The following is a 56,339-nucleotide window of genomic DNA, read 5'->3' on the forward strand; positions in this document are numbered from 1 at the left end:
GGGCACTGGACCACTATCGACAGCGGGAGCTTCCATGTTCAAGAACCTCATCCCCAAAATCTTCTACGACCGCCTCGAGGACGGGCTCGAATTCTTCGTCGACGGGCTGGGATTCGAAGTGCAGTATCGGGACGCGAACATGGCCGTGATCGCGCGCGACGGCGCCAAGGCCTATATCGTCGAGAGTCCGGAGTACGCGGCCAAGGATCGTCCGGAGCTGGGCATCGACACCGACGACGTCGATGCGGTGTACCGCGAGCTGTCCGCGCGCGCGCCGCAGCTGCTGCATCCCAATTCCAGCAAGGTCGCGCTCAAGCCCTGGGGCTCGCGCGAGTTCGCGATGCTGGACAAGACCACGGTCTGCGTGAACTTCCGTCAGTGGCCGGAGCAGGCCTGAGATGAGCCATAACGACTACCGCTTCGCGGCGGCGATGGAGGCGGACCTGCCGCGGCTGATGCCGGTGCTGCGCGAGTTCTACACAGTCGAGCACCTGCCCTGGAACGAACCGGCGCTGCGCTCGGCGCTGTCGGTGCTGATCGCCGACCCGAACGCGGGACGGTTGCGCCTGATCCTGCGCGGCGACGAGATCGCCGGGCACGTCGCGGTCGGGTTCGGCTTCAGCCTGGAGTTCGGCGGCCGCTACGGCCTGCTCGACGAGTTGTTCGTGCTGCCCGCGCACCGCGGCGCAGGGCTGGCCAAGCGCGCGCTGGCCGAGGCCGAGGCGCTGTGCCGCGCGGAAGGCCTGCGGGCGCTGCGGCTGGAGGTCAACGACGACAACGAGCGCGCGCGCGGCATCTACGAGCGCGCGGGCTACACGGCGCATCCGCGGCGCCTGATGACGCGTTGGTTGGACGCGAGCGACTAAGCCGGACCGTGTCGGCGCCGCGCCTTGCCCTGACGCAGAGATATCCACATTTTTGGCACACTTATCGCGCTGGGTAACGGCCCCGCTATCGGGCGCCGACGCCGCGGGTTTACGCTCGGCCACACGCATCGTCTTTGGCCCGAGGAAGGATCCATGCGCCGCCCTAGCCTGCTGCTGCTCTGCCTGATCCCGCTCGCCGCCGCGCAGGCGCGCGCGCCCAAGCTCGACGACCCGCGCCCGAACGGTCATCTCAGCCCGCGCGAGCGCTCCTTGTGCGAGGCGCCGGAGCGCCATCCCAGTTGGTGCGAGCAGCCGCACGAGGTGCGCGCCTTCCTGCAGCGTTACGACGACTGCGAGCATTGGCGCGGCGAGGAAGCGCCGCAAGGCGACAGGCAACGCAGCAAAGAGATCGTCCAGGGCGCCAACCGCGCCTGCAAGGGCAACGACCGCCGTCTGACCGAACTGCGACGCCGTTATCAGAACGTGCCTGCGGTCGCGGCCGTGTTGTCGAAACTGGAATTCGTCCACGGGCCCTGAGCGCCGCCTGCCATACCCTTGCAACCATCCTCGCCCAGCATCGCCCCTTCCCCCGCATCACCGCTCGCAAGGAAGATCCATGGTCTCCGACACCCGTCGCGATTTCCTCAAGTTCGCCGGCGCCGCCGCCACCCTGGCGATGCTGCCGCCGTCGATCCGCAACGCGCTGGCGACGCCCGCCGCGCGCGTGACCGGCACCATTCAGGACGTGCAGCACGTGGTGATCCTGATGCAGGAGAACCGCTCCTTCGACCATTACCTGGGCGCCCTGCGCGGCGTGCGCGGCTTCGACGACCCGCGCCCGATCGCGCTGCCCAATGGCGACCCGGTGTGGCGCCAGCCCAAGAGCGGCGGCCAGGCCGTGCTGCCGTTCCGGCTCAGCACCGACAGCACCGCCTCGCAGTGCCTGGCCGACATCGACCACAGCTGGAAGGGCACGCACGCGCGCTGGAAGGACTACAACGCCTGGATCGCGACCAAGGGCCCGATGTGCATGGGCCACTTCACCCGCGCCGACCTGCCCTACTACTACGCCCTGGCCGACGCGTTCACGGTCTGCGACGCGTACTACTGCTCGCACCACGGCCCGACCAATCCGAACCGCATGCATTTGTTCACCGGCACCAGCGGCATGACCGTGGGCGACTTCGGCGCGCAGGCGGTGAACAACGCCGACGACGGCAACTGGACCTCGGACATGTCCAAGGACAAGGCGACGTTCGCCGGCCACCGCTGGGGCACCTATGCCGAGCGCCTGCAGAACGCCGGCATCGGTTGGCGGGTGTATCAGGAGTACGACAACTACGGCGACAACTCGCTGCAGTCGTTCGCGAACTTCCGCAACCTGGACCGCAATTCGGAACTCTACAAGCGCGGCCGCGCCTGGGTGGACGGCTCGACCGCCGCCAACGCCGCCGCCTCGCGCGGCGAGCATCTGGTCGCGGCCTTCGCCAAGGACGTGCGCGAAGGCACCTTGCCGGCGGTGTCGTGGATCGTGCCGCCCTACATCATGAGCGAGCACCCGGCTGCGACCCCGGCCTACGGCGAATCGCTGACCGCGCGCCTGCTGGAGGCGCTGGTCGCCAATCCCGAGGTCTGGTCCAAGACCGTGTTCATCATCAACTACGACGAGAACGGCGGCTTCTTCGACCACGTCCCGCCGCCGCTGCCGGCGATCACCTCCAGCCTCGGCAAGAGCACGGTCGACACCGCCACCGAGAACTACAACGGCGTGCCGGTCGGCCTGGGCATCCGCGTGCCGATGTTCGTGGTCTCGCCCTGGAGCAAGGGCGGCTGGGTGAATTCGCAGGTCTTCGACCACACCTCGGTGCTGCGCTTCCTGGAATCGCGCTTCGGCGTGGCCGAACCCAACATCAGCGCCTGGCGGCGCGCGGTCGCCGGCGACCTCAGCACGGCCCTGGATTTCGCCGGCGCCGACCCGGTCTGGCCGGCGCTGCCGGACACCCGCGAGCACATGACGCGCGCGGATCAGTCCTGCAAGTTGCCGGTGCCCAGCGCGCCCAAGCAGCCGAAGATGCCGCGCCAGGAGTTGGGCCAACGCCCGGCGCGCGCGCTGCCGTATCAGTTGCACGTGCACGGCCGCATCGAGGCCGCCAGCGGCCGCTACTGGCTGGACTTCGCCAATACCGGCGTCGCCGGCGCGGGCTTCAACGTGTACGCGCGCAACCGCAGCGACGGCCCGTGGTATTACACGCTGACGCCGGGCACGCAGCTGTCGGATTACTGGAGCGCCCAGGCCTATACGCAGGGCAAGTACGATCTCAGCGCGCATGGGCCGAACGGGTTCCTGCGCGTGTTCCAGGGCGATCTGCTGAAGGCGACCGCGAGCGGCGGCGCGAATCCGGAACTGCGCATCGAATACGACCTGGTCAACGAACGCTTGCTGCTGCGCTTGAGCAACAGCGGCAGCGGCGCCTGCCGCCTGACCCTGCGCCCCAACCACTACAGCAGCGCGCCGGCGCGCAGCTATCCGCTCGCGCCGGGCGCCAGCATCGACGACAGCTGGCCGCTGGCGGCCAGCGCGCATTGGTACGACCTGAGCCTGAGCTCGGACCACGATGCGGGCTATCTGCGTCGCTTCGCCGGGCATGTGGAGACCGGGCGGGCTAGCGTCAGCGATCCGGCGATCGGGGCGGGTTGATGGCTGTGAGCGGGGGCGCTTCGGCGGCATGAAGAGCAAATCCTCCCCAACCCTCCTTTGACAAAGGAGGGAGCTCGAAGCACGGCGATTACGCAGCGCGGCCGTAGGATGCGGTGGTAACCGCACCGTCGTCATCGCCGAGCCGACGCGGCGATGCGGTTCGCCTCGGGCTCACCGCATCCTACGAGCTGGGAGCGGGGGGCTTCGGCGGCATGAAGAGCAAATCCTCCCCAACCCTCCTTTTACAAAGGAGGGAGCTCGAAGCGCGGCGATTACGCAGCGCGGCCGTAGGGTGCGGTGGTGACCGCACCGTCGTCGTCTCCGAGCCGACGCGGCGATGCGGTTCGCCTGGGCTCACCGCATCCTACGAGCGCGGGGGGCTTCGGCGGCATGAAGAGCAAATCCTCCCCAACCCTCCTTTGACAAAGGAGGGAGCTCGAAGCGCGGCGATTACGCAGCGCGGCCGTAGGGTGCGGTGGTAACCGCACCATCGTCGTCTCCGAGCCGGCGCGGCGATGCGGTTCGCCTTCGGCTCACCGCATCCTACGAGCTGGGAGCGGAGGGCGCTTCGGCGGTATGAAGAGCAAATCCTCCCCAGCCCTCCTTTGACAAAGGAGGGAGCTCGAAGCGCGGCGATTACGGAGCGCGGCCGTAGGGTGCGGTGATAACCGCACCGTCGTCATCGCCGGACCGGCGCGGCGATGCGGTTCGCCTTCGGCTCACCGCATCCTACGAGCTGGGGGGCTTCGGCGGCATGAAGAGCAAATCCTCCCCGGCCCTCCTTTGACGAAGGAGGGAGCTCGAAGCGCGGCGATTACGCAGCGCGGCCGTAGGGTGCGGTGGTAACCGCACCGTCGTCATCGCCGGACCGGCGCGGCGATGCGGTTCGCCTTCGGCTCACCGCATCCTGCGAGGGGCCCGAGCACGGGCTACGCGGCCGGACAGATTACTTGCGCGCCAACCACTTCCTCGCCATCCGCCGCATCGATTCGTCGCTGCCGGGGTCGTCGACCAGCTCGTCGATGCGGCGCCAGGCCAGGTCCAGCGATTCGTCGCTGACCACGTAGTCCTCGCTGCCGTTGGCGCGCACCACGTAGCGCACGTCGTAGTGCCAGTGCCCGGGCACGTCGCGGCGTTCCGGGATCCAGTGGCGGTCCAGATCGAAGGGCTCGGGTTCCACGCTCAGGTCGGACAGACCGGACTCCTCCTCCGCCTCGCGCAGGGTCACCCGCGCCAGGTCGCGGTCGCCATCGGCGTGGCCGCCCAGTTGCAGCCAGCGTTCGAGCTTGCGGTGGTGGGTCAGCAGCACCCGTTCGCCGGCGCGGTCGACCAGCCAGCAGCCGCCGGTGTAATGGCCCTCCAGGCGCTCGCGCCGGAACGGGTCCTGGGCGTCGTCCAGCAGGTCCAGGAAAGGCTGTACGCGCTCGGCCTCGTCGGGCCAGCGTCGCGCATAGTCGACGAGATTGGAACGCAGCTCGGCGTCCGGGTCTGAATGTCTCACGAGCATCCCAAATGCTGCACCGCGGCTTGATTCGGACGCGGATTATGCCGGCAAAGACCATGACTTTGTCCCGCTTGCCGCTGCTTTCCCCGCTGGGTTATGGTGGCCCGCCATTGCGCCATACGCCGGGTGTGCCGTTTGTACGGCCAGCCGACCTCTCATCATCTGGGGATACTGATGTCTAAGGGCCTATTCATCACCAAGCCGGTGCAAGCTGCACCGCACGTCGACGCGGGAGAGCCGGTAGAAGGCAGCCTGCAAGGCGAGGTCACGCTCAAGCGGACACTGACTTCGACGCAATTGGTGATGCTGGGCATCGGCGCGGTCATCGGCGCCGGCATCTTCGTCCTCTCGGGTCACGCCGCCGCCAACCACGCCGGTCCGGCGGTGGTACTCAGCTTCGTGATCGCGGGCTTCGCCTGCGCCCTGGCGGGCCTGTGCTACGCCGAGTTCGCGGCGATGCTGCCGGTCTCGGGCAGCGCCTACTCCTATTCCTACGCCACCCTGGGCGAGTTCGTGGCCTGGTTCATCGGCTGGAACCTGGTGCTGGAGTACATGTTCGCCGCGTCCACCGTGGCGGTGGGCTGGTCGGGCTACCTCAACAGTTTCCTCGAGCACTTCGGGCTAGGCCTACCCGCGTCGCTGGCGGCCGCGCCGCTTAACGTGGTCGACGGCGCCATCGTCTACACCGGCGGCCTGGTCAACCTGCCGGCGGTGGCGATCATCGCCGCCATCAGCGGCCTGTGCTACGTCGGCATCACCCAGTCGGCGTTCGTGAACTCCATCATCGTCGCGATCAAGATCGTGGTGATCGCGATGTTCGTGGCCTTCGCCGCCAAGTACGTGAACCCGGACAACTGGGTGCCGTTCATCCCGGAAAACCAGGGCCCCGGCAAGTACGGCGTCGATGGCGTGATCCGCGGCGCCTCGGTGGTGTTCTTCGCCTACATCGGCTTCGACGCGGTCTCCACCGCCGCAGGCGAGGCCAAGAACCCGCAGCGCGACATGCCGATCGGCATCCTCGGCTCGCTGGTGATCTGCACCATCATCTACATCATCGTCGCCGGCGTGCTGACCGGCCTGCTGCCCTACACCGAGCTGGGCACGCCCAAGCCGGTGGCGACCGCGCTGGAAACCTACCCGGCCCTGGGTTGGCTGAAGATGGTGGTCGAACTGGGCGCGATCGCCGGCCTGAGCTCGGTGATCCTGGTCATGCTGATGGGCCAGCCGCGCATCTTCTACACCATGGCCCACGACGGCCTGCTGCCGAAGTTCTTCGCCAAGGTGCACCCGAAGTTCCAGACGCCCTACATCGGCACCATCATCGTCGGCGTGTTCGCGGCGGTGCTGGCCGGCTTCCTGCCGATCGGCCTGCTCGGCGAAATGGTCTCGATGGGCACCCTGCTCGCCTTCGCCACCGTCTGCGTCGGCGTGCTGATCCTGCGCAGCACCCGTCCCGACCTGCCGCGCCCGTTCCGGGTGCCGCTGGCGGTCGTCGTCTGCCCGCTGGGCGCGCTGATCTGCCTGTACCTGTTCTCCAAGCCGTTCGCCGAGCATTGGAAGGTCATGACCGGCTGGACCGCGCTGGGCATGCTGATCTACTTCTTCTACGGCTACCGCAACAGCAAGCTGCGCAAGGCGGGCTGAACGTAGCAAGATGCGCAAGGCCGGCGGAGGCTATAAACAGCCCGCCGGCCTTGTCCATTTCAGGACCGACAGTTCAGGCCGCAGGGCCTGCCCGATTCCGCCGGAGGCGCCGCGCCCCGGCGACAGGAAGATCCGATGAAACAACTCTGGGCGACCAAACACCCGCACGCCGCACACGCCGATGCCGAAGGCCTGAGCCTGCACCGCACGCTCGGCCCCTGGGGCCTGACCGCGCTGGGCATCGGCGCGGTGATCGGCGGCGGCATCTTCGTGATCACCGGCCAGGCCGCGGCCGACCACGCCGGCCCGGCGATCATGCTGTCGTTCGTACTGGCGGCGATCTGCTGCACCTTCTGCGCCCTGGCCTACGCCGAGTTCGCGGCGATGGTGCCGGTGTCCGGCAGCGCCTATTCCTACACCTACGCCACCCTGGGCGAGCTGGCGGCCTGGTTCATCGGCTGGATGCTGGTCTTGGAGTACGGCGTCTCGGCCTCGGCGGTCGCGGTCAGTTGGACCGGCTACTTCCTCAGCCTGCTCGAGCATTTCGGCATACACCTGCCGACCGCCCTGGTCAGCGCGCCGCTGGACGCGCAACTGCGCCCGACCGGCGCGATCGCCAACCTGCCCGCTGCCGGGATCGTGCTGCTGCTGACCTGGCTGTGCTACGTCGGCATCCGCAAGTCCTCGGCCATGAACATGGCCATGGTCGTGCTCAAGACCGGCCTGATCGTGCTGGTGATCGTCGCCGGCTGGAAGTATGTGGACCCGGCCAACTGGCAGCCTTTCATCCCCGAGAACCAGGGCCCGGGCAAGTACGGTTTCGAAGGCGTGCTGCGCGGTGCGGCGCTGGTGTTCTTTGCCTACATCGGCTTCGAGGCGGTGTCGGTGGCGGCGCAGGAATCGCACAAGCCGCAGCGCGACCTGCCGATCGGCATGCTGCTGTCGCTGGCGATCTGCACCGTGCTCTACATCGCCATGGCCGCGATCATGACCGGCCTGGTGCCCTACACCCTGCTGGGCACCGACGAGCCGGTGGTGACCGCGGTGGCCGCGCATCCGCAACTGGGCTGGCTGCGGGTGGTGGTGGAGATCGGCGCCCTGATCGGCCTGTCCTCGGTGGTGCTGGTGATGATCATCGGCCAACCGCGCATCTTCATGATCATGGGCCGCGACGGCCTGCTGCCGCCGGTGTTCACCAAGATCCATCCGGTCTACCGCACCCCGCACATCAACACCGTGATCACCGGCATCGGCATTGCCGTGCTGGCCGCGCTGTTCCCGCTGGACGTGCTGGGCGAGCTGACCTCGATGGGCACCCTGATCGCGTTCGCCGCGGTCTGCGCCGGCGTGCTGATCCTGCGCCGCACCCAGCCCGACCTGCCGCGCCCGTTCAAGATCCCGTTCGCTTGGGTGATCTGCCTGGCCGGCATCTTCAGCTGCCTGGCGCTGCTGTCGACCATGACCGCGCACAACTGGTTCCTGATGGCGGTCTGGACCGCGATCGGCTTCCTGATCTACTTCCTGTACGGCATCCGCCACAGCCGCCTGCGCGCGGCCTCGGGGCGCTGAGCCCGGCCACGGTCCCCGGCGGGCGGCCCAGGCCGCCCGCCGCCCGACCGGAACGCTGCGTCGCCGTCCGCGGATACGCCGCCGGCACGCAGAGTTTGTAAACTGGCGGCATGAGCACCGCCCTGCCCTACGACCCGCAACGCCTGGCCCACTGCGCCGGCGAAATCATCGTCAACGTGCGCGAGCTGTCCGCGCGCGGTTGGACGCCCGCTACCAGCAGCAATTTCTCGCGCCGGATCGATGCCCAGCACGCCGCCATCACGGTCTCCGGCCGCGACAAGGGCCGCCTGACCGAGGCCGACATCATGGTCGTGGACCTGGAAGGCGCGCCGGTCGCCACCAGCCACCGGCCCTCCGCCGAAACCCTGCTGCATACCCAGTTGTACAAGCGCTATCCCGAGATCGGCTGCGTGCTGCACACCCATTCGCAGACCCAGACCGTGGCCTCGCGCCTGTACGCCGGCTTGGGCCATGTGCATCTGGAGGGCTATGAGCTGTTGAAGGCCTTCACCGGCAACACCACGCACGAGACCAGCCTGGAACTGCCGGTGCTGCCCAACACCCAGGACATGCACACCCTCGCCGCCCAGGTCGACGCCCTGCTCGACCAGCAGGCGATGTGGGGCTATCTGATCGACGGCCACGGCCTGTACGCCTGGGGCCGCGATATGCCCGAGGCGAGGCGCCATCTGGAGGCGTTCGAGTTCCTGCTCGGATGCGAACTGGAATTGAGGAGACTGCAGCGATGAGCCGCCTGCGCATATTCGACGAAGACGACACCGTCAGCCCGCGCCTGAGCACCAGCGATCGCGCCGAGATGGCGCGCGAGCTGGGCAAGATCGGGGTCGGTTTCGAGCAGTGGCAGGCCAGCCGCCCGGTCCAGCCCGGCGACGCGCCGGACGCGATCATGGACGCCTACCGCGCCGACATCGACCGCCTGGTCGCCGAACGCGGCTTCAAGAGCGTGGACGTGGTCAGCATCGCGCCGGACAACCCGCAGCGCGAGGCCATGCGCGACAAGTTCCTCGACGAGCACTATCACAAGGAAGACGAGGTCCGCTTCTTCGTCGCCGGCTCCGGCCTGTTCACCCTGCACGTCGATTCCGGCGTGTACGAGATCAAGTGCGAACAAGGCGACCTGATCTCGGTGCCCGACAGCACCCTGCACTGGTTCGACATGGGCCCGGAGCCCAGCTTCGTCGCGATCCGTTTCTTCACCGAGCCGGACGGCTGGGTCGGCCATTTCACCGGCACCGACATCGCCCGGCGCTTCCCGCGCTACGAGAAGGGCCAGGCGGCCTGAAGCCGGTCGCCGCCGCGCTCAGCTCAGGCGTTCGACCGCGAGCACGGCGGTTTCGACCAGCGGGCTGAAGCGCTGCAGATCGCGCACGTCGTCCAGGGCCCACCACGGACCCGGGCTGCGGATGTGCAGGCGGATGTTGGCCGCCCCCACCCCGGACGGCAGGATCCTGATCAGCACCTTGCCGTTGAGGGTGCCGCCGCCACCGCTCAGGCGCACATCGTTGCCTTCCACGATGGTCCTGTTGGCCGTGTTGTCGGCGATCGCCACGATGAATTCGATGGACATGCGCGCTCCGCGATCGGGCCTGGGGCGGCCCGCTTACCTGCTAGAACGCCGCCGGCGGCGATGCGTGAACCGCCGCATCTTTGCCTAGGCGGCGCCGGGAGGCGACAATCCCAGGTCCCCGCCGCGACGCCCCGCCATGCCCATCCGCGCCATCCTCACCGACATCGAAGGCACCACCAGCAGCATCTCGTTCGTGAAGGACGTGCTGTTCCCGTACGCGCGCCGCGCCCTGCCCGGCTTCGTCAAAGCGCGCGGTCGCGAGCCGGCGGTGCGCAAATGGCTGGACGCGGTCGCGACCGAGAGCGGCGGCGTGTGCCAGGACGAGATGATCGTCGAGGTGCTGCAGGGCTGGATCGACGAGGACCGCAAGCACACCGCGCTCAAGGCGCTGCAGGGCATGGTCTGGGCCGACGGTTACCAGGGCGCCGACTTCACCGCCCACATCTATCCCGATGCCGCGCTCGCGCTGCGCGCCTGGCACGCGGCCGGCCTGCCGCTGTACGTGTATTCCTCCGGCAGCGTGCCGGCGCAGCGGCTGTTCTTCGGCCACAGCGACGATGGCGACCTGACCGGCTTGATCTCGGGCTGGTTCGACACCGAGATCGGCGGCAAGCGCGAAGCCGCCAGCTACGCGCGCATCGCCGAGTCGATCGGCCTGCCGGCGGGCGAGATCCTGTTCCTGTCCGACGTGGTCGAGGAAGTCGATGCCGCCCGCGAGGCCGGCCTGGCGACGGTGCTGATCGACCGTCTGGAAGACTACCCGCAGCCGCGCGAGGGCGAGGCGGCGCATGGGCATGCGCGGCTGACTTCGTTCGCGCAGGTCGAGGTGTAGGCGGCGCGATTTGGCGCCACCGGATCGGCGCTGTTGAATAGCGCGAGTGGGGCCATCGCGCGCCCTGCAGGTCGCGAATCGCGGCTTACGCCGCTCCCACAGAAGGCCGGCGCGCGACCGATTACGGCCCATGTTCGAACGGCCGCGCCCAAGTAGGGATCGCGAACCAGCGAAGGACATCTTTGCGAGAGCCCCCTCCGCCTCCAAGGGCGCATGGTGCATGCCATAGGCAATGAGACCGCGCAGGCGATGAACACCGCGAACGCCGACCTGCCGGTCCCTGTGGGAGCGGCGTAAGCCGCGATTTCTCCAACAACGCCAGCAATCCGACCGCCCCACCGCCCCACCCTCGCCACCCCGGGTAGGAGCGGCGCGAGCCGCGACCGCGCCACCGCAAACACGACGAACGCCGCCTCCGAGCGCGAGGGCTGGAGCGCACGCGGGCAGGCGCGACGACGACGGCGATCGCGGATTCGCGGTCGCGGCTCACGCCGCTCCTACCCCAAGGCGGATCGTCGCGTTATAGGCGGCTCACGTTGCGCACGCGCACTTCCGCGCTCTCCACGCCGTGCGCGTCCGCCGCCTGGCGACGGATGCGCTGCAGCACTTCGGCGGGATCGAACAGCGTCGTCGGCGCGTAGTCCAGGGTGCACTGGCCCCAGACGATGAAACGTCCGCCGACCAGGATTTCGTAATCGGCGAAGTAGTAGTAATGCGCGCTCATGGCGATACCGACCCGCCCGGCTCAGGTACCCACGTGCACGCCATGGCCGCATTCGGCGCAGCCCAGGTGTTCCAGCGCGATGGCCAGCGCCAGGGTGTAGCTCTGCGCGGAGTAGCCGTGCACGCGCGCCAGGCAGGCGCCGCCGCAGGAGGCCAGCGAAGGCTCGGGCTTAGCCATATCGTCGTCGTGGACCTCGATGTAGGGCATTTCCAAGGCTTCCAACGCGCGGCGCAGGCGCTCGCTGGCCGGCGCGCAGGCGCCGGGGTCGAACAGCAGCAGTTCGACGCCGTCGGAACGCAGGCCGCACAAACCTTCGACCAGTTCGGCCTCGCTGCGGCAGCTGCGCAGGGCGATGGTCTTGCCGGCGTCGGCCGCGGACTCGGCCAGGCGCGCGCGCACCGCGTCGGGCACGCGCGCACTGGCGCCGGCATGAGGGGAGTCGGGACCGCGCAAGATCACGATGGACACGTTGTCGCTCGCTGCGCGCTCGGGGCGGCGCGCTTGCGAGCACTGTAGGCGCGCGCGGCGTAAAGCCTCCATGTCGCGGCGGCGGCACGGGCGTAACCGCCGCGTAAATTCGCACGCGCCGATGGCGTGCGTTCAGGCCGGCCGCTCAGCCGTGGATCTTTTCGCCGCGCTCCAGCATCGCCACCAGTTTCTCGATCCGGGCCGCGCGCGTCTCCGGCTTCTTCGCCGTCGCGATCCGCCACAGCACCGCATAGCGGTTAGTGCGGTCGAGCTGCTCGAAGAACCGTTGCGCCTTGGCCTTCTTCTTCAGCGCCGCGGCCAGATCCTCGGGCACCTCGATGGTACGCGCCGACGCGTAGGCGCCCTGCCAGCGCCCGTCGGCCTGGGCCGCCTCGACTTCGCGCAGCCCGCCCGCACGCATGCGCCCGGCCGCGATCAACGCTTCGATCTTGCCGATGTTGATCTTCGACCAGATGCTGCGCGGCCGCCGCGGGGTGAAGCGCTGCAGGAAATAGCGTTCGTCGCAGCTGCGCTTGAGGCCGTCGATCCAGCCGTGACATAAGGCCACGTCCAGCGCTTCCGGATACGAGACCGAGACCACGCCCTGGTTCTTCTTGGCGATCTTCAGCCACAGCCCCGGCGCGTCGGTGTGCGCTTCCAGCCAGCGCTCCCAGGCCGCAGCGTCGGGGAACAGTTCGATCGGCAGATCGGTCGGCAGTTCGACGGGCATGCGGCTATTCCTTCGCATCCTGCAGGCGGTAAACGGTCTGCGCGCGCTGCTCGCCCTGCCAGGGATCGAGCACGCGCACCTCGATGCGGTGCTCGCCCACCGCTAGGTCGGTCGGCAAGCTGCCGCGCCACAGGTGCGCGGACGGCTCGGCCTCGGGCGAACGATCGTAGCCGCGCAGGCTCGCGGCCTCGTCGTCGCGCGCGTTCTCGGCCAGCAGCGCCGGGTCCTGCTTCGGAATCCGCCGCATCGGCGCCCAGGCACCGTCGTCGATGCGGAACTCGACCTGGCTGTCGTCCTGGCCCATGTAGACGTTGGCGTAAACGCCGAAAGCCGGATACGCGCCGCGGCGCAGCGTGCGCGGCGCGTGCAGGGACATCGCCTGGGTCGACGCGGCCGCGGCCTGCAGGCGCGCGGGATGCCAGCTCAGGCGGTAGGCGCCGTCCACGCTCACGCCCAGGCGCGCGTAGCCGTTCGGGGTGCCGTCGGCCATGGTCGCGGCGGGAATGCCCTGGGCGTCCTTGATGCCGGACCAGAACGCGCCGCAGGCGGCGCCGACGTTGTATTCGTGCAGGGGCGCGGCGCCGTGCCAGCCGTCCTGGGCGTCGTGGTAGACGTGGCGCTGGATGTGGCCGTGGCCGCTGAGCAGCAGCACGCGCGGGAAGTCGCGCAGCAGCGCGAACAGGCGCTCGCGGTCGCCGCGGCGGAAGGTCTCGCGGCCGGGCGCGGCGTCGAAGAACGGGATATGCACGCCGATCACCAGCAGGCGGTCCTTGCGCGCGCCGGCCAGGTAGCGCTCGAGGAAGGCGAACTGGTCCTCGCGCAGGCCGCCGATGTAGTCCGGCTTCTGGCCGGGCTGGTAGACCACGTCGTCCAGCATCACGAACGAGGCCGCGTGCTCTTCCCAGGCGTAAGTGTCGGGGCCGAACACGTGGCGATAGCTCAACAGCGAGTCTTCGTCGCGGCCGGCGTCGAAATCGAGATCGTGATTGCCGGGCGCGTGCAGCCAGGGCACGCCGAGTTGAGCGGTGGCGCGGTTCAGCGCCGGATACAGCGAGAGGTCGTCGTTGACGATGTCGCCCAGGCTCAGGCCGAGGTCGGCGATCGCGTCGGCGCCTTTGCGCTGCGCCAGCAGCGGTTCGACGATGTCGCGGCGGTAGTAGTCGACGTCGGTGGCGGTCTTGGGCTGGGGATCGGCGAACACCAGCACGTCCAGCGACGCGTTCGCGGGCGTGGCCTCGCGGGTCAGGGCGTAGTCGCGGCAGCTCGGGAAGGCCGCGGGGATGCCGCCGTACTTGAGCTTGGGGCCCGGCTCGCGCTGCACGTTGAAGCTGAAGTCGGGCAAGCCGTTGTCGCGACGGCCGACGCGGTAACCCGGCGGCTTGATCACGAAACTGGTGCGGCCGTCGATCGCGGGCAGGTGATAGTGGCCGTGGGCGTCGCTGACGACCAGCTCGACGCCATCGGACACGCGAATATTCGGCAGACCCGGCTCGCCCTCGTCGCGGCTGCCATTGCCGTTGCGGTCTTCGTAGACGATGCCGCTGTTGCACGGCGGCGGCAGCGCCAGCGCGCGGGCCGGGGCGATCAGGGCCAGCGCGAGGACACAGGCGGTGACGGATGGGCGCATGGCGGGCTCCGGGCGGGGGCCCCATTATGCGGCGCTGAGTTACCGATCCATGTGCCGGAGCGCACGAGTGCGCGCTGTCGCTTCCTGTGGGAGCGGCGTGAGCCGCGATGCGCGACAACGCGTCAACCGACGCGGCTCCAGGCCGGCGTTCTCTCGGTAGGTCGCGGCTCTCGTCGCATGCCGAAGGTCGAATCGCGGCTTACGCCGCTCCCACAGACAGCAGGAACCCAGGGACGCGAAAACCTGCTCAGGCCGGCTCGGAACCCCGATGCGGCTGGCCGTGGCGCGACTTCAGCACCGCCACCGCGTCGTCCAGCGACAGGCCGCGCGCGCGCAGCAGCACCAGCAGGTGGTAGAGCAGATCCGCGGCCTCGCCGCACAGCGCCGCATCGTCCTCGACCACGCCGGCCAGGGCGGTCTCCACGCCCTCCTCGCCCACCTTCTGGGCGATGCTGCGGCGGCCCTGTTCGAACAGGCGCGTGGTGTAGCTGCCGGCCGGGCGCTCGCGTTCGCGGCGCGCGACCAGACGGTCTAGCTCGGCCAGGAAATCGTCGGGCGCGTGCTCGAAGCAGCTGTCGCGGCCGAGGTGGCAAGTCGGCCCCTGCGGGCGGGCCTGCACCAGCAAGGTGTCGCCGTCGCAATCGGTTTCGATCGCCAGCAAGTGCAGCACGTTGCCGGAGGTCTCGCCCTTGGTCCACAGCCGTTGCCGGCTGCGGCTGTAGAAGGTGACGTGGCCGCTGGCCAGGGTCTGGGCCAGGGCTGCGCGATTCATGTAGCCCAGCATCAGCACGCGCAGGGTCGCGGCGTCCTGCACGATCGCCGGCAGCAGGCCGTCCTGCTTGTCCCAGGACAGCGCTTCGACGGAAAAATCCGCCCACGGGCGCGCGGCCGCGCCGCTGGATTCAATGGACATCGCGTACCTCGACGCCATGCGCGCGCAGCTCGCGCTTGAGCTCGGGGATGCGGATCGCGCCGGAATGGAACACGCTGGCCGCGAGTGCGGCGTCGGCATCGGCGTCGCGGAATACCTCGGTGAAATGGCCGATCTCGCCGGCGCCGCCGGATGCGACCAGCGGCACTTCGCAGCGCGCGCGCACCGCCGCCAGCTGTTCCAGGTCGTAGCCGCGCCGCACGCCGTCGCTGCCCATGCAATTGAGCACGATCTCGCCGGCGCCGCGCTCCTGCGCCTCGACCACCCAGTCCAGGGTGCGCCGCGCCAGCGCCCGGGTGCGCTCGGGATCGCCGGTGTACTGGCGCACGCGCCATTGCCCGTCCTCGTCGCGCAGGCTGTCGATGCCGACCACCACGCATTGCACGCCGAAGGCATCGGCGATCTCGCCGATCAGCGCCGGACGTTCCAGTGCGGGCGTATTGATCGAAATCTTGTCGGCGCCGGCGCTGAGCACCGCGCGCGCGTCCTCGACGCTGCGGATGCCGCCGGCCACGCAGAACGGGATGTCGATGGTGCGCGCCACCCGTTCCACCCAGTCGCGGTCCACGCTGCGGCCCTGCGGGCTGGCGGTGATGTCGTAGAACACCAGCTCGTCGGCACCCTCGTCGCGATAGCGCAAGGCCAGTTCGACGATATCGCCCATGTCGACGTGATCGCGGAAGCGCACGCCCTTGACGACGCGACCATCGCGCACGTCCAGACAGGGGACGATACGGCGGCTCAGCATCGTTGCGCCTTGTGCAGGGCTTCGCCGAGGCCGAAGCGGCCTTCGATCAGGGCCTTGCCCAGCACCGCGCCGCGGCAGCCGGCTTCGTGCGCGGCGACGATGTCGGCGATATCGCGGATGCCGCCGGACGCCTGCACCTGCATCTCCGGTGCGATCGAGCGCACGTGCCGATACAGGTCCAGGTTTGGCCCCTGCATGGTGCCGTCGCGGGACACGTCGGTGCACAGCAGATGGCGCACGCCGACGTTGGCGAAGTGCTCCAGCATCGGTTCCAGCTGGGCGCCGCTGTCCTCGGTCCAGCCGGCGACCGGCAGACGCCAGTGGCCGGTGCTGGACTGGCGCGCGTCCAGGGCGACGGTGATGCGGTCGGCGCCGTAGCGCTGCAGCCAGTCGCCGACGCGGTCGGGTTCGCGCACCGCCAGCGAGCCGACCACGACGCGGTCGGCGCCCGCGTCCAGGATGGCCTCGATGTCGGCCTCGCTGCGCACGCCGCCGCCGGTCTGCACGCGCATCCAACTCGTGGTGGTGATCGCGCGCAGCAGCGGCGCCAGGGTGTAGCCGCCGTAGCGGGCGGCGTCCAGATCGACCAGGTGCAGCCAGCGCGCGCCGGTGTCGGCGTAGCGCTTGGCCATGGTCAGGGGTTCTTCGTCGTAGGCGGTTTCCTGTTCGTAGTCGCCTTGGCGCAGGCGCACCACGCGGCCGGCGCGCACGTCGATGGCCGGGTACAGCGTGCAGTTGTTCATACCGGCACCCCGTCGAGGAAATTGCGCAGCAGACGCGCGCCCACCGCCGCCGAACGCTCGGGGTGGAATTGCGCGCCGTAGCGGTTGCCGCGCCCGACCACGGCCGAGAACGGCACGCCGTGTTCGCTCGCGGCCAGCGTGTCGGGGCCTACCGGCACCGCATAGCTGTGCACGAAGTAAGCGCGGTCGCCGTCGGCGATGCCGTCCAGCAGGGGCGACGGACGTCGCCGTTCCAATGCATTCCATCCCATGTGCGGCACGCGAACTCCCTGGCGCGGTTGCAGTTTGCCGATGCGTCCGGGCAACAGCCCCAGACACTCCACGTCGCCTTCCTCGGACGACTCGAACAGCAGCTGCATGCCCAGACAGATCCCGAGCAGCGGCTGACGCAGCGCCCGGATGGTGTCGACCAAACCGAGCTCACGCAGCCGCGCCATCGCTGGCGCCGCCGCCCCGACCCCCGGCAGGATCACGCGCTCGGCCGTACGGATCGTGGCGGGGTCGGCGCTCAGTACTGCGTACGCACCCAACCGCTCCAGTGCATAACGCACCGAGCCGATGTTCCCCCCACCCATGTCGATCAGTACGACGCCCGTCACGAAAAACCTCTTGCTCGTGCTACCGCCGACCACGCTGGGATCGGCTCAACTATCGCGATTCCGGACGCAAAGCGGACTTGCGACCGCCGCGCCGGCGCTGACTACACATTTATGAACGACGCCGAGTGCCCTTAAAGCGTGCCCTTGGTGCTGGGCAGCCCGTGGCCCTCGCGCCGGATCGCCTGGCGCAGTGCGCGCGCGACCGCTTTGAAACATGCCTCCACTTTGTGGTGGTCGTTTTCGCCCTGGACGTTCAGATTCAAGTTCAGGCCGGCCGTCTCGCACAGGGAACGGAAGAAGTGCGGCACCAGTTCGGTCGGCATGTCGCCCACGCGCTCGCGCGCGAACGCGCCCTCGAACACGAAGTAAGGCCGGCCGGAAAAATCCAGCGCCGCCGTGGCCAGGCTTTCGTCCATCGGCAGCACGAAGCCATAGCGGCCGATGCCGCGCTTGTCGCCCAGGGCCGCGCGCAGCGCCTGCCCCAGCGCCAGCGCGCTGTCCTCGATGGTGTGATGCTCGTCGATGTGCAGATCGCCCTGGCACTTGAGCTCGAGCGCGAAGCCGCCGTGCTTGCCCAACTGCTCCAGCATGTGATCGAAGAAGCCCAGGCCGGTGGACACGCTGGGATCGGCCTCGCGGTCCAGGTCCACGCCGACCTCGATGCGGGTCTCGCGGGTGTTGCGCTGGATGCGCGCGGTACGCGGCGCGTCGGCCAGCGCGTGGGCGATGCCCGCCCAATCCCATTCGCCGCCGAAGCTATCGGTGCGCAGTTGGAAGCCGCGGACGCCGAGGTTGCGCGCGAACGCGATGTCGGTGTCGCGGTCGCCGACCATGGCCGTGCGCGTCCAGTCGATGCCGCGATCCTTCAGCAGCGGCAGGGCCAGGCCGATCGCCGGCTTGCGCGTGGGCGCGTTGTCGGCCGGCAGGCTGGTGTCGATCAGGACGTCGCGGAACACGATGCCCTGGCTGGCGAACACCTGCAGCATCAGCGCGTGCGGGCCCTCGAAGTCCTCGCGCGGGAACGCCTCGCTGCCCAGGCCGTCCTGGTTGCTGATCATCACGAACTGATAGCCGGCATCGCGCAGGCGCAGCATCGCCGGAATCACGCCGTCGACGAAACGCAGCTTGGCGTAGCTGTCGATCTGGAAATCCTCGGGCTCGGCGATCAGGGTGCCGTCGCGGTCGACGAACAAAAGCGGGGTCTGGCTCATAGGGACGATTCGATGGTCGGGTTCATGCGGCGCGCTCGCCGGCGTCGGTGCGCGCGAGCGTCTCCAGCACGCGCGCGTTCTGTTCGGCGGTGCCCAGGCTGATGCGCAGGGCATCGCCCAGCTGCGGCGCGGCGCGCATATCGCGCACCACCACGCCAGCGGCGAGCAGCGCATCGAAGGCGGACTGGGCTTGTTCGAAACGCGCGAGCAGGAAGTTCGCCTGCGAGGGATAGACCTGGCGTATGCCGCGCACCGCCGGCAGCGCGGCGTACAGACGCTCGCGCTCCAGCACGCAGGCGGCGGCGTTGGCCTCGCTGAGCGCGCGCGCACCGGCGTCGAGTGCGCGCAGCGCCAACGCCACGCAGGGCTCCGCCAGCGGGTACGGCGCCTGGCAACGTTGCAGCGCCGCGATCAGGGCCGCGTCGGCGATGGTGCTGCCGATCCGCGCCGCCGCCAGCGCATGCGCCTTGGACAAGGTGCGCAGGACCACCACGTTGGGCTGGCTGGCGATCAGGCCGACCGCCGACGGCGCCTGCGCGTATTCCAGATAGGCTTCGTCCACCACCACCAGCGCGCGCTCGCTGAGGCGTTGCGCGAGCGCGGCGATCGCATCCAGCGGCAGCAGCGTGCCCGAGGGATTGCCCGGCGAGCACAGGAACACCAGTTTGGCCGCCGTCTGCTCGGCCGCGCGCGCGATCGCTTCGAAATCGCAGACGAAACCCTCGGGCGTGTCGCGCAAGCCGACCTCGACCACGCGCGTGCCGTGCAGGCGCGCGCACACCGCGTACATGCCGAAGGTCGGCGGCGTGGTCACGATGGCGTCGCCACCGGGGCGGCAGAACGCGCGTAGCAGCAGGTCGATGCCCTCGTCGCTGCCGCGTCCGGCCAGCAGTTGCTCGGGCGCGCAGCCGTACAGCGCGGCCAGGGCCGCGCGCAGGCGCGGCGGTTGCGGATCGGGATAGCGGCGCAGCGTGCCGGCGTCGTCGGCGGCGTTGGCCCAGGCCGATTCGTTGGCGTTGAGCCAGACCGAACCGCTCAAGGCCTCGCTGCGCGCGGATTTGTATCCGGCGAAATCGCGCAGGTCTTCGCGCAGCAGCGACAGCGGCGCGCTCATGCGGCCACCTGCTGCAAACGCAGCGCGACCGCGATGCGGTGCGCGTCCAGGCCTTCGGCGCGGGCCAGTTCGACCGCGCAGGGCCCGATCGCGGCGATGCCGCGCGGCTGCACCTCCTGCACCGTGATCGCGACCTGGAAACTGGCCACGTTGACGCCGCCGGCGTAGCGCGCCGCGCCGCTGGTGGGCAGCACGTGGTTGGTGCCGCTGCAGTAGTCGCCCAGCGCTTCGGGCGCCCAATCGCCGAGAAACACCGAGCCGGCCGCGAGCACGCGCGGCAGCCAGGCGCGCGCGTCGCGCAGGGCCAGGATCAGGTGCTCGGGCGCGTAGCGGTTGCTGACCTCGAGCGCGTCGGCGATCGAATCGACCCGGATCGAACGCGAGGCGCGCAGCGCGGCGCGCGCGGTCTCGGCGCGCGGCAGGACCGCCAGTTGGGCGTCGATCTCGATCTCGACCGCGTCCAGCATCGCGCTGTCGTCGCTGAGCAGGATCACCTGCGAATCCGGACCGTGCTCGGCCTGCGACAGCAGGTCGGCGGCGACGAACGCCGGATTGGCGCCGGCATCGGCGATCACCAGCACTTCCGAAGGCCCGGCCGGCAGATCGATCGCCGCCCCGCCCTCCAGCAGCGCGACCTGGCGCTTGGCCTCGGTGACGTAGGCATTGCCCGGCCCGAACAGCTTGTCGCACTTGCCGACGCTGGCGGTGCCGAAGGCCATGGCCGCGATCGCCTGCGCACCGCCAAGCTTGTAGACCCGGCTCACGCCGCAGCGGCGCGCGGCGTAGAGCACCGCGGGATCGGCGCGGCCGTCGCGGCGCGGCGGCGTGCACAGGGCGATCTGCGGACAGCCGGCCAGGCGCGCGGGCATGCACAGCATCAAGGCGGTCGACGGCAGCGGCGCCGAGCCGGCCGGCACGTATAGGCCGACGCGCTGGATCGGTCGCAGGATGCGCTCGCAGCGCACGCCGTCGCCGCTGTCCAAGGTGTAAGGCTGGGTCATGCCGGCGGCGTGGAAGGCTTCGATGCGGGCGGCGGCCTGATCGATCGCGGCGCGCAAGGGCGCGGCGACCTCGCGTTGCGCGGCGTTGAATTCCTCGGCGCCGACGGCGAACGCGTCCAGGGCCACGCCGTCGTAGCGCGCGCCCAGCGCGCGCAGCGCGGCATCGCCGTCGCGGCGCACCTGCTCCAGGATCGCCGTCACCGCCTCGGCGGTTTCGCGCCGGGTCTGTTGGGCCGGACGGCGCAGCGCGGACTCGCGCTGATTTTCGTCCAGCGCATTCCACTGCAGGCGTTGCATGATGCCCTCGCCGCTCATGCCAGCATGCCCTCCACCGGCAGCACCATCAGGCCGCGCGCGCCGGCGCGCTTGAGTTCTTCCAGACGCTGCCAGGTCACCGCGCCGTGGCACAACGCCTGCAGGGCGACGCCGTCGCCGCCGTCCAATTGCATCACCGTCGGCGCCTCGGCATCGGGCAACAGCGGCAGCAGGTCGGCGAGCAGCTGGCGCGGGGCCTGGAACAGCAGCAGCTTGCTGTGGCGGATGCGCAGGGCGCCGTCGAGGCGACGCAGCAGCAGGTCGGCCAGCTCACCGCGCACGTCGTCGAAGGGGTTGATCGGGCCGGCCAGCACCGCCTCGCTCTCGATCAAGGTGGTCACCGCCTTGAGCTGGTTCGCGGCCAGGGTGGCGCCGCTGGAGACCAGGTCGCAGATCGCCTCGGCCTGGCCCAGACGCGGCGCGATCTCGACCGAACCCGACAGCAGCACCACCTGCGCGTCCACGCCCTGCGCGGCCAGCCATTGCGACAGCAGGGCCGGGTAGCTGGTGGCGATGCGCTTGCCCGCCAGCTGCGCCGGCCCCTGCCAGTCCCAGCCTTCGGGCACGGCCAGATCCAGGCGGCAGGCGCCGAAACCCAGCGCGCGCCATTCGCGGAACGCCGCGGCGCGGCCGTTGCCGCGACGGTCGCCATCCTGCTCCAGCAGCACGTTGCGGCCGACCACGCCCAGGTCGCAGACGCCGTCGGCGATCAGGCCGGGGATGTCGTCGTCGCGCACCAGCAGCAGGTCCACCGGCAGGGTTTCGCCGTAGCAGAACAGGCGGTCGCGGCTTTCGCGCCAACTCAGGCCGCACGATGCCAGCAGCGCGCGCGCCGGCTCGGCGAGGCGGCCGGATTTCTGGATCGCGATGCGCAAGCGGTCGCGCGCGGCCGGGCTGGCGGTAGGACTCATGGGGAACATCTCGAAAGGCGGGGGATGGAGGGCGCTAAGGCCCCGGCACTACGGTTCAGCGGACGCGCGTGGGGCGTCGATGCAGGGCCGCGGCGTAGCCGCCGGCGCCGCGTTCCAGCATTCGCGCGACCCGACCGATCGTGGTCACGCTGACCCCGGTGCGGGTGTGGATTTCGCGATACGGCATGCCCTCGCTCAGCAAGGGCACGACCCGCCAGCGATCGGACATGGCTTCCAGCTCGGCCGGCGTGCACAGGTCTTCCAGGAAGGCCCGCATCTGCTCCGGATTGCGCAGCCCCAGCAGCGCGGTCGCCAGGCTGGCGATCGGGTCTTCGCTGTCGTCGATGTCTATGGCGCGGCGCTTCACGGGTGCTTCGCTCTATCGATAATGTATTAACGCGTTAATACATTAGACGATGCGCCCCAGTCCCGTCAAGTCGTCGCCTCCCGCGCCCGCGCGCCGGCCGGCATCGGCGAAAGCCGCCGTTCATCACAGTAAGAGCGACCGACCGGCGGTCGCTGGCGCCTCGCCTGTGGCCGCTCAGGCCGCAAACTAGGGCGGTGCCGGAGCGTAGACTGCCTCCGAGCCCGTGCCGCGAAGACCCAACGCCGGCCGGACCAACGGAGAGGGTGCGCATGGGGCGTGGTTGGAGAGGGCTACATATCTGGCTGCTCGCACTCGGGCTGTGCCTCGCCGGTGCATCGTGGGCCGCGTTCGCCAACACCGAGACCGCGCTGGTGCTGGACGGCACCCACGTCGGCGTGCCGCTGGAACCGCACATCGCCTACTACCACGACGTCGAAGGCCGCCAGGATCTGATCGGCGCCGAACGCGCCCTGCGCGAGGGCCTCTACGCGCCCCTGCCCAACGGCAACGCCGCCTTCGGCTTCCAGCCGGGCGCGTACTGGTTCCACGTGCGCCTGCTCAACCGCGACCGCAACGAGCCGCGCTGGCTGTTGGTGCAGCAGTACGCGCTCAGCGACCGCATCGACGTCTATACCCGCCACGCCGACGGCAAGGTCGAACACCTGGCCGGCGGCGACAGCCTGCCGTTCGCATCGCGCAGCATCCGCTACCGGCATCCGAATTTCTGGCTGAACCTGCCGGCCGACCAGCCCGCCGATCTGTACGTGCGCGTGCAGAGCCAGAGCTCGATGCAGGTGCCGCTGACCCTGTTCACGCCGACCGCGTTCACCGAGGTCTCGCGCGACGCGCAGTTCGGCATCGGCCTGTACTACGGCATCCTGCTGGCCTTGTTCATCTACAACCTGGTGCTGTGGCTGAGCCTGCGCGACGCCAGCTACTTCTGGTACCTGCTGCACATCTCCGCCTTCGGCCTGGTCCTGCTGACCCTCAACGGCCTGGGCTTCGAGTATCTGTGGCCGCGCTCGACCTGGCTGGCCGACAAATCGGTGCCGCTGTCGATCTGTCTGGCCCAGGTCGGCATGCAGCAGTTCGCGCGCACCTTCCTGGGCCTGAAGCAGCGCTGGCGCCTGGGCGACCGGGTCGGCCTGGGCATGATCGCGTTCTTCGTGCTGCTCGGCATCGCCGCGACCCGCCTGCCCTACCACGTCGCCACTCCGATCGCGTCGGCGGCGGTGTTCTTCAGCATCGCCTGGATCGCGGTCGCGACGCTGGTGGTGCTGCGCCGCGGCTACAAGCCGGCGCAGCTGTTCCTGTTGGCCTGGTCGATGTTCCTGCTCGGCACCGGCATGTTCACCGCGATCGCGTTCGGCCTGCTGCCCAAGGTGTTCATCACCGAATACGGCGTGCAGATCGGCTCGGCGCTGGAGATGCTGCTGCTGTCGGTGGCGCTGGGCTATCGCTACGCCTCGCTGCGCAACGAGAACGAACGCATCGTCCACGAGGCCAAGACCCAGCTCGAACACAAGGTCGAGCAGCGCACGGTCGAACTGCGCAGCGCGCTGGCGCAACTGGAAGACGCGCACGAACGCCTGCGCGAAAGCAGCCAGCGCGACGGCCTGACCGGCCTGCACAACCGCACCCACTTCCGCAACGTGTTCCAGGAACTGCTGGAGAAATCGCAGCAAAGCGGACGGCCGCTGTCGCTGCTGATGATCGACCTGGACCACTTCAAGCAGATCAACGACCGCTACGGCCACCTGGTCGGCGACGAATGCCTGTGCTGGGCCGCGCGCACCATGGGCCACGCCCTGCAACCGCACCGCGCCTTGCTGGCGCGCTTCGGCGGCGAGGAGTTCATCGTCGCCCTGCCCGGCCTGGACCTGCAGGCGGCCTCGCGGGTGGCCGAGGACCTGCGCCAGCACCTGCGCGAACAGCCCTGCCGCAGCGGCGAGTACGCGATCACCATCACCGCCAGCATCGGCGTGCACGCGATCGCGCGCGAGGCCGACAACGACAGCGATTGCGACAACGCGATCGACCCCGCCCTGCAGGACGCCGATCAGGCTCTGTACCAGGCCAAGGCCGACGGCCGAGACTGCGTACGCACCTCGGCCCCGGAAGAACGCCGACAAAATTAGCGCCCAGCGCGCCACGTAGGATGCGGTGAGCGCGGCGAGCCGCATCGCTCGCCATGTCGCAACACCCTGCAATGCGATGGTGCGGTTCGCCTACGGCTCACCACAGCCTACGGCCGCGTCAGGCGGACGGTGCGTACATCACGTCCGAGCGCAGCACGTACTTGCTGCCGGCCTCGACCGCGGCGCCTTCGTGCCAGGTATCGTGGGCGAACAGCAGCGCGGCGCCGGTGCGCGGCACCACACGGAAGCCGCGGAAGTCGGTATCGCCGCCGGCGAACCCGTCGTTGAGATAGACCAGCAAGGTCAGGCGGCTGCCGCGCCCGTCCTCCAGCCAGGGCCCGTCCTTGTGCATGCGGAAACGCTGGCCGGGCCCGTACTTGTAGAAGCGCAGCGCGCGCGGCAGGCCGATCGCCGCCTCGCCTTCCAGCAGCGGCAAGGCGACCTCGCCGAGGCCGCGCCACAAGCGCGACACCCAATCCGGCGACTCGAACACCACCCGTTCGTTGTTGCGCACATGCGGCATCGCCCGCGCGCCGCCCGGCGCGCGCACGTCGGCGGCGGCGAAGCCGCGCGCCTCGGCCAGCGCGATCAGGGCCGCGCATTCGTCGGCGCCGAGGAAGTCCTCGACGCTGAACACGTGTTCGGTATGCGCGATCACCCGCATGACGCAACCTCGCAGAGACGGGATACGGCGGCGCCGTATCCCGTCGTGGTTTTCACAGCACCGAACGCGCCGCCGCCAGCACGCTGCCGTCGGAGACCATGCGCAGCGCGGTGGCGACTTCGCCGTCCAGGGCGCGGTCGCGCGGCAGGAAGGCGATGCGCTCGCGGATCGCCGCGTGCGCGGCCGCGACCGCGCGGCCGGGACGGAACTCTTCGGCTGCCGCGAGCTCGCTGCGCAGGCCTTCGACCTCGGCCAGGAAACCGGCGTGATCGGCGTCGCTGGGCAGCGGACCGCCGGCGACCTTGCCGGCAAGCCCCTGCGCATCGGCGCGGTCGGCCAGATCGCGCGCGGCATTGATCATGTCGCGACGCAGGTCCAGGGCCTGGGCGGCCGTGTACAGCTCCAGCGCCAGCACCTTGCCCAGATCGTCGGCCATCGCCAGCACATGCCGGGCCTCATTGGCGCCCATCGAGACATGGTCCTCGGCATTGGCGCTGGTCGGGATCGAATACACCGAAGCGGGATGCGCGCGGCTGGCCAGGTCGTTGACGATCGCCGCGGCGGTGTACTGCACGATCATGTGACCGGACTCGGTCGAGTCCTCGTTGCCTATCAGGAACGCCGGCAGGCCGTCGTTGGTGGCTGGATCGACCAGCTTGTTGAGGCGGCGCTCGGAGATGCTCGCCAGCACCGGGATCGCGGCCTTGACGTAGCTCATCGCCAGCGCCAGCGGCATGCCGTGGAAGTGGCCGGCCGAGATCACCTGCTGCTCGACGTGCTCGGCCTGCGCGTCCGGGAACACGATGGGATTGTCGGTGAGCGAGTTGAGCTCGACCTCGAGCACGCGCGCGGCCTGGGCCAGCGCGTCGCGCACGGCGCCGTGCACCTGCGGAATGCAGCGCAGCGAATAGCTGTCCTGCGGCTGGTGCTTCTTGCCGCCGCGGAACGGCCGGAAGCGCAGGTAGAACTTCTCGCGGCCGTGACGCTGACCGAACGGTACCCAGTCCCAACCGATGTCGAAGCGCAGGGCCTGCGATTCCGGGGTGTCCCAGCTGTGCGGCTGCCAGGCGCGGAAGCGCGGCACCAGGTGGTAGGGAATGTCGGACAGGGTCGAACCCTCGAGCAGGCGGCGCAGGTGCGCGGCCACCTCGACCTGGCCCGGATGCGGGCGCAGCGCGTGCACTTCCTCGGCGAACGCGCCCAGGCGGCCGGCGAAGGCGTCGATGGTCATGGCCGCGGCGAGGTCGGCGGTGTCGGCCAGATCCTCCAGCTTCTCCAGCGCCAGCACGCCGCAGGCCAGCATCTGCGCGGTGCCGTTGTTCAGCGCCAGGCCTTCCTTGTACGACAGCGTGACCGGCTTCAGGCCGGCGCGCTCCAGCGCCTGCGCGCCGGGCATGCGCTCGCCCTCATAGAAGGCTTCGCCGCCGCCCAGCAGCACGATCGCCAGATGCGACAGCGGCGCCAGATCGCCGCTGGCGCCGACCGAACCCAGCTGCGGCACCACCGGCACGATGCCGGCGTTGAGCATCGAGGTCAGCGCCTGCAGGGTCTGCACGCGGATGCCGGAGTGGCCGCGCATCAGGGTGTTGATGCGGATGCACAGCATCGCGCGCACGATCTCCGACGCGAACGCCTCGCCCACGCAGACCGCGTGAGTGACGATCAGATTGCGTTGCAGTTCCTCGTGCAGGGTCTCGCCCGAGGCCTGCGCGCCCGGCAGTTGGTCGCGCAGGTGATGGGCGCCCAGCAGGCGATCGGCGTTGCTGCCGAAGCCGGTGGAGACGCCGTAGATCGGTTCTTCGCGACGCACCTGTTCGGCCAGGAAATCGGCCGCGCGTTGCACCGCCGGCAGTTGCGCCGCGGCCAGTTCGACCTGCGCGCCGTAAGCCACCGCCACCAGTTGCGCGCGCGTCAGCGAACGGCCATCGAGTTGAATCTTGTTCATTTGCAACCTCGCCTCGCACCCTGGCGATCATCTGAACGGCGGGCGTTCACCGCGAACGGTCTGGCCCGGCCGAGCGTACTCGGGAGTCGGTGCGTCTATGCCACATTGGGAACCGCGACGGCGGATGCGCGCCGCGGAGTGATTCGGTGCGCCGTCACGCCGGATTCCCATCCGGGTCGCGGCGCACCGTGTAGCGGAATCCGGAGGCGAACCCGCGCATCCGGCACCGCGATCCAACGGCGCGATCGGGCGGCAACGCGGTCGTACCACCCGCGGCGCCAAGGCCGTTCGCGCCTCGATTGCTCACTCGGACACGGCCTGCGGCATGACCCGCGCCTGCTCCAGCTCGATCCGCAGCGTGCGCGCCAGATCGCCGCGCGCGACTTCGAACTGATCCTCGCGGCGCAGGTCCTTGACCGTCGCGGTGCCATTGGCGATCTCGTTCTCGCCCAGCACCACCACAAAGCGGATACCCGCGCGATCGGCGTACTTGAACTGCTTGCCCAGCTTGGACGGCTCCATCACCACTTCGGTGTTGAGGCCGCCGTGGCGCAGCTCGTTGGCCACCGCCAGGCAGTGCGGCAGGTGCGCGTCCTCCATCTGGGTGACCAACACCTGCACCGTGCTTTCGGCGGTGCTGACGATGCCGGCCTTCTGCAACTGATAGAACAAGCGGGTCAGACCGATCGAGATGCCGACCCCCGGCAAGTGCGACTTGGTGTAGTTGCTGGCGAGATTTTCGTAACGCCCGCCCGAGCAGATCGAACCCAGGCCCGGGTAATCGTTGAGCGTGGTCTCGTAGACGGTACCGGTGTAGTAATCCAGGCCGCGCGCGATCGAGAAGTTCAGCGCGTAATTCTGTTCCGGCACGCCCAGCGCGCGGATCAGTTCCAGCACCTCGCGCAGTTCCGCAACGCCTTCGCGCAGGGTGTCGTTACCCTCGCCGAGCGCATCCAGACGCGCCATCGCATCGGCGTGCGAAGTCGAACGTACGCCTACGAAATCCAGGATGGTCGCAACCGCCCCGGCGCTGAGACCGAACTCCGGGCCGGTCAGGGTTTCGCGCACGTAGTCGGCGCCGCGCTTGTCGAGCTTATCGACCTCGCGCAGCACCCGCGCCTGCAGCTCGGCATCGGCCACGCCCTGGGCCTCGAAGAAGCCGCGCAGCAGCTTGCGATTGTTGAGCTGGATGGTGAACGCACCGATGTCGAGTTCGGAGAACACCGCGTAGATCGTCGCCGGCAACTCGGCGTCGTAGCGCACGCTGAGCGAATCCTTGCCCACCACGTCGATATCGCACTGGTAGAACTCGCGATAGCGGCCGGCTTGCTGGCGTTCGCCGCGATAGACCCGCTGCATTTGATAACGGCGGAACGGAAACGCCAGGTCGTGCTCGTGCTCGGCCACGTAACGCGCCAGCGGCACGGTCAGGTCGAAGCGCAGCGCCAGTTCGGGCGTGGCGCGCTCCTCGGCCTTGTTGTTCTTCGCGCGCGAACCGGTGGATTCGACGAAATACACCTCGCGTTCGGTCTCGCCGCCGCTCTTGGTCAACAGCACCTCGGTCAGCTCCATGACCGGGGTTTCCACCGGCAGGAAGCCGAAGCGCTCGAAATTGCGGCGGATCGTATCGAGCATGCGCTGGAACGCGATCTGGTCGGGCGGCAGCAGCTCCATGACGCCGGGCGGGGTGCGTGGCTTGATCAAGCGGGACTCCGGAGGAAAGACGCGCCGGCCCGGCGCGCTGCGGCGCGCGCCGGGTGGACGCAAGGCCCGTAGTTTAACGTTCCGCCCGTACGCCGCACCCTCACCCGGAACAGCGCCTGCACGGGCTCGCGCGACGGATTGCGGCCTGCCTCTTGCTCGCCTCGATCGGTGTCGCTAGAATTGTCGGCTCAGCTGTCGGGGTGTAGCTCAGTCTGGTAGAGCGCTACGTTCGGGACGTAGAGGTCGCAGGTTCGAATCCTGTCTCCCCGACCAATCTGCTGAAAGCAAAGGCTCTGAAAGCCGCAGCGATGCGGACCTTCAGGGCCTTTTTGCTATGCGCAGTGCCGTGCTGGCGGGCCGCGCGCGCTACTTCGCCGCCTCCGGCACGGCCGACGCCGCCCGCATCGCCGCCTCCAGGTCCGGATCGCGACCGCTGCAGTAGTCCTCGCGCGTCCACGCCACCGCCTGATCCGGCTGCACCGGCCGATCGGCGAAGTCGCGGCCGTCGGCGCCCCACAGGCCATGCACCGGCACGGTCAGGTTCCAACCCTGGCCGAGCGCGAAACGCTCGCCGCTGAGCAGTTCGCCGGCGCTGGCGCGGCCGATGAAGCGGGCCGGCGTGTGCAGGCGCAGAACCCAAGCGAAGCCTTCGCCGGAACTGGCGGTCTCGTGGTCGATCAGCACCAGCACCAGGCCGGCGTAGCGTCGGCCGTCCAGGGCGTCGCTATGGAATACCGCCGCGCCGCCGTGCTCGGACACGGCCTTGAACACCGCCTCGTCGGTGTAGGCGCCGACCACCTTGGGGCCGGCGCGCACCTCGTCCGCGCTGGGCGCGTGGCCCAGTTTTTGCAGATACGGGCGTGCGAACAGGCCCAGCACCGGCGTCTCGCCAGCGGGCATGAAATAGCTGGCCAAGCGCAGCGCCGAGGTGTTGCCGCCGCTGTTGCGGCGCAGGTCGACGATCAGGGCCTGAGTGTCGGCCAGTTCGCTCATGGCCTGATCGGCCAGCGTGGCGGCGCCGTCGTCGAAGCGATCCACGCGCAGATAGCCCACCGCCAGGCCGCTGCGCGGCGTGTAGCGGGTCCAGCGCCAGCCCGGATGTTCCGGCGGCCAACCCATCGCGACGCGCTCGACATTCAGGCGACGCTCGCCGCCCGCGCAATCGCGGATCGCGACCTCGGCACGGCTGCCCAGCGGCCCGGGCAGATCGTCCGGCGAACCCAGCAACTGGTCGCCTGGCCGCAAGCCGTGCCGCCATGCCGGACTCAGCGACGAGACGTCGACCGCGGTCTGCACGCCGTCCACGAGCTCGAAACGGGCGCCGATGCCGCGGCGCTGGTCGCCGCTCTTGCTCGGCGCCGACAGCGAGGTATGCGAGCTCTTGAGTTCGCCCAGCATGCGCGCCACCAGGGCCTTGAAGGCCGCGTCGTCGCGGACCTGGCGCAGCTGCGCGCGGTAACGGCGCCCGGCCTCCTGCCAGTCCACGCCGTGGAAACCGGGGTCGTAGTAGTTCTGATCGACGCGGGTCCAGACCCGCTCGAACAGCGCGGCATAGTCCGTTGCCGGCTCGGGCTTGGCGGCCCCGCACAGCAAACCGGCGACGATCGCCCAAGCCACCGCGCTGCGTTTCGCCACTGGGTGTTCCCTGCTTTAACGGAGATGGGCGACGCTAACAATGCGCTCCGCAGCGCTCAAGAGGGGCGCCCGCCGTGTGCGGCAGGACGTGGCCGGCGGGCATCGGACGGCCGCCACTTTGCCGAATCTGTCGTTCCACCCCCGGTTTGGCGCAGACCGCACCGTTACGACTCAAGCACCGGCCCACCGAGCGCCTCTTGCTTGTGCGTCCGGGTATCGTCGCCGGCGCCGGGCGCGCCAGCGGCCCGACCGTACGCGATGGAGGATCGCCAACCGCACCGACGCGGGTCCGAATGCGACGGATCGGCCGTGGCGATCATCCCTAACAGACAGGTCCGCCCATCCGCTCCGGCCAGGATCGGCACAGGCGGCTCCGCTTTGACAGGTTCTGCTCCTGTCCCCCAAACCGGCCTCGTGCCGGTTTTTTTTGGCCCGTCGATGCCTCGCCCGGCCGATCCACTGTTTCGGCCCCGGATTCGACCTCAAGCCCCGCTACGGAGGGCTCCGGCCGCTAAGTGACTGTCGTACATGAACAATCGCGTCGAGATGCATCGCGGTGGCACAGACTTTGCGTCCCAACTTCGTGACTCAGATCACACTTTCTCTGAGTCCATCCCCCTGGGGCCGCCCCGCCCCCTTCAGTCATACGGGATACGGACCATCCATGCCGTCTTTACATCGACTTACGTTGTCCCTGGCCTTGGTCTTGGCCGGTGGAACCTTACACATCACGTCAGTAGCTGCCGCTGAGGGTCAATCTGCGGCCGAGATCCCCTACGCCCAGATCGAACGACTGCGCGCCGACCGCGATTGGCTGGCAGCGCTGTCCTTGATCGAACGCCATCTCGCGGTGCACCGCGCCGACGCGGATCTGTACCGCCTGCGGGTGCTGACCCTGGCCGACATCGGCGCCCGCGACCGCGCGCGCACCCTGTACCTGGCGCGCCCGGAACTGTTCAGCGCCGAACAAGCCGCCGACCTCAACGCCGCCGGCCTGGCCCGGCGCATCGTCTGGAGCAAGGCCTACGCGGTCGACGAGGCCACCCGCCTGGAAGAGGCGCGCGCGGCCGACGCCGCCATCGACGCCTACCGTGCGCAGCTCGCCAGCGCCGGCACGCCGGAGCCGGCCAGCCTGGCCTACGACCGCCTGGTCGTGCTCAACCGGCTCGGCCGCCATCAGGAAGTCGCCGACGAATACCGTCGCCTGGAAAACAGCGGCCGCCCGGTGCCGGGCTATGCCCTGGGCGCGGTCGGCGATTCGCTGCTGACCCTGCGCCGCCCCGACGAGGCCGCGATCGCGCTGGAGCGCGCGGTGCAGGCCGACCCCGACGACCCCGACCTGCCGATCCAGCTCGGCTATGCGCATCTGGAACGCGAACGCTACGACCTGGCCCTGCCGCTGCTGCGCGGGCTGGTCGAGGCGCGCGCGCCCTGGCCGCACGCGCCCGGCGCGCGCCGCGGCTACGAGAACTGGCAACGCTACGACGCCGAGACCAACTACGCCCTGGCGCGCGCCTTCGGCGAGGACCAGCCTGGCGCCCAGGCGATGCTGGAGCCGCTGGCGGCGATCGGCCCCAACAACGCCGATCTGCAAGCGTCCTTGGGCTCCATCTATATGTTCCGCGGCTGGCCCAGCCGCGCGCTGGAGCGCTTCTCGATCGCCAGCACCCTGGACGAGCGCAATGTCGAGGCGCGCATCGGCCAGGTCGAAACCCTGTCCACGCTGCAGCGCTACGACCTGGCCCGACCGATCCACGACCAGTTGCTGGCGCGCTACCCCAACGAAGCCCACGTGCGCTCGATGGACCGCAACTGGGACATGCGCCGCGGCTGGCAGGCGCGCGTGTACGCGGCCGGCGGACGCAACCGCGACGGCGGCGGCGCTTCGCCGCTGGGCAACCGCGACCGCGAGTACGGCGTCGAAGTCGCCACGCCCTTGATCGACGATCGCTGGCGCCTGCTCGCGCGCAGCGGCCGGCGCTGGGCCGATTTCCAGGGCGACCGCAGCGTCGCCCAACGCAACGAGGTCGGCCTGGGCTACGCCTACGACCGTCTCGATGCGCAGCTCTATGTCGGCCGCGACCGCGACGGCCTGGGCGGCACCGCGATCGCCGTCGGCGCCGGCTGGCGCATCGACGATCGCTACGCCCTGCGCGCGCGCGTGAGCCGCAACGACGCCGCCGCCTCGCTGCAGGCGCGCGCGTCCGGCATCACCGGCGACTTGGTCGAGATCGGCGCCGACTACCACCCCAGCGAACGCACCGCGCTCGGCGCCAGCCTGCAGCATTGGCGCTACGACGACGGCAACCGGCGCGATCAGCTCAGCCTGGCGTTGGACCAGCGCCTGCTCAGCCGCCCGCACCTGCTGATCGACGGCCTGGCCAGCCTCGGCGCCGGCCGCGGCAGCCGCGACGACGCGCCCTACTTCAATCCTTCGCGCGACGCCTCGGCGGAATTCGGGATCCGTTTCGATCATCTGACCTGGCGGCGCTACGACCGTCATTTCCGCCAGCGCCTGACCTTGTCCTCGGGCGCCTATTGGCAACGCGACTACGGCACGGCCTGGGTGCCGTCGCTGCGTTATCAACACGAGTGGCAGTTCGCCCCGGGGCGGGTGCTGAGCTACGGCCTGAACTGGTCGCGCCCGGTCTACGACGGCCAGCGCGAACAGCGCCTGGGCTTCGACGCCGAATTCCGCTGGGGAGAATGAGATGAACCGTCCACACCGCCCCTCGCGGCTGATCCTGATCGTGCTGGCGCTGTACGCGCTGGTGTTCTGCATGCTGCTGCCCGCCGCCGCGCGCGCCGCCGAGCCGCTGCTGGTGCTGAGCTACCACGACGTGCGCGACGACGTCGCGCGCAAGGGCGACGGCGATGCCTACGCCGTCAGCACCCAGAACTTCGCCGCCCACCTGGACTGGCTGTCCGGGCACGGCTATCACCCGGTCTCGCTGGCGCAAGTGATCGCGGCCAACAACGGCGGCGCGGCGCTGCCGTCCAAGCCGGTGCTGATCACTTTCGACGACGGCCTGCGCAGTCTGTACACGCGCGCCTTCCCGCTGCTGCGCGCCTACAACTACCCGGCCCTGGCCGCGGTGGTCACGCATTGGGTCGAGCTGCCGGCCGGCGAAACCGTCGACTACGGCCCGCGTCCGTTCACCGGCGACGACTTCGTGACCTGGGCGCAGTTGCGCGAGATGCAGGACAGCGGCCTGATCGAGGTCGCCAGCCACAGCGACGACCTGCACCACGGCATCGTCTCCAATCCGCAGGGCAACTCGACCCCGGCCGCGGTCACCCGTCGCTACGATCCGGCCAGCGCGCGCTACGAAAGCGAGGCCGAATACCTCGCGCGCGTGCGCGCCGACCTGGAGCGCAGCAAACAACGCCTGCAGCGCGAACTCGGGCGCGCCCCGCGCGCGGTGGTGTGGCCGTACGCGGCCTACAGCAGCGTCACCAACGACATCGCCGAGCAGCTCGGCATGTCGGTCTCGTTCGACCTGGAAGGCCGCAGCACGCCGATGCCGTCGGACCTGCACGGCCTGGCGCGTCTGTTGGTGATGAACAACCCCAACGTCGGCGACCTCGCCTATCAGCTGCGCCACGACGACGAGCGCACCGGCGTGCGCGCGTTGCAAGTGGATCTGGATTCGGTCTACGACGCCGACCCGGCCCAGACCGAGCGTAACCTCGACGCCCTGATCGAACGGGTCAAGCAGATCGCGCCCAGCCATGTGTTCCTGCAGGCCTTCGCCGATCCGGACGGCAACGGTTCGGCCGATGCGTTGTACTTCCCCAATCGCGCCCTGCCGATGCGCGCGGACCTGTTCAACCGCGTCGCCTGGCAGCTCAAGTCGCGCGCGGGCGTGGTGGTTTACGCCTGGCTGCCGGTGCTGGGCTACGAGCTGCCCGATCCCGCCCGGCGCGCCGCACTGGCGATCCCGGGCGCGCGCGCCGACGAGGTGTATCGCCTCGACTACACCCAACCGGAGGTGCGCCGCCTGGTCGCCGGCATCTACGCCGACCTCGCCGCCGGCTCCTACCTGGAAGGCCTGCTGTTCCACGACGACGCCTACCTGCGCGACACCGAGCTCAAGGGCAGCGCCGCGGTGGAATCGCAGGCGCGTACCCAGGAACTGATCGACTTCACTCTGGAACTCAAGCGCGCCGCCGAACGCTGGCGGCCCAAGCTCAAGACCGTGCGCAACCTCTACGCGCGCCCGGTGCTGGAACCGCAGAGCGAGGCTTGGTTCGCACAGCGCCTGGACACCTTCAACCGCGCCTACGACTACACCGCGCTGATGGCGATGCCTTGGATGGAAGGCAGCCGCCAACCCGAGCGCTGGCTGGACCGCCTGGTCGCGGCCGCGCGCGCGCACGATCCGCAGCTCACCCAGACCCTGTTCGAACTGCAGACGGTGGACTGGCGCAGTCGCCGGCCGATTCCGGCCGAGCGCTTGAAGGCGCAGGTGCGGCGTCTGCTCGCCCAGGGCGTGCGTCATCTGGGCTGGTATCCGGACGACTTCGTCGCCGATCTGCCGAGCACCGCCGATGCGCGCGAGGCGCTGTCGGCGCGTTCGTTCCCGTACCTGGAAAAGTGAGGAGATGATCATGCATCGTCTCCTCTACCTGCTGTTCGAGTTCGCGTTCTTCTATCCGATCGTGATGTCGTTCTTCTGGATCTCGGGCGGGCTGTACTACTACCTGCGCCGCGAGCGCCACGAGCGCCCGCGCACCGATCCGCCGCCGCTGGCGGACACCCCGCTGGTGTCGATCCTGATCCCCTGCCACAACGAGGGCGACAACGTCCACGAGACCATCGGCGCGGCGATGGCGCAGCGCTATCCGGATTTCGAAGTCATCGCCATCAACGACGGCAGCCGCGACGACACCGCCGAAAAGCTCAACGCGCTGGCCCAACAGTACCCGCGCCTGCGCGTGATCCACCTCGACCGCAACCTGGGCAAGGCCAACGCCATGCGCATGGGCGCGCTGGCCGCGCGCTCGGAATACCTGGTCTGCATCGACGGCGACGCCCTGCTGGACGAGTACGCGACCCATTGGATGGTCTGGCACCTGGCCTCGGGCCAACGCGTCGGCGCGGTCACCGGCAACCCGCGCATCCGCAACCGCTCCACCCTGCTGGGCCGCCTGCAAGTGGGCGAGTTCTCCTCGATCATCGGCATGATCAAGCGCGCCCAGCGCGTGTACGGCCGCTTGTTCACCGTCTCGGGCGTGATCTGCGCGTTCCGGCGTACCGCCCTGCACCGGATCGGTTACTGGTCCGACAACATGGTGACCGAGGACATCGACATCAGCTGGCGCCTGCAGATGGACCACTGGGACATCCGCTACGAACCCAACGCGCTGTGCTTCATCCTGATGCCGGAAACGCTCAAGGGCCTGTGGCGCCAGCGCCTGCGTTGGGCCCAGGGCGGCGTCGAAGTGCTGCTGCGCCACAGCCGCGATCTGCTGTCCTGGCGCAAGCGCCGCATGTGGGCGGTGATGGCCGAATACATGCTCAGCGTGGTCTGGGCCTACACCATGGCCTTCATCCTGCTGCTATGGGCGCTGGGCCTGTTCCTGCCGCTGCCGCCGGAGCTGACCATCCGCAGTCTGCTGCCGTCCTGGCACGGCATGATCCTGGCGATGGTCTGCCTACTGCAGTTCGCGGCCAGCATCATCATCGACCGCCGCTACGAGACCGGTGTCGGCCGCAACTACTACTGGATGATCTGGTACCCGATGGCGTACTGGTTGTTGAGTTTCGCGACCACGGTCACCGCGTTGCCCAAGGCGCTGCTCAAGCGCCGCGGCACGCGCGCGACCTGGGTCAGTCCTGACAGGGGAATCCGATGAGCACCACCCAGCCTGGCCGCGACCCGGCCGGCCGCCAGAGCACGGCCAAATACGATTCGCGCCTAATCCAGAAGCGGCGCGCCCAACCGCGCCTGCGCCGCACCGCGTGGGGCTTCGTGACCGCGGTGTTCTGGGGCATGTACGTGTACCTGTGGATGCCGGTGATCACCTTCCTGCTGTGGGTGCTGGGCATCCGCAATGCCTACTTCGAGCTGTACATGCGCGAGCACCGGGTCGAGCCCTTCCTGCTGATCGCGCTGCCGACCCTGGCGCTGTGCGCGACCGTGCTGTTGATCGCCTGGGCCGAGTACAACCGCTGGCGCTTCTCCGGCAAGGACCGCCGCGGCGCGCCGCCCAGCGCGCCGCTGGACGACATCGCGCGCGCTTTGGGCGCCGACATCGAGATCGGCGCGGCCCTCAACGCCGGCCGCGTCGTCGTGCTGAACATGGACGCTCAAGCGATTCCGCGCGGCGTGCGCGCGGTGCTTGCGCCCACCGAGGAACCGGTTCCCGCTTAAGGCTTGCAGGAGCGGCGCGAACCGCGCCCACGGAACGGCCCGTGACGTCGTGTGGGTCGCGCCGCTTCTGTAACGCCCTCACCGCGCCGCGAGGCCTGATTGACGGCCGCGCCCCGCGATACCCAGAATCCCGCTATCGCTGGATTCGGCGGATGGCTCATGGACCACTACGCAGTCCTCGCACTCCTGCTCGCGGCGCTGGCGCTGCCGGTAGTCGCGTTCTGGCTGTTGCGATCGCGCACGCGCCTGCACGGCCTGGTCGCGGCGGGCATCGCGGTCGCGCTGGGCTGGGCGCTCAACCTGGCCTATGCGTTCGCCGCCCAGGATCCGGCCCCGGCGGCAGACGACAACGTCGCCATCGCCGCCGCTTTCGGCTGGGCCTGCCCCGCCGTGCTGGTGCTGCTCACCTGGCTGGCTCGGCGTTTCGTGGTGCGCCGTGCACGCGCCGACAAACCGCAAGTGTCCTGACCGCCAGTCACGGGAGAGTGGAGATGATGCGATACCTGATCTCGTTCGATGACGGAACGATGACGATTCCCGAAGCCGATTTGCCCGCGGTATCCGAGGCCTCGCACGCCGTGGTGCGCGAAGCCAAGGCGGCCGGGGTCTGGATCTTCGGCGGCGGCATTTTGAACCAGCAGGCCAGCATCGTCGCCAGCGACGGCTCGGTCTCCGCCGGCCCCTACCCGGAAACCAAGGCGGTGATCGGCGGCTTTTCGATCATCGAAGTGTCCTCGCGGGACGAGGCGCTGCAGTGGGCGGCCAAGCTCGCCGCGGCCTGCCGTTGCGCTCAGGAAGTACGCGAGATCATGTACAACCCGGAGTCCTGATCGCGGCGTCGGTCGTCGCGTCGCCAGCCCTGCGGCTCCCTGCCGGCGAACGCTAGCCCGAATCCGACAAGGCGCACTACCATGCGCGCATGCCGACGCCCAGCACGCACGACTACGCCGACGGCCACGTCATCCATCTCCTGCCGCGGCTCGAAGCGGCATCATCGCTGGAGCGGGCGCCGGAGGCTTTAAGGCTCCCACGCCGCATGAGCGTCGCCGGGCGCAGCTCATTCGCGCTCATGAACGCGATCGCATCGGCCGGCGCCGCCTGGGCCTTGCATCTGCTCTGGACCAGCGACACGCCCGGCGCCTGGTTCAACCTCATCTTCACCGTCATGATCGGCGGGCTCACGGCCGCGCTGTGGGCGCTGTTGATCGCTTCGATCCGGCAGGCGAAACACGAAGCTCGGCTGCAAGCGGCTTGGCGCGCCATGGTGCACGGCGCGATCGCGACGACCGGCCGGGTGAGCGAGCGGCGCTGGACGCTCGCCGAAGACGGTGCGGTCGCTTCGTTCGCGCTCGTCGTGCAGATCCCCGGCGACCGGCCGATTAGCGGCCAGTGGCATCCCGAGCACTCGCGCGAGTATCTGCTGCAAACCCAAGTTCCCGGTGTAGGCGCGCAGGCGCGCGTCTGGTGCGCCCCGAATGCCTTGGGCGACACGCCGCGGGTGATCGAAGTCGCCGATCCCTCGATGGTGGCCTGAGCGTTTACGGGACGACGATGGAGATGTTGGCCCGCTCGGTGCCCGGTGGGTCCGACATGCCCGCCCAGAAGTCCGTGTTGCGCATCCAGGGCTGTAGGCCCATCGGGAAGTCGCGGCTGGGAATCGCCGGCAGCTCGGCCGCGGTGAAGTCGTTGCCGTAGGGAACCAGGGGCTTGCTTACGTCCGGGTTCTGGATGTGCGGGCGCAGCTTGTTCAGGGCGATATTCCAGTTATCGAGCAGGTCCTTGCGCGTGATTGGCCCACCGGGCTTGTCGGCCGTAGGGTGCAGCGCCTTCTGATGGAAGGCCGTCACCGCCTGCCCGGCCGGCGTCGCCTTGAACGCGGTCCAGGCATTGAACGCGGCGTTGCCGAAGGTCACCACCGCTTCGATCTTGCCCTTCGCGAACGCCGCCTCCAGCCACTGATGACGATAGGCCTGAATCTCCGGGTCGTTGAGGTGCGGCATCGCCATGTTCTGGTTGAAGATGCCGTACACGAAGGCGTTGATCATCAGATAGCTGCGCGTGTAGCCCAGCTTCTCGACGAAGCCCTGCACGCGCCGCCCGGCCTGCCCCGACAGAATCCGGCGCGTAAATGCCTCGGTCTGCGCCGGGTCCTGGCCGATGACCAACAGACGCGCGCTGCCATTGGCACGGCCGCGGTAGAAGATCGGTCCCCACAGCGAACGAAAACCGTCCGCGCCCCGATACACCGTGTCGTCGGGATACTTCTGGCACAGCGTGCGGAATTTGCCCGTAGGGCCGGTATCGAACGGGTCCGTGTTCATCGTGGCCTCCATGGCTCGGCGGTGTCGCTATCTAGGAACGCGGTCCCTCCCGGTCGGCGGCCATAGTCGAGGGCCGGACTGAAGGCTGCCGCGCAAGGCCGCGCACCGGTTCCGACCCCGCCTCCACCGGCTCGCCGCATCCAGCTTGCATAAGTTCAGTGGCTTAGGCCTCATAGATCGGCCGCGACCGCCGACCGCTCACGCACGTGTACAAAGCTAGCCTGGGCGGCATCCCAGCGATCGCGGCTTAGCAGTTCTTCGCCCGCCGAAGCCGCATTGCGGCATGCCCCATCAGGAACCGCCCCATGAGACCAAGGATAGTTCTCGCTACCGCCCTATTGGCCCTCTTCGGCCAGCCCGCCACTGCCTCACAGACCGCCTGCCGGTTCACCGGCGGCGAATCGCCGCAATACTACGAGGTGGAGTTCATCGGCTACACCGACATCGACCCGATGGTCGTCTTCAGCTCGACGACCTTGGGCTCCGGCGATCTGATTACCTTGTCGTCGAAGCAGTACACCCTGAAACAGTTCAGCCAAAAGACGGCGACCGTCGATCTGACGTTTCGCAACCCTGGCGACGATTCGCTGCCGCCGTCTTTCACTCTGATCGGGCAGAAGGGCAAAGCCCAGCTCAAGATCGGCACGCGCACCATCGACGGAAGCTTGAGGTGCGACTTCTAGGCGACCACCTGGACTCGCGACATCACCGGCCTCCCGCGCTGACGATCCACGCCCGCGAGCCGAACCACACGCCTCCATCCCGATAGTGCTGCGCGACGACTTCGCGCAGTCGCGCCCGCTCGCGCGCGGCGGCCGCTACGTCCAGCGATTGCAAGGCGGCCTGGGTGGCCTGGAACTGACCGATCCATTCCAAGGCGGCCTCGATGCTATCGCCGTAGTACACAGGCTCGTGTACGTCCTGAAACGTCGCCTGGGCGAACCCGGCCTCGGCGAGCAGGCGCTCGGTGACCGCCGGGTCCGCTAGCGAGAACGCGGCGGTGGATTTGGCGTGGGCACCATGCACGGCGGTGGACCATTCGTTGGCCTCGCGGGTCTGCCAGACCATCATGACGAGACGGCCGTCTTCGGTCAGCGCGCTGCGTATGTTGCGGAACGCGGCCAGCGGGTCGGCGAAGAACATGGTGCCGTAGCGGCTGATGGCGACGTCGAAGGCTTGCGATGGGAGCGGATAGGTGGCTGCGTCGCCGTGTTCGAAACGTACGTTGCGCACGCCTTGGGCCGCGGCGAGTGCGCGCGCTTTCTCGATCGCCGGGGCCATGATATCGAGGCCCATCGCGCTACCGGACGGCGCCGCACGCGCCGCATCGCGGGTGGTCTGCCCTGCCCCGCAGCCGATGTCCAGTAAGCGCTCATGGGCGGCGATGGCGCAGGCGGTGCGGAACACGCGGTCGTGCAACTGCAGTTCCGCGTCGTAGTCCACCGCACCGCCGACGCTTTTGGGGTGCGGGTCCGGCGATGTGGTGTCGGGCGATTGCATGGCGGCTCCCTGCGCTCGCGATCGATCGCGGGCTGGTTGAAACCCTAACACCCGCCCCCCGCACCGGACGCGACGCCTCGCACAAAGGCGTCGGTCCCGGCCCATCCATGAGTCGCATGCGGACGGCGCTCAACGGCTGAGCGGAATCTCCAGATACCCATCGCCGTACCACTTCACCCGCAGCGGTTCGCCGGCGTCGGCGATGGTCTCGTCGGACACCGGCTTGCCGCTGCCGTAGTTGATCTGCTGTTGCGGGTTGCGCAGCACGCTGACCACCGCGACCAGGCGACTGCCGGCCGCGTAGCGGCGGCTGGTCAGGCGGCCGGCGCTGAAGTCGAGTTGGGTGCGCTGGTCCGGCGTGAGCAAGGCGCGGCGCGACAGGTCGGCGACGTAGCTGGCGCGCGACTGGTAGCGCGACAGCTCGAAGTACTCGCCCTGCGGGTTGAGCTCGTACAGGCCGATGTTGAAGTCGAAGTCGCGCTTGTTCACCGCCAGGTCGAGATGCCCCGAGAACAGGCCGCTAAATTCGCCGGCCTCAGCGAAGGGTTCGCTCACGAACACCAGGCTGTCGGCGGTGTCGATGACTTTATCGACGATGCCGCCTCCGGGCACCATGCGGTCGGCGTCGCTGCGGTCGCGCATGTCCACGGTTTGAGTCACGTAGGCGTCGTGCCCCGACGATTGCGTCAGGAAACGATAGCGATCGCCCTCGCCCGCCGGGCCGAAGTGGAAGCGCTGGCGGCGCTCGCCCATCGCGGCCAGCGAAGGAGCGTGCTTCCAGACATTGGCGCCCATCACCTGGTAGTTGATGCGGTCGGCCAGCAGCGCCGGCTTGGGTGCGCCCTTGAACACGTAGTCGAACCACTGGTATCGCAGCACGCCGATATCCATTTGCGCGACGGGATCCAGTTTGTAGCCGCGCAGCCAATCGCCGGTGGCGACCGTGCCGCGCTGGCCGCTGATGTGGTTGTAGGGGCCGATCACCAGGTAGTGCTCGGCCTGCGGGCGGTAGCGGTAGTGCTCGCGCAGGTAGTACAGCGCGCCGATCTGGGCGCCGTCGTAATAGCCGGTGGTGGTGAGCACCTTGAGGTCGAGGTCGGCGAACTCCTCGCGGTACGGGATCATGTCCTGCCAGTAGCGGTCGTAGTCGGGGTGGTCCAGCCAGCGCAGGTAGAACGGGTTGGGCACGCCGTCGATCTTTTCCAGATCGCGGTAGCTGCGCCCGCTCACATACCACTCGCGCTGCATGCGCTGCCAGCGCGCGTAGTCCTCCATGGCCGCGTTGTCGACGCTGCGGTTATTGGCGACATAGAACGGCCAGTAGTACTGAAAGCCGTAGGTGATGCCGCCTTCCATCGGCACGTCGATGCCCGGCGCGCCGGTGGCCGAGGGCATCAGCGCCTTGAGCGCCTTGGGCCGATGCTTGGCGGTGGCCCACTGAGTGAAGCCTTCGTAGCTGCCGCCGTACATGCCGACGCGGCCGTCGCTCCAGGGCTGGGCCGCGATCCAATCGATCAGCGCCGCGGCGTCGCGGCCGTCGTGTTCGTAGGGCGTGGGTTTGTCGGGGCTGCAGGCCTTGCCGCGGCTGGTGCCGCCGACGCCGACGTAGCCGTGGGCGGCCGAACGCCGGGCCTCGTTGAGCAGCGTCACCGGATTGGCGTAGATGGTGAAGTTGAGCAACGTCGGCGACTTGGCCGGTGCCGAGCGCTGGCGTACCACCAGCGCGCACACGGTCGCGCCTTCGGGCGTGCGCACCGCGATGTCGCGCTGGATCGTGTAGCGGCGCTGGTCGTCCTGCGCGACCAGGCGCGGCAGCAATGGCCTGAGGTCCCGATAGACCTGCTCGATCTGATAGACCCGCGACAAGCCCAAGGCGGGGTCGCGCTCGATCGTGGTCTTGCCCTTCTGCGCGGCCAGCGCATCGTCCACCGCGCGTCGTTCCTGCGCCTCTTCGGTGGGGTCCAGGTTCAGCACTCGCATGGCCAGGGCCGACGTCGGGTCGTCCATCGCCCCGACCACGTCGGCGAACGCACGCCGGAACGCCGTCTCGAAGCTCGTGCCGTCGCGCGTCTGCAGCGCCTTGGCGCGCGCATAGAGCTCGTACTGAATCAGGTTGGGGCGCACCGGCACGGGGCCGGTGCTTGGCGCAGTGGTGCGGATCTCGACCAGGCTGCGCTCGGCTTCCGCGTACTGGCCGGCGACCAGCTGCAGGCGGAAGCGGTTGTTCAAGTACTGCGCACGGTCTTCGTCGCGATAGTCGGTCAGCAGTTGCCGCGCCAGGATCGGCATCGCGGCGTCCAAGGCCGCGCGGTCCTCGACGGCCGCGGCGGGAAACGCATAGGGGGCATCGGCGAATGCGGGCAACGCGGCCAGCCACAAGCATGCACACAGGATCGGTCGCAACATTCGCCCTCCAGGCGTGACGGTTCCTGGAAGGGATGCATCCAGGCTGCCGAATCGTCGCACAAGGTCGATGGCGGCAGGGACCGGCCGGCGCTCAGGCCTGTCTCGACTCCGGATGCCGGACCTGTCCTGCCCCACGTACCACGTAGCGCTCGATGGTCAGCGACTCCACGCCCATCGGGCCGTAGGCGTGCAGGCGCGTGGTCGAGATGCCGATCTCCGCGCCCAGGCCTAGCTGGCCGCCGTCGTTGAAGCGCGAAGAGGCGTTGACCATCACCGCCGAGCTGCGGGTGCGGCGCACGAAGGCTTCGGCCGCGGCTGCGTCCTCGGTGGCGATCACCTCGGTGTGGTCGGAGCCGTGGCGGGCGATGTGCGCCAGCGCGGCGTCGAGGTCGTCGACCACGCGCAGGCTGAGGATCAGGTCCAGGTACTCGGCGTCGTAGTCGGCTTCGCTGGCCGGCTGCACGGCGTCCGAGTACGCCTGCGCGCGCGCGCAGCCGCGCAGCTCGACGCCGCGCTCGGCCAAAGCCGCGAGCGCGCGCGGCAGGAAGGCCGGCGCGATGTCGGCGTGCACCAGCAGGGTTTCCAGGGCGTTGCACACGCCCGGGCGCGAGGTCTTGCCGTCGATCAGCAAGTCCAGCGCGCGCTCCGGGTCGGCGGCGCGATCCACGTAGAGATGGCACACGCCCTTGTAGTGCTTGATCACCGGCACGCGCGCGTGTTCGGCGACGAAACGGATCAGGCCTTCGCCGCCGCGCGGGATCGCCAGATCGATCAGGTCCGACAGCTGCAGCAGTTCCAGCACGTGCTCGCGCGCGGTGTCCTCGATCAGGGTCGCGGCGGCCTCGGGCAGGCCGACTTCGCGCAAGGCCGCATGCAGGCAGGCGGCGATAGCGCGGTTGCTGGCGCGCGCTTCCGAACCGCCGCGCAGCAACACCGCGTTGCCGGCCTTCAAGCATAGCGCGGCCGCATCGGCGGTCACGTTCGGGCGCGCTTCGTAGATCATCGCGATCAGGCCCAGCGGTACGCGTTGGCGTTCGATGGTGAGGCCGTTCGGACGTTGCTCGCGGCGGGTGACTTCGCCCAGCGGATCGGGCTGGGCCGCGACTTCGCGCAGGGCCTCGGCGATCGCCGCCAGGCGCGCGGGATCCAGGCGCAGGCGATCCAGCATCGCCGGCGACAAGCCGGCGGCATGACCACGTTCGAGATCCTCGGCATTGGCCGCCAGCACCCGCGCCGACTGCGCGTCCAACTGCGCGGCCATGGCTTCGATCAGCCGGCGCCGGGTCGCGCCATCGCTGGCCGCAAGCGCGGCCGAGGCTGCACGAGCCTGTAGCGCCAGATTGCGCACGTAACCGCTCATGCGGGCGTCTCCAGATCGTTGAGTTGCGCGTCCAGCAGGACCAGGTCGTCGCGGTGCACCACTTCCTCGCCGTAGCGGAAGCCGAGCAGCGCTTCGATCTCGCGGCTGTGGCGGCCGGCGATGCGCCGGGTCTCGGCAGCGTTGTACTGGGCCAGGCCGCGCGCCAACGGCGCTGCGCCGGGATCGTCGTGCGGGCGCAGTTCGAGCACGTCGCCGCGCCGGAACTCGCCCAGCACCTCGACCACGCCGCCGGGTAGCAAGGAGGCGCCGCGCGCTTGCAGCGCCGCCACCGCACCGGCGTCGATGCGCAGCGCGCCGCTGGCGGGCGCATGCCGCAGCCATTGCTTGCGCGCACGCGCGCGATCGCGGCGCGCGGCGATCAGGGTGCCGTGCAGACGACCCTCGCCGAGCGCGCGCACGACCTCGGCGTCGCGGCCGCAGAACAGCGCGGTGGCGATGCCGGCCATCGCGGCCTTGGCGCCCGCCTCCAGCTTGGTGCGCATGCCGCCGGTGCCGAGCGCGCCGGCGCCGCCGCTGGCGGCTTGCAGCAGTTCGGGCGTCACCGCGGCCACGCGCTCGATCGGGCGCGCGTCGGGATCGCGTTGCGGGTGGCCGCTGTAGAGGCCGCCGATGTCGGTGGCGATCAGCAGCAGATCGGCGTCGACCAGCGAGGCCACCGCGGCGGCGAGGTTGTCGTTGTCGCCCAGCTTGAGTTCGTCGACCGCGACGGTGTCGTTCTCGTTGATGACCGGCAGCGCGCCCAGCCGCAGCAGCTCGCGCAAGGCGGCGCGCGCGTTGAGATAGCGGCGACGGTGGCGCAGGTCGTCGTGGGTCAGCAACACCTGCGCCACCGGCGCGGGCGACAGCGACTGCCAGAACGAGACCAGCGAGGCCTGGCCCAGCGCCGCCAACGCCTGGCGCAGCACCAGGCCGTCGCCACCGGTCTTGATGCGTCCGCGACCGGCCGCGACCGCGCCGGAGGACACCAGCACCACTTCGCGGCCTTCGGCGCGCGCGTGGGCGATGAAATGCGCGAGTTCGGTGGCATAGCGCGGGTCCAGGCCGTCTTCCGACGGCCGGTCGGGCGCACCGGCGAGCAGGCTGCTGCCCACCTTCAATACCGCGCGCCGCCAGGACGGCAAAGGCTGCGCTGCGAAGTCCTTTGCCGTCGTGCTCATGTCAGATCCTGCAATCGTTGGCGCAGGCTATCCAGGCGCAGATCGGCGGCGGCGCCGGGCGAGACGCGCGCGGCCAGGCTGGCTTCGGGATCGCCCTGGGCCCAGCGCGCGGGGTCGGCGGCCTGCTTGTAGGCGTCGCGGAACGGCAGACCTTCGCGCGCCAGATCGACCGCCAGGTCGGTGGCGTACATCGAAGGGTCCAGCGCCGCGCGCAGGCGCGCGGGCTTCCATTCCAGATTGCGCAGCAGATCCGGCAGCAGCTCCAACGCGGCCAGTCCGCGGCCGAAGGCGTGGAAGATCGCGCCCTTGGAGAACTGCAGATCGCGGTGATAGCCAGAGGGCAGCGACAGCAACTGCTCGATCTCGGTGCGCGCGGCGGCGGCGGCCGAATAGCTGGCGCGCATCAGCTCGATCACGTCGGGATTGCGCTTGTTGGGCATGATCGAACTGCCGGTGGTGTACTCGGCCGGCAGGGCGACGAAATCGAATTCGGCGCTGGTGAACAGGCTCAGGTCCCAAGCCAGGCGGCGCAGGTCCAGCAGCGCCGACGACAGCGCCTCGATCGCGCCCATCTCGAACTTGCCGCGCGACAGCTGCGCGTACGCGGCCGACACCTGCAGGCGGCCGAAGCCCAGGGCCTGGGTGGTGTGGTCGCGCGCCAGCGGCAGGTTCACGCCGTAGCCGGCGGCGCTGCCCAGCGGATTGGCGTCGACCCAGCCCAGGGTCTGGCGCGCGCGCAGCGCGTCGTCGATGAAACCTTCCGCCCAGGCCGCCCACCACATGCCGGCCGAGGACACCACGGCGCGCTGCAGATGGGTATAACCCGGCAGCGGCAGCGCGGCTTCGGCTTCGGCGCGCGCCAGCGCGACCTGCGCGCTTTCGCGGCACAGCGCGTGCAGGCGCGACAGCCGGTCCTTCAACCACAAACGCGTGGCGACCAGGATCTGGTCGTTGCGGCTGCGGCCGGTGTGGATCTTGCGACCGGCATCGCCCAGGCGCTCGATCAGGCGCGATTCGATCGCCGAATGGCCGTCCTCGTAGCGCTCGTCGAGCACGAAGTCGCCCGCACCGAAGTCCGCGACCAGCGTATCGAGCTCGCGCGACAGCCCGGCCAGCTCGTCGGCGGACAGGATGCCGATCTGCTGCAGCCCTTGCGCGTGGGCGCGGCTGGCTTCGATGTCGAACAGGAAGAACTCGCGATCCAGGATCACGTCCTCGCCGGCGAGGAAACGCTGGATGCGCGCGTCGACCTTGACGCCGGGTTTTTGCCAGAGCAGATCGGACATGGAGCCTTCCTTCAAAGGGGGATGCCGGCGGTTTCGTCGTAACCGAACGCCAGGTTGAGATTCTGCAGCGCCTGGGTGGCGGCGCCCTTGAGCAGGTTGTCTTCGGTCGCCACCACCACCGCGCGGCGGCCGTCGTCGGCCAGGGCGAAACCGCCCAGCTCGACATGATGGCGGCCGGCGATCGCGCTGACCCACGGCGCCTCATCGAGCACGCGCACCAGGGCTTCGCCGGCGTAACGTTCGCGATAGCGCGCAACCAGGGCTTCGCGCGTGAGCGCCTGGCTCAGGCGCAGATTGGCGGTGATGGTCAGGCCACGGAAATGCGGCGCCACGTGCGGCAGGAACTCGACCGCGCGGCCAAGCTGACGCGTGACCTCGCGCTCGTGCACGTGACCGGTCAGCGCGTACGGCATCAGGTTGTCGCGCAGCTTGTCGGGATCGTTCTTGTCCGAGGGCGTGGTGCCCGCGCCCGAATAGCCGGACACGCCGAAGCACTGCACCGGGCCGTCCAGCAGATCCAGCAGGGGCGCGACCGCCAGCTGCATCGCGGTGGCGTAGCAGCCTGGGTTGCTGATCCGGCGCTGGCCGGCGTAGCGCGCGCGGGTAAGTTCGGGCAGGCCGTAGTACCAGCCATCGTCGAAACGGTAATCGGCCGACAGATCGACGATGACCGGGTCGACGCCGGCCGTGTCGAACGCGGCCACGCAGTCGGCGGCCTTGCCGTTGGGCAGGGCCAGGATCACCGCGTCGGCGCCGTAGCCGGGCAACTGCTCGTGCGAAGGCGCGCTATAGCGCAGCTCGCCGCCGACCTCGGGGAAATGCTCGGCCACGCGTTGGCCTTCGCGCTCACGCGAGGACACGAAACCGAGTTCGAAACCCGGATGCGCGGCGATCAGGCGGATCAGTTCCGCGCCGACGTGGCCGCGCGCGCCGACGATGCCGACGGTCTTAGTCATGCTGGGCTCCGGTGGCATGGCGTGCCAGTTTGTACTCCAGGTTGCGCTTCACCGCCTGCCATTCCGTATCGATGATCGAAAACGCGACCGTGTCGCGCGGGCTGCCGTCGGCATGGCGGCGGTGGTTGCGCAGTACGCCGTCCTGCTTGGCGCCGAGCCGGGCGATGGCCGTGCGCGAGGCCAGATTGAACCAGCTGGTCTCCAAGCCCACGGCGATGCAGCCCATGGTTTCGAAAGCGTGCCGCAGCAGCAGCCACTTGGCCTGGGTGTTCAGGCCGGTGCGCTGCACGCGCGGGGCGTAGAAGGTGTAGCCGATCTGCAGGCGCGGCACCTGCGCATCCATATCGTAGTAGCGCGTGCTGCCGACCACCCCACCCTGCCCGTCCAGCACCACGAAGGGCCAGGCCTGGCCGCGGTCGCGCATCGCCAACGCCGCCTCGATGTAGGCGTCCACGCCCTCGGGCGCCGGCACGTTGGTGTACCAAAGCCGGGCCAGCTCGCCGCCGGCCAGGGCCGCGCGCAGACCGTCGGCGTGCACAAGGCTCAGGGGCTCGAGCGCGACGTGCTCGCCGCTCAGGCGCGGCTGGACGCTCCAGGCTTGGTTCGCGCCCATCTCAGCCCTCCAGGGTCGGCGCGCGCCGGCTGGAATAGTCGACGCAGGCGGCGATCTCGTCGAAGCCCTGCATGCCGTACCAGAACACCTTCCACTTCTCCTGCTTCAGGCAGCCGTCGGACTCGGAGTAATAGAAGGGATTGACTGGGTTGCCGTGGCGCGAGCGCCAGAACACGCTGGGGTTCTGCTCGCGCATGACCTGCCACACCGCGCGCCCCAAGCCTTCGCCCTGGGCGTCGTCGAGCACCGCGAACTTGTCCAGGTAGGTGCGGCCCTCGGCCTCGATCAGGATCACCGCGGCGCGGTAGTTCTCGCTGACGTAGGCGCGCTTGAGCGCGGTGCTGTCGAAATAGTCGTCGACCAGCTTGCGGCCGAACGCCGATTCGATCAGCGAACGCAGCCGCACCAGGTCCAGTTCGTCCCAGCGCTGCGCCTGCAGCACGCGCTCGCCGCGCCGGACCAGGGTGCCCGAGCCCTTATGGGTGAACAGTTCCTTGGCCAGCTCGGCCGGCTTGGTGATCGACACCGACGAGGTCAGCGGCAGCTTGTCCAGCAGGTCCTTGATCTGTTCGATCTTGACCCGCATGCCGCCGTTGATCCAAGGCTGCTGGATCAGGTCTTCGTATTCGGTGGACAGGTTGATCGAATCGATCACCCGGCCGTTGTCGTCGAGCAGGCCACCGGTGCCGGTCAGGAACACGATCTTGTACGGCTGCAGCATCTGCACCAGTTCGTTGGCGGCGAAATCGGCGTTGACGTTGAGGATCTGGCCGCCCGCGGTTTCGCCCAGGCTGGCGATCACCGGGATCGAACCGGCCTGCAGGCTGGCTTCGATCGGCGCCAGATTGACCTGCTTCACTTCGCCGACCAGGCCGTAAGTGTCGCGGTCGAGGTAGTCGGCCTCGAACACGCCGGAGATGATCGAGGTCGCGCGGCCGTCGCCGGACTGCAGCGCTTCGACCAGCTTGAGGTTCTGCGACTGGAACACGCGGCGCACGATCGCCAACGCTTCCGGCGAGGTCACTCGCAAGCCGTTGACGGTCTGTTTGACGATGCCGGCCGCCGACAGTTCGTCGTCCAACTGCGGGCCGGCGCCGTGGATCACGATCGGGGTCAGGCCCACGTCCTGCAGGAAGGCCAGCGACGAGGTCAGCGCCTCCAGATCGTCGCGCAGCACCGCGCCGCCGACCTTGACCACGGCGAAGCGCTTGGCATCGAGTTGGGAGAAGCGCTTGAGGTACTGCGAGATCTCCTTCGCGCTGGCCATGCTGGACAGCAGGCGCACGATGGTCTGACGGGTCTGCAGATGGGCGTCCATAGAAATGGCCATCAGGCATTACCTCCCATGATGCGGGCGACGCTGCGCGCGTAACGCTCCAGTTGCTCCAGGCTCACCCATTCGTCGGCGGTATGCGCCTGGGCGATGTCGCCGGGGCCGTAGACGATCGCGGTCAGGCCGGCGGCCGAGAACAGCGAGGCCTCGGTCCAGAAATCCACCGCGTTGCCGATCGGCAGGTCCAGCGCGTCGGCAAGGTCGCGCGCCTCCAGGCGGCGCTGCTCGGCCGTGGCGACGTCGCCCGCGGGCAGCGAGGGGCCGCGGAAGGTTTCCTCGTAACGCTCGATCGCGCCGGCTTCGATCAGGGTGCCGAAGGTTTCGTGCAGGCCGTCGATGGACATGGACGGCAGCGGCCGGAAGCCAAAGCGCAGCTCGGCGCTGGGCGCGATCATGTTGGCCTTGATGCCGCCTTCGACGCGACCGATGTTGAAGCGCAGGCCGGTCAGGCCGCCGAAGCGCTGGTGCGATTGCGATTCGACGTAGTCCAGGGCCTTGCCGCCCCAGCGCATGGTCTGGTGCAAGGCACTGGCCTGCATGGCGTTGGCGCCGGAGGCGTGCCCGGCGACGCCGCGGAACTTCAACAGCACCGAGCTGATGCCGCGATGCGCGAGCACCGCTTCGCACAGGGTCGGCTCGGCCACGATCACTTCGTTGAAGCCATGCTGGGTGGCCAGGAAACCGGCGATGCAACGCGGATCGTTGGCTTCCTCGTCGGTACTGAACAGGAACGCGGCATCGCCCGAGCTCACCGCCGCGGCGGCCAGCAAGCCGGCGGCCGCGCCCTTGATGTCGCAGGCGCCCAGGCCGATCGCGCGTTCGTCGGTCACGCGCAGCAGGTGCGGGTCGGCGCTCCAGTGCTGCGAGGACGGCACGGTGTCGAGGTGGACGTTGAACAGGCGCCGCGGATTGCCGCGCACGGCCAGCATCGACACCGCACCGTCGCCGTGGTCGACGACCTCGATGCGGAAACCTTCGAGCTGGCTGCGCAGGTAATCGAAGATGCCGCCCGTGCCGATCTGGCGCGGCGGGTTGCGGGTGTCGAAGGACACCAGGGCTTCGAGGTGTTTCAGGACTTCGGGGAGCATGGAGTTCGTGGCTCGTCGTGTCTGTGCGGTGGTTCGGTTGCGGGTTTGGTCGCGACGTCGGCTTGCGGCTCAGTCCCCTCTCCCGCTGGCGGGAGAGGGTCAGGGTGAGGGCGCTTTTGCGGTTGCCTTGAAGAAACAGCAACGGCGAAAGCAGCTTGCGCCTGCGGCGCTCGCCTCCCTCACCCCAACCCCTCTCCCGCGCGCGGGAGAGGGGCTCGGATCACGGCTTGCGGTTGATCTCGGCCCACAAGGTGCTGCTCATGCCGAACAGCTTGATGAAGCCCTCGGCCTCGGCCACGCCCCAATCCGCGGCCTGGGCGTAGGTCGCGCCCTTGGCGTTGAGGATGTGCGGCGAGCTGATCGCGACCGCGTTGACGATGCCGCCCTGGGTCTCCAGCACGACTTCGCCGTTGACGGTGGACTGCGAGCTGGCCAGGTAGGCCTCCAGGTCGGTCTTGAGCGGATCGTGGAAGAAACCTTCGTAGACCAGCTCGACCCACTTGCGCGCCACTTCCGGCTTGAAGCGGTTCTGCTGCTTGGTCAGCACCGCTTCCTCGAGCGCGCGATGCGCGGTGAGCAGCGCGATCAGGCCCGGGGCTTCGAAGATGATGCGGCCCTTGAGGCCGATGGTGGTGTCGCCGGTGTACAGGCCGCGGCCGACGCCGTACTCGGCGAACAGGCCGTTGAGCTTGGCCAGCAGGGTGTGGCCGGCGATCTTCTGGCCGTCCAGGGACACCGCTTCGCCGTTCTCGAAGCCGATCGTCACCTTCAGCGCGTCCGTCGGCCATTCGGCACGCGGCTTGCACCAGCCGCGCGCGCCCTCGCCCGGCGCCTGCCAGCGGTCGATCTCGCCGCCGGACATGGTCAGGCCCAGCAGGTTCTCGTTGATGGTGTAGGCCTTCTGCTTGGCGCGTACGCCGAAGCCGCGCTCTTCCAGATACTTCTGCTCGTAGGCGCGCACCTCGGTGTGCTCCTTCTGGATTTCGCGGATCGGCGCGACGATCTCGTAGTCGCCCAGCGCCTTCACCGCCAGGTCGAAACGCACCTGATCGTTGCCCATGCCGGTGCAGCCGTGCGCGATCGCCTTGGTGCCCAACTCGGCGGCGCGCGCGAGCGCGGCTTCGACGATCAGGTAGCGATCGGAGACCAGCAGCGGGTACTGGCCCTGGTAGCCCTCGCCGGCCCATACGAAGGGCTTGACGAAACCGGACCAGATCGCCGGGCCGCCGTCGACGGTGACGTGGCTGGCCACGCCGAGTTCGGCCGCGCGCTGTTCGATGAAGGCGCGCTCTTCCGCGTCCACGCCGCCGGTGTCGGCGAACACGGTGTGCACGGCCCAGCCGCGCTCCTGCAGGTAGGGCACGCAGAAGCTGGTGTCGAGGCCGCCGGAGAAGGCGAGGACGATGTCTTTGCTCATTTCTTTCTCTCTTGTCTTTGCCCCCTCGCCCGCTTGCGGGAGAGGGTTGGGGTGAGGGCAAACGAATGCGGTCAAGGTTTCGGAGCGAAGGCGAACGCGCCTCCACCCCAAGCCCTCTCCCGCGCCGCGGGAGAGGGGCTGGAAATTACTGTCCGATCAATGCCGCCATGATCGCCTTCTGCACGTGCAGACGGTTCTCGGCCTCGTCGATCGCGATGCACTGCGGGGAATCCATCACCGCGTCGGTGGCCTTGACGTTGCGGCGCAGCGGCAGGCAGTGGCTGAAGACGCCGTTATTGGTCAGCGCCATCTTGGCTTCGTCGACGATGAAGTGCTGGTACTGGTCGCGGATCGGCTTTTCCGGGCCCCAGTTGCCGAAGTACGGCAGCGCGCCCCAGCTCTTGGCGTAGACCACGTCGGCGCCGCGGTAGGCGCTTTCGATGTCGTGGCTGATCTGCAGCGAACCGCCGCTCTCGGCGACGTTCTGCTCGGCCCAGCCCATGTAGCGCTCGTCCAGCACGTACTCCGGCGTCGGGCACAGCAGGGTCACGTCCATGCCCATGCGGGTGGCGATGGTCAGGGCCGAATTGGCGACCGCGGTGTTGAGCGGCTTGGGGTGGTAGGTCCAGGTCAGCACGTACTTCTTGCCGCGCAGGTCGGAGGTACCGAAGTGCTCCTGCAGGGCCAGCGCGTGGGCGAGCTCCTGGCAGGGATGGGTGATGGTCTCCATGTTGATGACCGGCACCGGCGAATACTTGGCGAAGCTGGCCAGCACCTTGTCCTGGCGGTCGTTGGCCCAGTCGACGAACTTCGGGAACGCGCGCACGCCGATCAGGTCGACGTAACGGCCCAGCACCTTGGCGACCTCAGCGATGTGCTCCTCGGTGTCGCCGTCCATGACCGTGCCCAGTTCGAACTCGATCGGCCACGCGTCCTTGCCCGGCTGCAGGACCACGGCGTGGCCGCCGAGCTGGAACGCGCCCAGTTCGAAGCTGGTGCGGGTGCGCATCGACGGGTTGAAGAACACCAGCGCGATCGACTTGCCTTTCAACTGGTCGCCGAGCTTGCTGCGCTTGAACGCGGCGGCCTGCGCCAGCAGCGCGTCGAGGTCGGCGCGCGACCAGTCCTGGGTGTTGAGGAAGTGCTTGATCATGGCTGGGATTCGGGATTTGAGATTGGGGATTGGGAAAGCAGGGGAACGGTGGTGGGAGGCGCGACGGGGGACGGAACTCGTAGTGCTGCTGTTACGAATCCCAGATCCCAAATCCCGAATCCCGGCGGTAGAAAACAAAAAAGCCCAGCGCTAAGGCTGGGCTTTTCGTGTGTGTGGCTTGTTACACGAACGACGGCGAGTACCGTCACCCAGCGGATTGGCAGGGCAACGGTCGGCGCGCGCGCGAGGTCATGCCCGCCGCCATGTAGGCGGAGGTGAGGACGTCGGCGTCGGCGCGCAGGTGGGTCATTAGGGGGCGAATGCTCGCATGCGGCCCCCGCCGGCGCAAGTCGAAACCGGGCCGGGGCTTATGCCGGATCGGCATCAGCGCGAGTTGAGCGGGGCCACCACCGGGGTCACGGCGACCCGGATGCGCAGCCGGTTGCCCGGATCCTCGGGCAGGCGCGAGCGGTACTTGGAGCCCTTGTAGACGTAATCCACGTCGTAGGCGATGGGCTGGCGGAACTCGCGCTCCACCGGCACCGAACGGCAGTTCTCGGCCGCGGCTTGGCGTTCGCGCTCGTGGCGGTCGCGGGTCAGCACGTCCTTGACCGCGCCGACCATGCGCGACAGGCGCGAGTCGTCGGTGGCCGGTTTCGGGCTCTGGTCGCAGCGTTTTTCGATGCTGGTCGCGGTGAGGGTCTGGTAGACCGGGGTCACGCGCAGGACCTGGGCGTACTCGTAGCGCACGTTCTCGGCCTGGATCACCGTCGTGCTCTGCGCCGACGCAACGCCGGCCCAAAGGGCTCCCAAGGCGCCAGCCAGCAAGAGTGGGACTACCAGGTCAGGACGGTTCATTGCGCTCGCATCGGTTCCGTGAACAAATTGTAAGGACCGGAGTGTAGCCACGACCTGAATCAACCCTCCAGCCCCAAACCCGCGACGACACGACGCCCTCGCAGCGAGTCTCATTCCGCGCGCCGAGCGCGTTAGGAGCGCTTCGGGCCGGATCGGGATCGCGCGGACCTGAGCGGACGGATGCCGGCTGCGCCGGGCGGCCCCCTGCCGCTAGAATGGCCCGAACCATAGCGTGCCCCCATGAGCCTGCATCTCTACAACAGCCTGACGCGACGGGTCGAGCCGTTCGTACCCATCGATCCCGCCCGCCCGACCATGTACGTGTGCGGGCCCACCGTCTACAACTACGTGCATATCGGCAACGCCCGCGGCCCGGTGGTGTTCGGCGTGCTCGCCGACCTGCTGCGCCGCCGCTACGGCGGCCTGGTCTACGCGCGCAACATCACCGACGTCGACGACAAGATCAACGCCGCCGCGGCCGAGCAGGGGGTGCCGATCTCGGCCATCACCGACCGCTACGCCGCCGCCTACCGCGAGGACATGGCCGCGCTGGGCGTGCGCGCGCCGGACCTGGAACCGGCCGCCACCGCGCACATCGACCAGATCATCGCCATGATCGAGCGCCTGATCGCCAGCGGCCACGCCTACGCGGCCGAAGGCCACGCCCTGTTCGCGATCGGCAGCTTCGACCGTTACGGCAAGCTCTCGCGCCGCGATCCGGAGGAAATGCTGGCCGGCGCGCGCGTCGACGTCGCCCCCTACAAGCGCGACCCGGGCGATTTTGTGCTCTGGAAGCCGTCCACCGACGACCTGCCGGGCTGGGATTCGCCCTGGGGCCGCGGCCGTCCGGGCTGGCACATCGAATGCTCGGCGATGGCCGCCGCCCACCTGGGCGAGACCATCGACATCCACGCCGGCGGCGTCGATCTGCAGTTCCCGCACCACGAGAACGAGATCGCCCAGAGCGAGTGCGCGCACGGCGGCAAGACCTTCGCCCGCCATTGGCTGCACAACGGCATGCTCAACTTCGGCGGCGCCAAGATGTCGAAGTCGCTGGGCAATATCGAGAAGATCCACGATTTGGTGCGCGCGCATCCGCCCGAGGCGCTGCGCTATGCCCTGCTCTCGGCGCATTACCGCCAGCCGCTGGACTGGTCGGACGCGCTGATCGAACAGAGCGTGCGCACGCTGGACCGTTTGTACGGCACTTTGCGCGATCTGGCCGATATCCAGGCAATCGACGGCATCGAGATTCCGGCCGCGATCGAGGCGGCGCTGGAAGACGACCTCAATACCCCCAACGCACTGGCCGAGATCGCGCGCATCGCGGGCGAGGCGCGCAAAGCCGAGGGCGACGAGCGCGCCGCGCGCAAGCGCGAGCTGCTCGGCGCCGGCCTGGCCCTGGGCCTGCTGCAACAGGATCCGGCGACCTGGTTCGCCCGTGGCGCCGACGGCAGCGACGACGCCCGCATCCAGGCCCTGATCGACGAACGCAACGCGGCCAAGAAGAACCGCGACTTCGCGCGCTCCGATGCCATCCGCGACCAGCTCGCGGGCGAAGGCATCCTGCTGGAAGACACCCCGCAGGGCGTGCGCTGGGTGAGGAAGCGCGCTTAGCCGATGCCCTATCGGCACCGGCTGCTCTTGCGAACGCCGGGCTTGCGCGCTCGCTACGCCGTGCCGAAAAGCAAATCCTCCCCGGCCCTCCTTTTTCAAAGGAGGGGGCAAAGCGCGGCGCTCAGCGACACCGGCTTTTTGCCTCCCCCTTTGAAAAAGGGGGATTGAGAGGGATTTGCTTTGCGAGCGACAAGACAGCCCACGCAGCGACGCAGCGTCCCGCCCGTTCCCGCGCATGAGGCGTAGAATATGCAGGTAATGAACGCCATCGCCGTCCCCGTCTCGCCCTTCCCGCTCGAACCCACCGCCACCGAAGCCCAGGCCGCGATCCGCGAGGAGTTCGCCTTCTTCGGCGACTGGTCCGAGCGCTACCAGTACCTGATCGACCTCGGCCGCAAGCTGCCCGCGCTGCCGGAGGCGTGGAAGACCGAGGAGCACCGTCTGCACGGGTGCCAGTCGCTGGTCTGGATCGTCGCCCAGGGCGACGCGCAGCGCCTGGATTTCCATGCCATCAGCGATTCGGCGATCGTCTCGGGCCTGATCTATCTGGCCTTGCGGGTGTACTCCGGCCGCAGCGCGGCCGAGATCGCCGCCACCGAG

General features: G+C 69.0%; 52 protein-coding genes and 1 tRNA gene (1 of these 53 only partly in view). 21 read left to right on the plus strand and 32 right to left on the minus strand.

The window, feature by feature from the left end; translation table 11 throughout:
• The first annotated feature begins 34 nt into the window (after positions 1-34).
• The 4 genes from ASE43_RS16035 (at position 35) to ASE43_RS16050 (ending at position 3,564) form a co-directional block, all read left to right on the plus strand.
• Positions 35-397 carry a hypothetical protein gene (locus ASE43_RS16035; RefSeq protein WP_057161193.1) on the plus strand — a complete coding sequence of 121 codons (363 nt, stop codon included), beginning with the start codon at positions 35-37 and terminating at the stop codon, positions 395-397.
• Between the two features lies 1 nt (position 398).
• Positions 399-866 (plus strand): GNAT family N-acetyltransferase, encoded by a 468-nt coding sequence (locus ASE43_RS16040; protein WP_057161194.1) that lies wholly within the window; start codon positions 399-401, stop codon positions 864-866.
• Between the two features lie 153 nt (positions 867-1,019).
• Positions 1,020-1,403 (plus strand): hypothetical protein, encoded by a 384-nt coding sequence (locus tag ASE43_RS16045; RefSeq protein WP_057161195.1) that lies wholly within the window; start codon positions 1,020-1,022, stop codon positions 1,401-1,403.
• Between the two features lie 79 nt (positions 1,404-1,482).
• Complete coding sequence (locus tag ASE43_RS16050; protein WP_057161196.1) at positions 1,483-3,564, plus strand: phospholipase C, phosphocholine-specific; 2,082 nt, start codon at positions 1,483-1,485, stop codon at positions 3,562-3,564.
• A gap of 946 nt (positions 3,565-4,510) precedes the next feature.
• Here ASE43_RS16050 and ASE43_RS16055 read toward each other — a convergent pair.
• Positions 4,511-4,972: an NUDIX hydrolase gene (locus ASE43_RS16055; RefSeq protein ID WP_235568803.1), complete on the minus strand. Its 462-nt coding sequence runs from the start codon at positions 4,970-4,972 to the stop codon at positions 4,511-4,513.
• Between the two features lie 270 nt (positions 4,973-5,242).
• On the opposite strand from ASE43_RS16055, the gene ASE43_RS16060 reads away from it, so the two are divergent.
• From ASE43_RS16060 to ASE43_RS16075, 4 genes are all read left to right on the plus strand, one after another.
• Entirely contained in the window at positions 5,243-6,712 is a 1,470-nt protein-coding gene (locus ASE43_RS16060; RefSeq protein ID WP_056173827.1) for an amino acid permease, read from the plus strand.
• Positions 6,713-6,847: 135 nt separating this feature from the next.
• Positions 6,848-8,281 carry an amino acid permease gene (locus ASE43_RS16065; RefSeq protein ID WP_057161198.1) on the plus strand — a complete coding sequence of 478 codons (1,434 nt, stop codon included), beginning with the start codon at positions 6,848-6,850 and terminating at the stop codon, positions 8,279-8,281.
• A 110-nt stretch (positions 8,282-8,391) separates the two neighbouring features.
• Positions 8,392-9,030 (plus strand): methylthioribulose 1-phosphate dehydratase, encoded by a 639-nt coding sequence (locus ASE43_RS16070; protein WP_056173822.1) that lies wholly within the window; start codon positions 8,392-8,394, stop codon positions 9,028-9,030.
• On the plus strand, positions 9,027-9,584 hold the full coding sequence (locus tag ASE43_RS16075) for an acireductone dioxygenase (protein WP_057161199.1): 558 nt from the start codon (positions 9,027-9,029) through the stop codon (positions 9,582-9,584). Before ASE43_RS16070 ends, ASE43_RS16075 begins: the two co-directional genes overlap by 4 nt.
• Before the next feature lie 18 nt (positions 9,585-9,602).
• On the opposite strand, the gene ASE43_RS16080 is transcribed toward ASE43_RS16075, so the two are convergent.
• Positions 9,603-9,869, minus strand: a complete 267-nt coding sequence (locus tag ASE43_RS16080) for a hypothetical protein (protein WP_056173816.1) — start codon at positions 9,867-9,869, stop codon at positions 9,603-9,605.
• Positions 9,870-10,005: 136 nt separating this feature from the next.
• On the opposite strand from ASE43_RS16080, the gene mtnC reads away from it, so the two are divergent.
• Positions 10,006-10,701, plus strand: a complete 696-nt coding sequence (gene mtnC / locus ASE43_RS16085; protein ID WP_057161200.1) for an acireductone synthase — start codon at positions 10,006-10,008, stop codon at positions 10,699-10,701.
• A 520-nt stretch (positions 10,702-11,221) separates the two neighbouring features.
• Here the strand turns inward: mtnC and ASE43_RS16090 are convergent.
• From ASE43_RS16090 to ASE43_RS16150, 13 genes are all read right to left on the minus strand, one after another.
• Positions 11,222-11,425, minus strand: coding sequence for a hypothetical protein (locus ASE43_RS16090; RefSeq protein WP_057161201.1), 204 nt, complete (start codon positions 11,423-11,425; stop codon positions 11,222-11,224).
• A 21-nt stretch (positions 11,426-11,446) separates the two neighbouring features.
• Positions 11,447-11,893 (minus strand): type II 3-dehydroquinate dehydratase, encoded by a 447-nt coding sequence (locus tag ASE43_RS16095; RefSeq protein WP_082607375.1) that lies wholly within the window; start codon positions 11,891-11,893, stop codon positions 11,447-11,449.
• A gap of 145 nt (positions 11,894-12,038) precedes the next feature.
• Positions 12,039-12,623 carry a YdeI/OmpD-associated family protein gene (locus ASE43_RS16100; protein WP_057161202.1) on the minus strand — a complete coding sequence of 195 codons (585 nt, stop codon included), beginning with the start codon at positions 12,621-12,623 and terminating at the stop codon, positions 12,039-12,041.
• 4 nt (positions 12,624-12,627) lie between these two features.
• Positions 12,628-14,250, minus strand: coding sequence for a calcineurin-like phosphoesterase family protein (locus ASE43_RS16105; RefSeq protein ID WP_057161203.1), 1,623 nt, complete (start codon positions 14,248-14,250; stop codon positions 12,628-12,630).
• A gap of 247 nt (positions 14,251-14,497) precedes the next feature.
• Positions 14,498-15,163: a bifunctional phosphoribosyl-AMP cyclohydrolase/phosphoribosyl-ATP diphosphatase HisIE gene (gene hisIE / locus ASE43_RS16110; RefSeq protein ID WP_057161204.1), complete on the minus strand. Its 666-nt coding sequence runs from the start codon at positions 15,161-15,163 to the stop codon at positions 14,498-14,500.
• The gene (gene hisF / locus ASE43_RS16115; RefSeq protein ID WP_057161205.1) at positions 15,153-15,929 is read right to left on the minus strand and encodes an imidazole glycerol phosphate synthase subunit HisF; all 777 of its coding nucleotides are present in this window, start codon (positions 15,927-15,929) and stop codon (positions 15,153-15,155) included. Before hisF ends, hisIE begins: the two co-directional genes overlap by 11 nt.
• The gene (gene hisA, locus ASE43_RS16120) at positions 15,923-16,672 is read right to left on the minus strand and encodes a 1-(5-phosphoribosyl)-5-[(5-phosphoribosylamino)methylideneamino]imidazole-4-carboxamide isomerase (RefSeq protein WP_056173796.1); all 750 of its coding nucleotides are present in this window, start codon (positions 16,670-16,672) and stop codon (positions 15,923-15,925) included. The genes hisF and hisA overlap by 7 nt, the downstream gene beginning before the upstream one ends.
• Positions 16,669-17,271 (minus strand): imidazole glycerol phosphate synthase subunit HisH, encoded by a 603-nt coding sequence (gene hisH, locus ASE43_RS16125; protein ID WP_056176464.1) that lies wholly within the window; start codon positions 17,269-17,271, stop codon positions 16,669-16,671. The genes hisA and hisH overlap by 4 nt, the downstream gene beginning before the upstream one ends.
• A gap of 131 nt (positions 17,272-17,402) precedes the next feature.
• Positions 17,403-18,482, minus strand: a complete 1,080-nt coding sequence (gene hisB, locus ASE43_RS16130; protein ID WP_056173793.1) for a bifunctional histidinol-phosphatase/imidazoleglycerol-phosphate dehydratase HisB — start codon at positions 18,480-18,482, stop codon at positions 17,403-17,405.
• A gap of 22 nt (positions 18,483-18,504) precedes the next feature.
• On the minus strand, positions 18,505-19,596 hold the full coding sequence (gene hisC, locus ASE43_RS16135; RefSeq protein ID WP_057161206.1) for a histidinol-phosphate transaminase: 1,092 nt from the start codon (positions 19,594-19,596) through the stop codon (positions 18,505-18,507).
• Entirely contained in the window at positions 19,593-20,894 is a 1,302-nt protein-coding gene (hisD, locus tag ASE43_RS16140) for a histidinol dehydrogenase (RefSeq protein ID WP_057161499.1), read from the minus strand. Before hisD ends, hisC begins: the two co-directional genes overlap by 4 nt.
• 14 nt (positions 20,895-20,908) lie before the next feature.
• On the minus strand, positions 20,909-21,823 hold the full coding sequence (gene hisG / locus ASE43_RS16145) for an ATP phosphoribosyltransferase (protein ID WP_056173787.1): 915 nt from the start codon (positions 21,821-21,823) through the stop codon (positions 20,909-20,911).
• A gap of 55 nt (positions 21,824-21,878) precedes the next feature.
• Positions 21,879-22,169, minus strand: coding sequence for a YerC/YecD family TrpR-related protein (locus ASE43_RS16150; RefSeq protein ID WP_235567173.1), 291 nt, complete (start codon positions 22,167-22,169; stop codon positions 21,879-21,881).
• 290 nt (positions 22,170-22,459) lie between these two features.
• Here ASE43_RS16150 and ASE43_RS16155 point away from each other — a divergent pair, with 290 nt between their 5' ends.
• Positions 22,460-24,328 (plus strand): diguanylate cyclase, encoded by a 1,869-nt coding sequence (locus ASE43_RS16155; RefSeq protein WP_056173781.1) that lies wholly within the window; start codon positions 22,460-22,462, stop codon positions 24,326-24,328.
• A gap of 118 nt (positions 24,329-24,446) precedes the next feature.
• On the opposite strand, the gene ASE43_RS16160 is transcribed toward ASE43_RS16155, so the two are convergent.
• The 3 genes from ASE43_RS16160 to hisS form a co-directional block, all read right to left on the minus strand.
• On the minus strand, positions 24,447-24,992 hold the full coding sequence (locus ASE43_RS16160) for a 2OG-Fe(II) oxygenase (RefSeq protein WP_200956278.1): 546 nt from the start codon (positions 24,990-24,992) through the stop codon (positions 24,447-24,449).
• Positions 24,993-25,044: 52 nt separating this feature from the next.
• The gene (locus tag ASE43_RS16165) at positions 25,045-26,937 is read right to left on the minus strand and encodes an aromatic amino acid ammonia-lyase (protein ID WP_057161208.1); all 1,893 of its coding nucleotides are present in this window, start codon (positions 26,935-26,937) and stop codon (positions 25,045-25,047) included.
• A 303-nt stretch (positions 26,938-27,240) separates the two neighbouring features.
• Entirely contained in the window at positions 27,241-28,641 is a 1,401-nt protein-coding gene (hisS, locus tag ASE43_RS16170) for a histidine--tRNA ligase (RefSeq protein ID WP_082607327.1), read from the minus strand.
• Positions 28,642-28,837: 196 nt separating this feature from the next.
• Here hisS and ASE43_RS16175 point away from each other — a divergent pair.
• Positions 28,838-28,914: transfer RNA gene (locus tag ASE43_RS16175), tRNA-Pro, on the plus strand.
• A 93-nt stretch (positions 28,915-29,007) separates the two neighbouring features.
• On the opposite strand, the gene ASE43_RS16180 is transcribed toward ASE43_RS16175, so the two are convergent.
• Positions 29,008-30,276: a S41 family peptidase gene (locus ASE43_RS16180; RefSeq protein WP_057161210.1), complete on the minus strand. Its 1,269-nt coding sequence runs from the start codon at positions 30,274-30,276 to the stop codon at positions 29,008-29,010.
• 664 nt (positions 30,277-30,940) lie between these two features.
• On the opposite strand from ASE43_RS16180, the gene pgaA reads away from it, so the two are divergent.
• The 7 genes from pgaA to ASE43_RS16215 all read left to right on the plus strand — a co-directional run bounded on the left by pgaA (position 30,941) and on the right by ASE43_RS16215 (position 38,187).
• Entirely contained in the window at positions 30,941-32,986 is a 2,046-nt protein-coding gene (pgaA, locus tag ASE43_RS16185) for a poly-beta-1,6 N-acetyl-D-glucosamine export porin PgaA (protein ID WP_082607328.1), read from the plus strand.
• A gap of 70 nt (positions 32,987-33,056) precedes the next feature.
• Positions 33,057-34,877: a poly-beta-1,6-N-acetyl-D-glucosamine N-deacetylase PgaB gene (gene pgaB / locus ASE43_RS16190; protein ID WP_235567172.1), complete on the plus strand. Its 1,821-nt coding sequence runs from the start codon at positions 33,057-33,059 to the stop codon at positions 34,875-34,877.
• Between the two features lie 4 nt (positions 34,878-34,881).
• Complete coding sequence (pgaC, locus tag ASE43_RS16195) at positions 34,882-36,135, plus strand: poly-beta-1,6-N-acetyl-D-glucosamine synthase (protein ID WP_057161212.1); 1,254 nt, start codon at positions 34,882-34,884, stop codon at positions 36,133-36,135.
• The gene (gene pgaD / locus ASE43_RS16200; RefSeq protein ID WP_057161213.1) at positions 36,132-36,653 is read left to right on the plus strand and encodes a poly-beta-1,6-N-acetyl-D-glucosamine biosynthesis protein PgaD; all 522 of its coding nucleotides are present in this window, start codon (positions 36,132-36,134) and stop codon (positions 36,651-36,653) included. Before pgaC ends, pgaD begins: the two co-directional genes overlap by 4 nt.
• A gap of 159 nt (positions 36,654-36,812) precedes the next feature.
• Positions 36,813-37,121: a hypothetical protein gene (locus tag ASE43_RS16205; protein WP_056173760.1), complete on the plus strand. Its 309-nt coding sequence runs from the start codon at positions 36,813-36,815 to the stop codon at positions 37,119-37,121.
• Positions 37,122-37,144: 23 nt separating this feature from the next.
• The gene (locus ASE43_RS16210) at positions 37,145-37,483 is read left to right on the plus strand and encodes a YciI family protein (protein ID WP_057161214.1); all 339 of its coding nucleotides are present in this window, start codon (positions 37,145-37,147) and stop codon (positions 37,481-37,483) included.
• 89 nt (positions 37,484-37,572) lie between these two features.
• Positions 37,573-38,187: a hypothetical protein gene (locus tag ASE43_RS16215; RefSeq protein ID WP_157500011.1), complete on the plus strand. Its 615-nt coding sequence runs from the start codon at positions 37,573-37,575 to the stop codon at positions 38,185-38,187.
• A 4-nt stretch (positions 38,188-38,191) separates the two neighbouring features.
• On the opposite strand, the gene ASE43_RS16220 is transcribed toward ASE43_RS16215, so the two are convergent.
• The gene (locus tag ASE43_RS16220; protein ID WP_082607329.1) at positions 38,192-38,986 is read right to left on the minus strand and encodes a uracil-DNA glycosylase family protein; all 795 of its coding nucleotides are present in this window, start codon (positions 38,984-38,986) and stop codon (positions 38,192-38,194) included.
• Positions 38,987-39,279: 293 nt separating this feature from the next.
• Here ASE43_RS16220 and ASE43_RS16225 point away from each other — a divergent pair, with 293 nt between their 5' ends.
• Positions 39,280-39,657 carry a hypothetical protein gene (locus tag ASE43_RS16225; RefSeq protein ID WP_157500013.1) on the plus strand — a complete coding sequence of 126 codons (378 nt, stop codon included), beginning with the start codon at positions 39,280-39,282 and terminating at the stop codon, positions 39,655-39,657.
• Between the two features lie 22 nt (positions 39,658-39,679).
• On the opposite strand, the gene ASE43_RS16230 is transcribed toward ASE43_RS16225, so the two are convergent.
• From ASE43_RS16230 to ASE43_RS16285, 12 genes are all read right to left on the minus strand, one after another.
• Entirely contained in the window at positions 39,680-40,474 is a 795-nt protein-coding gene (locus ASE43_RS16230; protein WP_057161217.1) for a class I SAM-dependent methyltransferase, read from the minus strand.
• 129 nt (positions 40,475-40,603) lie between these two features.
• The gene (locus ASE43_RS16235; RefSeq protein WP_082607330.1) at positions 40,604-42,880 is read right to left on the minus strand and encodes a CocE/NonD family hydrolase; all 2,277 of its coding nucleotides are present in this window, start codon (positions 42,878-42,880) and stop codon (positions 40,604-40,606) included.
• Between the two features lie 91 nt (positions 42,881-42,971).
• Positions 42,972-44,240, minus strand: a complete 1,269-nt coding sequence (locus ASE43_RS16240) for a glutamate-5-semialdehyde dehydrogenase (protein ID WP_057161219.1) — start codon at positions 44,238-44,240, stop codon at positions 42,972-42,974.
• Positions 44,237-45,418 (minus strand): glutamate 5-kinase, encoded by a 1,182-nt coding sequence (gene proB / locus ASE43_RS16245; RefSeq protein ID WP_057161220.1) that lies wholly within the window; start codon positions 45,416-45,418, stop codon positions 44,237-44,239. The genes ASE43_RS16240 and proB overlap by 4 nt, the downstream gene beginning before the upstream one ends.
• The gene (argH, locus tag ASE43_RS16250) at positions 45,415-46,704 is read right to left on the minus strand and encodes an argininosuccinate lyase (protein WP_057161502.1); all 1,290 of its coding nucleotides are present in this window, start codon (positions 46,702-46,704) and stop codon (positions 45,415-45,417) included. The genes proB and argH overlap by 4 nt, the downstream gene beginning before the upstream one ends.
• A gap of 11 nt (positions 46,705-46,715) precedes the next feature.
• A complete protein-coding gene (argC, locus tag ASE43_RS16255; protein WP_057161221.1) occupies positions 46,716-47,678 on the minus strand; it encodes an N-acetyl-gamma-glutamyl-phosphate reductase in 963 nt (320 codons plus the stop codon).
• Positions 47,653-48,273 carry a GNAT family N-acetyltransferase gene (locus tag ASE43_RS16260; protein ID WP_057161222.1) on the minus strand — a complete coding sequence of 207 codons (621 nt, stop codon included), beginning with the start codon at positions 48,271-48,273 and terminating at the stop codon, positions 47,653-47,655. Before ASE43_RS16260 ends, argC begins: the two co-directional genes overlap by 26 nt.
• Position 48,274: 1 nt before the next feature.
• Positions 48,275-49,603, minus strand: a complete 1,329-nt coding sequence (locus ASE43_RS16265) for an acetylglutamate kinase (RefSeq protein WP_056173730.1) — start codon at positions 49,601-49,603, stop codon at positions 48,275-48,277.
• Positions 49,603-50,694, minus strand: a complete 1,092-nt coding sequence (locus tag ASE43_RS16270) for an acetylornithine deacetylase (RefSeq protein ID WP_057161223.1) — start codon at positions 50,692-50,694, stop codon at positions 49,603-49,605. Before ASE43_RS16270 ends, ASE43_RS16265 begins: the two co-directional genes overlap by 1 nt.
• Before the next feature lie 220 nt (positions 50,695-50,914).
• On the minus strand, positions 50,915-52,111 hold the full coding sequence (locus ASE43_RS16275) for an argininosuccinate synthase (RefSeq protein WP_056173723.1): 1,197 nt from the start codon (positions 52,109-52,111) through the stop codon (positions 50,915-50,917).
• Between the two features lie 145 nt (positions 52,112-52,256).
• On the minus strand, positions 52,257-53,264 hold the full coding sequence (locus ASE43_RS16280) for an N-acetylornithine carbamoyltransferase (protein WP_056173720.1): 1,008 nt from the start codon (positions 53,262-53,264) through the stop codon (positions 52,257-52,259).
• Between the two features lie 384 nt (positions 53,265-53,648).
• Positions 53,649-54,077, minus strand: coding sequence for a hypothetical protein (locus ASE43_RS16285; protein WP_343123561.1), 429 nt, complete (start codon positions 54,075-54,077; stop codon positions 53,649-53,651).
• 285 nt (positions 54,078-54,362) lie between these two features.
• On the opposite strand from ASE43_RS16285, the gene cysS reads away from it, so the two are divergent.
• Both cysS and ASE43_RS16295 read left to right on the plus strand, forming a co-directional pair.
• Entirely contained in the window at positions 54,363-55,739 is a 1,377-nt protein-coding gene (gene cysS, locus ASE43_RS16290; protein ID WP_057161224.1) for a cysteine--tRNA ligase, read from the plus strand.
• 258 nt (positions 55,740-55,997) lie between these two features.
• Positions 55,998-56,339, plus strand: partial view of a SufE family protein gene (locus ASE43_RS16295; RefSeq protein ID WP_057161225.1) — the 5' portion only. 111 nt of this gene lie beyond the right edge of the window; only the first 342 of its 453 coding nucleotides appear in the window; its start codon is at positions 55,998-56,000; its stop codon lies off the right edge, out of view.

Source organism: Lysobacter sp. Root983, from assembly GCF_001429345.1.
GTDB lineage: Bacteria > Pseudomonadota > Gammaproteobacteria > Xanthomonadales > Xanthomonadaceae > Lysobacter.

What these genes read in the sequence shown, in the direction of transcription:
- ASE43_RS16035 (WP_057161193.1), top strand. Translation starts at nt 35, where the DNA reads ATGTTCAAGAACCTCATCCCCAAAATCTTCTACGACCGCCTCGAGGAC.
- ASE43_RS16040 (WP_057161194.1), top strand. Translation starts at nt 399, where the DNA reads ATGAGCCATAACGACTACCGCTTCGCGGCGGCGATGGAGGCGGACCTG.
- ASE43_RS16045 (WP_057161195.1), top strand. Translation starts at nt 1,020, where the DNA reads ATGCGCCGCCCTAGCCTGCTGCTGCTCTGCCTGATCCCGCTCGCCGCC.
- ASE43_RS16050 (WP_057161196.1), top strand. Translation starts at nt 1,483, where the DNA reads ATGGTCTCCGACACCCGTCGCGATTTCCTCAAGTTCGCCGGCGCCGCC.
- ASE43_RS16060 (WP_056173827.1), top strand. Translation starts at nt 5,243, where the DNA reads ATGTCTAAGGGCCTATTCATCACCAAGCCGGTGCAAGCTGCACCGCAC.
- ASE43_RS16065 (WP_057161198.1), top strand. Translation starts at nt 6,848, where the DNA reads ATGAAACAACTCTGGGCGACCAAACACCCGCACGCCGCACACGCCGAT.
- ASE43_RS16070 (WP_056173822.1), top strand. Translation starts at nt 8,392, where the DNA reads ATGAGCACCGCCCTGCCCTACGACCCGCAACGCCTGGCCCACTGCGCC.
- ASE43_RS16075 (WP_057161199.1), top strand. Translation starts at nt 9,027, where the DNA reads ATGAGCCGCCTGCGCATATTCGACGAAGACGACACCGTCAGCCCGCGC.
- ASE43_RS16080 (WP_056173816.1), bottom strand. Translation starts at nt 9,869, where the DNA reads ATGTCCATCGAATTCATCGTGGCGATCGCCGACAACACGGCCAACAGG.
- mtnC (WP_057161200.1), top strand. Translation starts at nt 10,006, where the DNA reads ATGCCCATCCGCGCCATCCTCACCGACATCGAAGGCACCACCAGCAGC.
- ASE43_RS16090 (WP_057161201.1), bottom strand. Translation starts at nt 11,425, where the DNA reads ATGAGCGCGCATTACTACTACTTCGCCGATTACGAAATCCTGGTCGGC.
- ASE43_RS16100 (WP_057161202.1), bottom strand. Translation starts at nt 12,623, where the DNA reads ATGCCCGTCGAACTGCCGACCGATCTGCCGATCGAACTGTTCCCCGAC.
- ASE43_RS16105 (WP_057161203.1), bottom strand. Translation starts at nt 14,250, where the DNA reads ATGCGCCCATCCGTCACCGCCTGTGTCCTCGCGCTGGCCCTGATCGCC.
- hisIE (WP_057161204.1), bottom strand. Translation starts at nt 15,163, where the DNA reads ATGTCCATTGAATCCAGCGGCGCGGCCGCGCGCCCGTGGGCGGATTTT.
- hisF (WP_057161205.1), bottom strand. Translation starts at nt 15,929, where the DNA reads ATGCTGAGCCGCCGTATCGTCCCCTGTCTGGACGTGCGCGATGGTCGC.
- hisA (WP_056173796.1), bottom strand. Translation starts at nt 16,672, where the DNA reads ATGAACAACTGCACGCTGTACCCGGCCATCGACGTGCGCGCCGGCCGC.
- hisB (WP_056173793.1), bottom strand. Translation starts at nt 18,482, where the DNA reads ATGAGCCAGACCCCGCTTTTGTTCGTCGACCGCGACGGCACCCTGATC.
- hisC (WP_057161206.1), bottom strand. Translation starts at nt 19,596, where the DNA reads ATGAGCGCGCCGCTGTCGCTGCTGCGCGAAGACCTGCGCGATTTCGCC.
- hisD (WP_057161499.1), bottom strand. Translation starts at nt 20,894, where the DNA reads ATGCAACGCCTGCAGTGGAATGCGCTGGACGAAAATCAGCGCGAGTCC.
- hisG (WP_056173787.1), bottom strand. Translation starts at nt 21,823, where the DNA reads ATGAGTCCTACCGCCAGCCCGGCCGCGCGCGACCGCTTGCGCATCGCG.
- ASE43_RS16155 (WP_056173781.1), top strand. Translation starts at nt 22,460, where the DNA reads ATGGGGCGTGGTTGGAGAGGGCTACATATCTGGCTGCTCGCACTCGGG.
- ASE43_RS16160 (WP_200956278.1), bottom strand. Translation starts at nt 24,992, where the DNA reads ATGCGGGTGATCGCGCATACCGAACACGTGTTCAGCGTCGAGGACTTC.
- ASE43_RS16165 (WP_057161208.1), bottom strand. Translation starts at nt 26,937, where the DNA reads ATGAACAAGATTCAACTCGATGGCCGTTCGCTGACGCGCGCGCAACTG.
- pgaA (WP_082607328.1), top strand. Translation starts at nt 30,941, where the DNA reads ATGCCGTCTTTACATCGACTTACGTTGTCCCTGGCCTTGGTCTTGGCC.
- pgaB (WP_235567172.1), top strand. Translation starts at nt 33,057, where the DNA reads ATGCTGCTGCCCGCCGCCGCGCGCGCCGCCGAGCCGCTGCTGGTGCTG.
- pgaC (WP_057161212.1), top strand. Translation starts at nt 34,882, where the DNA reads ATGATCATGCATCGTCTCCTCTACCTGCTGTTCGAGTTCGCGTTCTTC.
- pgaD (WP_057161213.1), top strand. Translation starts at nt 36,132, where the DNA reads ATGAGCACCACCCAGCCTGGCCGCGACCCGGCCGGCCGCCAGAGCACG.
- ASE43_RS16205 (WP_056173760.1), top strand. Translation starts at nt 36,813, where the DNA reads ATGGACCACTACGCAGTCCTCGCACTCCTGCTCGCGGCGCTGGCGCTG.
- ASE43_RS16210 (WP_057161214.1), top strand. Translation starts at nt 37,145, where the DNA reads ATGATGCGATACCTGATCTCGTTCGATGACGGAACGATGACGATTCCC.
- ASE43_RS16215 (WP_157500011.1), top strand. Translation starts at nt 37,573, where the DNA reads ATGCCGACGCCCAGCACGCACGACTACGCCGACGGCCACGTCATCCAT.
- ASE43_RS16220 (WP_082607329.1), bottom strand. Translation starts at nt 38,986, where the DNA reads ATGGAGGCCACGATGAACACGGACCCGTTCGATACCGGCCCTACGGGC.
- ASE43_RS16225 (WP_157500013.1), top strand. Translation starts at nt 39,280, where the DNA reads ATGAGACCAAGGATAGTTCTCGCTACCGCCCTATTGGCCCTCTTCGGC.
- ASE43_RS16230 (WP_057161217.1), bottom strand. Translation starts at nt 40,474, where the DNA reads ATGCAATCGCCCGACACCACATCGCCGGACCCGCACCCCAAAAGCGTC.
- ASE43_RS16235 (WP_082607330.1), bottom strand. Translation starts at nt 42,880, where the DNA reads ATGTTGCGACCGATCCTGTGTGCATGCTTGTGGCTGGCCGCGTTGCCC.
- ASE43_RS16240 (WP_057161219.1), bottom strand. Translation starts at nt 44,240, where the DNA reads ATGAGCGGTTACGTGCGCAATCTGGCGCTACAGGCTCGTGCAGCCTCG.
- proB (WP_057161220.1), bottom strand. Translation starts at nt 45,418, where the DNA reads ATGAGCACGACGGCAAAGGACTTCGCAGCGCAGCCTTTGCCGTCCTGG.
- argH (WP_057161502.1), bottom strand. Translation starts at nt 46,704, where the DNA reads ATGTCCGATCTGCTCTGGCAAAAACCCGGCGTCAAGGTCGACGCGCGC.
- argC (WP_057161221.1), bottom strand. Translation starts at nt 47,678, where the DNA reads ATGCCACCGGAGCCCAGCATGACTAAGACCGTCGGCATCGTCGGCGCG.
- ASE43_RS16260 (WP_057161222.1), bottom strand. Translation starts at nt 48,273, where the DNA reads ATGGGCGCGAACCAAGCCTGGAGCGTCCAGCCGCGCCTGAGCGGCGAG.
- ASE43_RS16265 (WP_056173730.1), bottom strand. Translation starts at nt 49,603, where the DNA reads ATGGCCATTTCTATGGACGCCCATCTGCAGACCCGTCAGACCATCGTG.
- ASE43_RS16270 (WP_057161223.1), bottom strand. Translation starts at nt 50,694, where the DNA reads ATGCTCCCCGAAGTCCTGAAACACCTCGAAGCCCTGGTGTCCTTCGAC.
- ASE43_RS16275 (WP_056173723.1), bottom strand. Translation starts at nt 52,111, where the DNA reads ATGAGCAAAGACATCGTCCTCGCCTTCTCCGGCGGCCTCGACACCAGC.
- ASE43_RS16280 (WP_056173720.1), bottom strand. Translation starts at nt 53,264, where the DNA reads ATGATCAAGCACTTCCTCAACACCCAGGACTGGTCGCGCGCCGACCTC.
- cysS (WP_057161224.1), top strand. Translation starts at nt 54,363, where the DNA reads ATGAGCCTGCATCTCTACAACAGCCTGACGCGACGGGTCGAGCCGTTC.